At 38.6% G+C, this 57,671-nt stretch carries 49 protein-coding genes (2 of these 49 only partly in view); 29 read left to right on the forward strand and 20 right to left on the reverse strand.

What is annotated here, in order from left to right:
* On the reverse strand, positions 1–842 hold the 5' portion of the coding sequence (locus OK344_RS08880) for a TolC family protein (RefSeq protein ID WP_265144457.1). 496 nt of this gene lie to the left of the window's left edge; 842 of the gene's 1,338 nt are visible here — the first part of the coding sequence; the start codon lies at positions 840–842; the stop codon falls past the left edge of the window.
* Positions 842–1,441: a TetR/AcrR family transcriptional regulator gene (locus OK344_RS08885; protein WP_265144458.1), complete on the reverse strand. Its 600-nt coding sequence runs from the start codon at positions 1,439–1,441 to the stop codon at positions 842–844. The genes OK344_RS08880 and OK344_RS08885 overlap by 1 nt, the downstream gene beginning before the upstream one ends.
* 236 nt (positions 1,442–1,677) lie before the next feature.
* Between OK344_RS08885 and OK344_RS08890 the strand changes: the two genes are divergently transcribed.
* The 6 genes from OK344_RS08890 to OK344_RS08915 all read left to right on the forward strand — a co-directional run bounded on the left by OK344_RS08890 (position 1,678) and on the right by OK344_RS08915 (position 7,210).
* Positions 1,678–2,562 carry a hypothetical protein gene (locus OK344_RS08890; RefSeq protein WP_265144459.1) on the forward strand — a complete coding sequence of 295 codons (885 nt, stop codon included), beginning with the start codon at positions 1,678–1,680 and terminating at the stop codon, positions 2,560–2,562.
* A 182-nt stretch (positions 2,563–2,744) separates the two neighbouring features.
* Positions 2,745–3,158: a hypothetical protein gene (locus OK344_RS08895; protein WP_265144460.1), complete on the forward strand. Its 414-nt coding sequence runs from the start codon at positions 2,745–2,747 to the stop codon at positions 3,156–3,158.
* A gap of 9 nt (positions 3,159–3,167) precedes the next feature.
* A complete protein-coding gene (gene csgH / locus OK344_RS08900; RefSeq protein WP_265144461.1) occupies positions 3,168–3,899 on the forward strand; it encodes a curli-like amyloid fiber formation chaperone CsgH in 732 nt (243 codons plus the stop codon).
* An 11-nt stretch (positions 3,900–3,910) separates the two neighbouring features.
* Positions 3,911–4,321: a curli production assembly/transport component CsgF gene (locus tag OK344_RS08905; RefSeq protein WP_088469151.1), complete on the forward strand. Its 411-nt coding sequence runs from the start codon at positions 3,911–3,913 to the stop codon at positions 4,319–4,321.
* 9 nt (positions 4,322–4,330) lie between these two features.
* Positions 4,331–5,704 carry a CsgG/HfaB family protein gene (locus OK344_RS08910; protein ID WP_265144463.1) on the forward strand — a complete coding sequence of 458 codons (1,374 nt, stop codon included), beginning with the start codon at positions 4,331–4,333 and terminating at the stop codon, positions 5,702–5,704.
* Positions 5,705–5,716: 12 nt separating this feature from the next.
* Positions 5,717–7,210, forward strand: a complete 1,494-nt coding sequence (locus OK344_RS08915; protein WP_265144464.1) for a carboxypeptidase regulatory-like domain-containing protein — start codon at positions 5,717–5,719, stop codon at positions 7,208–7,210.
* Positions 7,211–7,319: 109 nt separating this feature from the next.
* Here the strand turns inward: OK344_RS08915 and OK344_RS08920 are convergent, their stop codons facing one another.
* A complete protein-coding gene (locus OK344_RS08920) occupies positions 7,320–8,438 on the reverse strand; it encodes a DNA polymerase III subunit (RefSeq protein ID WP_265144465.1) in 1,119 nt (372 codons plus the stop codon).
* A 225-nt stretch (positions 8,439–8,663) separates the two neighbouring features.
* On the opposite strand from OK344_RS08920, the gene bamG reads away from it, so the two are divergent.
* The 4 genes from bamG to OK344_RS08940 are packed head-to-tail and all read left to right on the forward strand — an operon-like array spanning position 8,664 to position 13,159.
* On the forward strand, positions 8,664–9,938 hold the full coding sequence (gene bamG / locus OK344_RS08925; RefSeq protein ID WP_265144466.1) for a BamG family beta-barrel-assembly machinery protein: 1,275 nt from the start codon (positions 8,664–8,666) through the stop codon (positions 9,936–9,938).
* Positions 9,939–9,941: 3 nt separating this feature from the next.
* The gene (gene lptC / locus OK344_RS08930) at positions 9,942–10,532 is read left to right on the forward strand and encodes an LPS export ABC transporter periplasmic protein LptC (RefSeq protein WP_088469146.1); all 591 of its coding nucleotides are present in this window, start codon (positions 9,942–9,944) and stop codon (positions 10,530–10,532) included.
* Positions 10,533–10,561: 29 nt separating this feature from the next.
* Entirely contained in the window at positions 10,562–11,608 is a 1,047-nt protein-coding gene (locus OK344_RS08935; RefSeq protein WP_265144467.1) for an anhydro-N-acetylmuramic acid kinase, read from the forward strand.
* Between the two features lie 33 nt (positions 11,609–11,641).
* Positions 11,642–13,159, forward strand: a complete 1,518-nt coding sequence (locus OK344_RS08940; protein ID WP_265144468.1) for a carbon-nitrogen hydrolase family protein — start codon at positions 11,642–11,644, stop codon at positions 13,157–13,159.
* 57 nt (positions 13,160–13,216) lie between these two features.
* On the opposite strand, the gene OK344_RS08945 is transcribed toward OK344_RS08940, so the two are convergent.
* The 4 genes from OK344_RS08945 to OK344_RS08960 all read right to left on the reverse strand — a co-directional run bounded on the left by OK344_RS08945 (position 13,217) and on the right by OK344_RS08960 (position 20,630).
* Entirely contained in the window at positions 13,217–15,394 is a 2,178-nt protein-coding gene (locus OK344_RS08945; protein ID WP_265144517.1) for a TonB-dependent receptor plug domain-containing protein, read from the reverse strand.
* Positions 15,395–15,679: 285 nt separating this feature from the next.
* Positions 15,680–16,489 (reverse strand): 3-deoxy-8-phosphooctulonate synthase, encoded by an 810-nt coding sequence (gene kdsA, locus OK344_RS08950; RefSeq protein WP_088469143.1) that lies wholly within the window; start codon positions 16,487–16,489, stop codon positions 15,680–15,682.
* 122 nt (positions 16,490–16,611) lie between these two features.
* On the reverse strand, positions 16,612–17,136 hold the full coding sequence (locus OK344_RS08955) for a DUF1697 domain-containing protein (RefSeq protein ID WP_265144469.1): 525 nt from the start codon (positions 17,134–17,136) through the stop codon (positions 16,612–16,614).
* A gap of 8 nt (positions 17,137–17,144) precedes the next feature.
* The gene (locus tag OK344_RS08960; protein ID WP_265144470.1) at positions 17,145–20,630 is read right to left on the reverse strand and encodes a glycosyltransferase family 117 protein; all 3,486 of its coding nucleotides are present in this window, start codon (positions 20,628–20,630) and stop codon (positions 17,145–17,147) included.
* A 202-nt stretch (positions 20,631–20,832) separates the two neighbouring features.
* Between OK344_RS08960 and OK344_RS08965 the strand changes: the two genes are divergently transcribed.
* The 4 genes from OK344_RS08965 to OK344_RS08980 all read left to right on the forward strand — a co-directional run bounded on the left by OK344_RS08965 (position 20,833) and on the right by OK344_RS08980 (position 26,108).
* Positions 20,833–21,870: a PLP-dependent cysteine synthase family protein gene (locus OK344_RS08965; RefSeq protein ID WP_088469140.1), complete on the forward strand. Its 1,038-nt coding sequence runs from the start codon at positions 20,833–20,835 to the stop codon at positions 21,868–21,870.
* 112 nt (positions 21,871–21,982) lie between these two features.
* Positions 21,983–23,257 (forward strand): aminotransferase class I/II-fold pyridoxal phosphate-dependent enzyme, encoded by a 1,275-nt coding sequence (locus tag OK344_RS08970; protein ID WP_265144471.1) that lies wholly within the window; start codon positions 21,983–21,985, stop codon positions 23,255–23,257.
* 143 nt (positions 23,258–23,400) lie between these two features.
* On the forward strand, positions 23,401–23,811 hold the full coding sequence (rnk, locus tag OK344_RS08975; protein WP_265144472.1) for a nucleoside diphosphate kinase regulator: 411 nt from the start codon (positions 23,401–23,403) through the stop codon (positions 23,809–23,811).
* A 107-nt stretch (positions 23,812–23,918) separates the two neighbouring features.
* A complete protein-coding gene (locus tag OK344_RS08980) occupies positions 23,919–26,108 on the forward strand; it encodes a B12-binding domain-containing radical SAM protein (RefSeq protein WP_265144473.1) in 2,190 nt (729 codons plus the stop codon).
* Between the two features lie 73 nt (positions 26,109–26,181).
* Here OK344_RS08980 and OK344_RS08985 read toward each other — a convergent pair whose 3' ends face one another.
* Positions 26,182–26,463, reverse strand: a complete 282-nt coding sequence (locus tag OK344_RS08985) for a FoF1 ATP synthase subunit delta/epsilon (RefSeq protein ID WP_265144474.1) — start codon at positions 26,461–26,463, stop codon at positions 26,182–26,184.
* Between the two features lie 73 nt (positions 26,464–26,536).
* Positions 26,537–28,048: a F0F1 ATP synthase subunit beta gene (atpD, locus tag OK344_RS08990; RefSeq protein ID WP_265144475.1), complete on the reverse strand. Its 1,512-nt coding sequence runs from the start codon at positions 28,046–28,048 to the stop codon at positions 26,537–26,539.
* Between the two features lie 101 nt (positions 28,049–28,149).
* Here atpD and OK344_RS08995 point away from each other — a divergent pair, with 101 nt between their 5' ends.
* Positions 28,150–29,070: a bifunctional riboflavin kinase/FAD synthetase gene (locus tag OK344_RS08995; protein ID WP_265144476.1), complete on the forward strand. Its 921-nt coding sequence runs from the start codon at positions 28,150–28,152 to the stop codon at positions 29,068–29,070.
* Here OK344_RS08995 and OK344_RS09000 read toward each other — a convergent pair.
* Complete coding sequence (locus OK344_RS09000) at positions 29,067–29,420, reverse strand: MmcQ/YjbR family DNA-binding protein (RefSeq protein WP_265144518.1); 354 nt, start codon at positions 29,418–29,420, stop codon at positions 29,067–29,069. The two genes, OK344_RS08995 and OK344_RS09000, sit on opposite strands and share 4 nt — an antisense overlap.
* A gap of 89 nt (positions 29,421–29,509) precedes the next feature.
* Between OK344_RS09000 and OK344_RS09005 the strand changes: the two genes are divergently transcribed.
* Positions 29,510–30,166 carry an NAD(P)H-binding protein gene (locus OK344_RS09005; protein ID WP_265144477.1) on the forward strand — a complete coding sequence of 219 codons (657 nt, stop codon included), beginning with the start codon at positions 29,510–29,512 and terminating at the stop codon, positions 30,164–30,166.
* A gap of 54 nt (positions 30,167–30,220) precedes the next feature.
* On the opposite strand, the gene frr is transcribed toward OK344_RS09005, so the two are convergent.
* Positions 30,221–30,775 carry a ribosome recycling factor gene (frr, locus tag OK344_RS09010; protein WP_265144478.1) on the reverse strand — a complete coding sequence of 185 codons (555 nt, stop codon included), beginning with the start codon at positions 30,773–30,775 and terminating at the stop codon, positions 30,221–30,223.
* An 83-nt stretch (positions 30,776–30,858) separates the two neighbouring features.
* Positions 30,859–31,566, reverse strand: a complete 708-nt coding sequence (pyrH, locus tag OK344_RS09015; RefSeq protein ID WP_088469129.1) for a UMP kinase — start codon at positions 31,564–31,566, stop codon at positions 30,859–30,861.
* Positions 31,567–31,699: 133 nt separating this feature from the next.
* Here pyrH and porQ point away from each other — a divergent pair, with 133 nt between their 5' ends.
* The 5 genes from porQ to OK344_RS09040 all read left to right on the forward strand — a co-directional run bounded on the left by porQ (position 31,700) and on the right by OK344_RS09040 (position 34,828).
* Positions 31,700–32,698 carry a type IX secretion system protein PorQ gene (gene porQ, locus OK344_RS09020; protein WP_265144479.1) on the forward strand — a complete coding sequence of 333 codons (999 nt, stop codon included), beginning with the start codon at positions 31,700–31,702 and terminating at the stop codon, positions 32,696–32,698.
* A 72-nt stretch (positions 32,699–32,770) separates the two neighbouring features.
* The gene (gene cmk, locus OK344_RS09025; RefSeq protein WP_265144480.1) at positions 32,771–33,445 is read left to right on the forward strand and encodes a (d)CMP kinase; all 675 of its coding nucleotides are present in this window, start codon (positions 32,771–32,773) and stop codon (positions 33,443–33,445) included.
* Positions 33,446–33,552: 107 nt separating this feature from the next.
* On the forward strand, positions 33,553–33,936 hold the full coding sequence (locus OK344_RS09030; RefSeq protein ID WP_265144481.1) for a YtxH domain-containing protein: 384 nt from the start codon (positions 33,553–33,555) through the stop codon (positions 33,934–33,936).
* Positions 33,937–34,018: 82 nt separating this feature from the next.
* Positions 34,019–34,327: a phage holin family protein gene (locus OK344_RS09035; RefSeq protein WP_265144482.1), complete on the forward strand. Its 309-nt coding sequence runs from the start codon at positions 34,019–34,021 to the stop codon at positions 34,325–34,327.
* A gap of 3 nt (positions 34,328–34,330) precedes the next feature.
* Positions 34,331–34,828 carry a phosphoribosyl-ATP pyrophosphatase gene (locus OK344_RS09040; protein ID WP_265144483.1) on the forward strand — a complete coding sequence of 166 codons (498 nt, stop codon included), beginning with the start codon at positions 34,331–34,333 and terminating at the stop codon, positions 34,826–34,828.
* Positions 34,829–34,845: 17 nt separating this feature from the next.
* Here OK344_RS09040 and OK344_RS09045 read toward each other — a convergent pair whose 3' ends face one another.
* Complete coding sequence (locus tag OK344_RS09045) at positions 34,846–35,574, reverse strand: RNA methyltransferase (RefSeq protein ID WP_265144484.1); 729 nt, start codon at positions 35,572–35,574, stop codon at positions 34,846–34,848.
* Between OK344_RS09045 and tamL the strand changes: the two genes are divergently transcribed.
* The 3 genes from tamL to OK344_RS09060 all read left to right on the forward strand — a co-directional run bounded on the left by tamL (position 35,560) and on the right by OK344_RS09060 (position 41,221).
* Positions 35,560–38,121: a translocation and assembly module lipoprotein TamL gene (gene tamL, locus OK344_RS09050; protein WP_265144485.1), complete on the forward strand. Its 2,562-nt coding sequence runs from the start codon at positions 35,560–35,562 to the stop codon at positions 38,119–38,121. The two genes, OK344_RS09045 and tamL, sit on opposite strands and share 15 nt — an antisense overlap.
* A 79-nt stretch (positions 38,122–38,200) precedes the next feature.
* A complete protein-coding gene (locus tag OK344_RS09055) occupies positions 38,201–38,905 on the forward strand; it encodes a hypothetical protein (protein WP_265144486.1) in 705 nt (234 codons plus the stop codon).
* Positions 38,906–38,995: 90 nt separating this feature from the next.
* Positions 38,996–41,221, forward strand: a complete 2,226-nt coding sequence (locus tag OK344_RS09060; RefSeq protein WP_265144487.1) for a M20/M25/M40 family metallo-hydrolase — start codon at positions 38,996–38,998, stop codon at positions 41,219–41,221.
* Between the two features lie 57 nt (positions 41,222–41,278).
* Here OK344_RS09060 and OK344_RS09065 read toward each other — a convergent pair whose 3' ends face one another.
* The 7 genes from OK344_RS09065 to ychF all read right to left on the reverse strand — a co-directional run bounded on the left by OK344_RS09065 (position 41,279) and on the right by ychF (position 52,613).
* A complete protein-coding gene (locus OK344_RS09065) occupies positions 41,279–43,885 on the reverse strand; it encodes a DNA gyrase/topoisomerase IV subunit A (protein WP_265144488.1) in 2,607 nt (868 codons plus the stop codon).
* 4 nt (positions 43,886–43,889) lie between these two features.
* Positions 43,890–44,372, reverse strand: coding sequence for a hypothetical protein (locus tag OK344_RS09070; protein WP_265144489.1), 483 nt, complete (start codon positions 44,370–44,372; stop codon positions 43,890–43,892).
* Positions 44,373–44,390: 18 nt separating this feature from the next.
* A complete protein-coding gene (locus OK344_RS09075) occupies positions 44,391–46,274 on the reverse strand; it encodes a DNA topoisomerase IV subunit B (protein WP_265144490.1) in 1,884 nt (627 codons plus the stop codon).
* Positions 46,275–46,361: 87 nt separating this feature from the next.
* Positions 46,362–47,207 carry a hypothetical protein gene (locus OK344_RS09080; RefSeq protein ID WP_265144491.1) on the reverse strand — a complete coding sequence of 282 codons (846 nt, stop codon included), beginning with the start codon at positions 47,205–47,207 and terminating at the stop codon, positions 46,362–46,364.
* Positions 47,208–47,548: 341 nt separating this feature from the next.
* A complete protein-coding gene (locus tag OK344_RS09085) occupies positions 47,549–48,637 on the reverse strand; it encodes an AI-2E family transporter (RefSeq protein ID WP_265144492.1) in 1,089 nt (362 codons plus the stop codon).
* Positions 48,638–48,703: 66 nt separating this feature from the next.
* Positions 48,704–51,355, reverse strand: coding sequence for a cation-translocating P-type ATPase (locus OK344_RS09090; RefSeq protein WP_265144493.1), 2,652 nt, complete (start codon positions 51,353–51,355; stop codon positions 48,704–48,706).
* A gap of 166 nt (positions 51,356–51,521) precedes the next feature.
* Positions 51,522–52,613 carry a redox-regulated ATPase YchF gene (ychF, locus tag OK344_RS09095; protein ID WP_265144494.1) on the reverse strand — a complete coding sequence of 364 codons (1,092 nt, stop codon included), beginning with the start codon at positions 52,611–52,613 and terminating at the stop codon, positions 51,522–51,524.
* Positions 52,614–52,846: 233 nt separating this feature from the next.
* On the opposite strand from ychF, the gene OK344_RS09100 reads away from it, so the two are divergent.
* The 5 genes from OK344_RS09100 to OK344_RS09120 all read left to right on the forward strand — a co-directional run.
* Positions 52,847–53,206, forward strand: a complete 360-nt coding sequence (locus OK344_RS09100) for a BlaI/MecI/CopY family transcriptional regulator (RefSeq protein WP_265144495.1) — start codon at positions 52,847–52,849, stop codon at positions 53,204–53,206.
* 5 nt (positions 53,207–53,211) lie between these two features.
* Entirely contained in the window at positions 53,212–54,909 is a 1,698-nt protein-coding gene (locus OK344_RS09105; RefSeq protein WP_265144496.1) for a M56 family metallopeptidase, read from the forward strand.
* Positions 54,910–55,050: 141 nt separating this feature from the next.
* The gene (locus OK344_RS09110; RefSeq protein ID WP_265144497.1) at positions 55,051–55,287 is read left to right on the forward strand and encodes an HP1242/YdcH family protein; all 237 of its coding nucleotides are present in this window, start codon (positions 55,051–55,053) and stop codon (positions 55,285–55,287) included.
* Between the two features lie 225 nt (positions 55,288–55,512).
* Positions 55,513–57,318: a translational GTPase TypA gene (typA, locus tag OK344_RS09115; protein WP_265144498.1), complete on the forward strand. Its 1,806-nt coding sequence runs from the start codon at positions 55,513–55,515 to the stop codon at positions 57,316–57,318.
* A 315-nt stretch (positions 57,319–57,633) separates the two neighbouring features.
* On the forward strand, positions 57,634–57,671 hold the 5' end (the start) of the coding sequence (locus OK344_RS09120) for a zinc-dependent alcohol dehydrogenase (protein WP_265144499.1). Its footprint extends 1,129 nt past the window's final position; the window shows 38 of its 1,167 coding nt (coding positions 1–38); it begins with the start codon at positions 57,634–57,636; its stop codon lies beyond the right edge, outside the window.

A 57,671-nucleotide genomic window follows, 5' to 3' on the forward strand; every position in this document is an offset into this window, starting at 1 on the left:
GTAGGATAAAATTCGGCTTCAGAAGCTTTTTTTTGCCATTCGAGCAGTTCGAGCTGCTTATTCATGAGTTTGATTTCGGTTCTTTCTGATAAATCGGCTGTTCGGTCCGGAAGTAATGCAGGTTCGAAAGTCTGTTCAGGCAACGTAATTTCCTGGGACATGGGCATCCCAATCATAAATTTCAAAGCATTTTCTGTAAGATCCACAGTGTTTTCAAGTTGCTGAACTCCTGAACTCACATTATTTCTTGCAACCACTACCCTGTCGTAATCGATTTTTCTGGCTAAGCCTGCATCGTATAAACCTTTAATGATTTTAATGGTTTGGTTCGTGATTGAGAGGTTGCTTTCGGCATTTTTAAGCATTTGATCTGCCTGATAAACCTGAAAATATGCGTTTGCCACTTTCTCGATAATCTGTTCTTCAGTAAGCTGGGCATTAATAAGGTAAAATTCTTTTGTAGATTTTGCCGCTTTCAATCCTACAAAAACCGATTGGTTAAAAAGGTTTTGGGTAAGCTGTACCATGTTGCTGGAGGTCCATTTCTGTCCGAAAGAAACTTTTACCTGCTGTCCCGGAGCGCCAAACATTTCGCCTGGCAAAACCGTTTCCTGTAATAGCGGATTGTATGCCGTACTGCTGTTGAAACTTATATTCGGATAAGCATTGGCCTTTACTTCGGCAATCTGTGCGTCTCCTTTCCGTATGTTCAGCCTTGCTTTCTCAGCCTCTGCTTTATGCTGCAGTGCGTAGGAAATGGCTTCAGGAAGGGTGAGCACTTTAGTTTCCTGACCAAAGACGAGGCCTCCACACAGGATGAAACTTAAAATTATCTTCTTCATTATTTTAAATTGTTATATTTTTTTAATTGTTCTTTTCCTTTTTCGGTTGTAATTGCGTTCATGTAAAACATAAATGCTTCGTTGTTGTATTCGGTTCTGTCAATTATTGAGGTGTCCAGGAACGGTGAGCTGTCGTAGGACATTGCAAGCTGAAAGAATAATTTCGCATAAATGGTTGCATTGAAATCTTCACGGTAATAGCCCTGTTGGCGGCCTCTTTCAATATTATGAACCATTACTTCCGAAAATTTTTCGGCGAAATCCATCATATGTTTGTTGAAAATGGCAGGATAATATTTGATAAGTTGCCGAATAAGAAGCGAATTATTAGACTGTACCGCCCTTTCAATATGTTCATCACGACAGAACATACGTTCTACCGCATTTTCTACCTGAACATCGAGTTCTTTAAGTTTTACGATGGCTTCTTCGAGTTTAAATGCGAGAACATCTTCCAAAAGTGCTTCTTTATTTGCATACTTATGATAAAGCGTTTTTTTCGACATTCCGAACTCTTTTGCAATATCATCCATAGTAAGCGTCTTTGCACCGTTATCGATGAAAAGCTCCACTACTTTTTCCAGAAATTTTTTATCCATTGATGATAATTTTGCTGCAAATATACAACGACGGAAACTAATAAACCAAAAAAGTTTCCTAGTTTTTTAACTGGTACTATTAATTTAATATATTGAAGATATAAATGCAATAGGTGTAATCACCTCACAAATCATTGTTTATGGTGATATTTTAATTTTCATTTGAAAAGGTGATTTTTTTATTTTCTAATCATTCTACATTTGTCTCACAAACTAACCAATAAAATTTTTTAACCATGAAAAAATTATTTGCAAGTGTTATTACACTTATGACTTTCGGATTCGGATATTCTCAAGGGAATATTGATGTATCAACCCAAGTAGGGAATTTAAATGAGGGCTATGTTACCCAAACAGGTTTAGTAAACCTTAATTTACTTACCCAGGACGGAAACCGTAACATTGCTACCATTGATCAGGTGGGAGCAGGTAACATGAATTTTGCGTTGAGTGATGGTAACAGAAACAATATAGATGTTGACCAAGTAGGAATTATGAACATTAATGATGTGGAGCAGCACGGTAACAGAAACTCGGCCTCAACTTCACAGCTAGGTCTATTGAATTATACTGAACAAATGCAAATTGGGAATAGGAATACCGTTTCATCTGATCAATCCGGTGCATTTAATGAAGCTTATCAATACCAGGATGGTAATCGAAATGATGCCAGTACAATACAGTTGGGTATGGGTAACCTTTCAGACCAAGAGCAAATCGGTAACAGAAATACAGCCGCGTCGCTTCAGGTAGGTTTTGACAATGTAGTAAGACAAGAACAGTGGGGCAACCGAAATGACGCTGCTGCAACACAATTGGGATCAGACAATTATATTTGGCAAACACAAGATGGCAACGATAACAATGCGACTCATTTACAGCTAGGTGATAATAATTATGCAGATTCATGGCAAGTGGGTAACGACAATACCAACATGGGAATGCAAGTGGGAAATGATAATACGCTGTTCCAATGGCAAAGTGGAAATGACAACACCGCAATGGATTTACAGCTAGGTAATGACAACTATACATTTGTTGGACAATCCGGTAATAATCATGTACATTTAGGAACTCAAATCGGAAACAGTAATACACTGGTTAGTTTACAATCTAACTAATTTGTTTACATTCTTAATTATAGGGGAATCATCAGGTTCCCCTATTTTCTTTCCGTAACTTTTAACGTTAAAAGTTCCGGGTTAAATAACCCTTAGCACTACCTGAAAACTGTTATAAATAAAACTAACAAATAGCAGGGATATTTAAATCACGGGTAATAACTAATTTTATCTTCCTAACCATGAATACTTTAGCAAAAATATTGTCTGTAAATCTGCTGATGTGCATTTTAGTTGTAACAGGCCAACAGTTTTCTTTTGAGAATATCAACAGCAAGAATGCTATGGCTATTGTTGCCCAAATACAGGATAACTCTATTTCGACTAAAAACTATGAGGTTACAACTGTGCAATATGGTACTCAAAATTTTGCGGAAATATATGCTAACAGCACCACCAATCTCTCAGCCTTACAATTAGGTGATTACAATTATCTTAATTTCAATAATGTTTTCGAAAAGACACGTGCAAGCGCTGTTATTACGACACAGGGAAATAATAATATTATTGATGTGGTAGGAAGCAACAGTATTTCTGAGAAAATGCAGTTACATGTAAAGGGAGATAATATGACGATATACATGAGAAACTATTAATTCTTAAAGATGAAAATTCTAACACCTATATTTTTTTTTCTTCTTGTGTGTTCTATTCAACAAATAAAAGCACAACAGGAAAAAAGTGAAATATCATCAAAAATCGAAAGTAATTTTATTGAAGGACAACTAACACTAAAGGCTACAGCAAGTAACCACACAACCGCCTATCGAGAACTTAACTATCTTTTTGTTTCTATAAAAAAAAGTAAATCCGGTAATCTTTCGAACAACAAGCAGTCAGGCAAGTTCACATTAAAACCGGATGAAAGCAAAACCCTCAGTCAGATGAGTGTTAACATTCAAAAAAATGATGCATTAAAGGTTTTTTTATTCATAAAAGAAGAGGAGACTGACAAGCCTGTATCTAAAGACAGTTTAGAGATTAACGCTAATATGTTTCAGGATAAAATCAAGAATATCAATGAAAATGAAATCTTTGAATTAAAAGGTATTACTATAGATCAAACCAAGACAAAAGCAGGTAAAGATTTCTACGACCTTTTTTACCTTGAATATTCGAAATTGCCGGAGAAAATAAGCAGTGTAATTACCATCGATGAAACGCCGACTATGGGAAGAGGAAGCCAGATTTCTATAGGGTTAGAAGATAGAACCTTATACAGCTTTATTGCAAATCCAAGTGAAGATTATCTTTCGGAACAGGCAACTTTAAGTGTAAAAATAATTCTGGATTACAACAGAAAAAAAAGTTTGATTAGAAATGAATTCAGATACTAAAAAAGCCAGCCATGAAAAATTATGTAATCATACTTCTATTTTTTGCTGTTTCAGGCATATCTGCGCAACAAATAGTTTATAAACCCATTAATCCGGCTTTTGGCGGTGATACATTCAATTACCAGTGGTTACTCAGCTCTGCAAATGCCCAAAATCAGTTTGATGACGGTGATAATAAATTTGGCAATTTACTGGATGATTTCAACTCGATGGACAGCTTCACACAAAGCCTGAACCGCCAACTTCTAAGTCAGCTTACAGGAAAACTTATCGATGACAAATTCGGAAACGGAGGCATTGCACCAGGAAAATACATGTTCGGTTCTCTTTTTCTTGATGTTTCGGAGGCATCACAAGGTTTGGTTATCAATATTCTCGATACCCAGACTGGTGAGCAATCTCAAATCATTATTCCAAGATAAAATACCGCTATGAAAATAATTACCCATTCTGTAAGGAACAATATTTTGTTTTTCCTGTTTTTATTCTCTCTTCAAAGTTGCAGTACAATTTTTAACTTACCTGCAAATGGAGAAAAATCTACGCTGGGAGAAGTTACCAATTTAACTTCCGAGTTAAAGCAGATTCCACCACCTAAGGAAAAAATCGTAGTCGGAGTTTATAAATTCAGAGACCAAACAGGCCAGTATAAACCTTCGGAGATGGGAAATAACTGGAGTACAGCCGTTCCACAGGGCACTACAACAATTCTTATAAAAGCTTTGGAAGACAGCAAATGGTTTATTCCCATCGAAAGAGAAAATATCGCAAATCTTCTCAATGAAAGACAAATCATACGCTCCACCCGCCAGGAATATTCAAAAGAAAGTGATAAAAACGTACAGACGCTCCCTCCACTGCTTTTTGCCGGCGTTTTGCTTGAAGGCGGAATTATTTCTTACGACAGTAATGTAATGACAGGCGGTATTGGAGCGCGGTACTTCGGAATTGGCGGATCTACACAATACAGACAGGACAGGATTACAGTATATCTGAGAGCAGTATCAACTTTAAACGGTGAAATTCTTAAAACGGTGTATGTCTCCAAAAATATACTTTCCACGGGAGTTAGCGGTAATTTTTTTAAATATATAGATACGGAACGGCTGCTAGAATCCGAAGTAGGATTTACACAAAACGAACCCATACAGCTTGCGGTAACTGAAGCCATTGAAAAAGCGGTAAAAACCCTGATTATTGAAGGGGTACAGAATGATATTTGGGGGAATGCTGTTGATAAAAAAGATCCTGCCGTAAATCATTTGATAAGCACTTACACCGCAGAAAACGAACTCAATAATCAAAGGCTGTTGGGAAATAAGGTGAAAAATTCAATTAGAAAAGCAATATCAGTTTCAGCATCTGTAGAAAGTCAGCAAATTAACGGAGACTATAAAAATGCCGAAAATAAATTGGGCAGTAAAATTGGCATCAGCATGGCCTTAAACGATAATTTCAGTCTTGAAGCCAGCATAAACAATATTAAAATTAAAAATACTGCAGTACTCAATAGAAACTTTGTGGGACCGGAACTCAATTTACAGTATATGTTTTTTCCTCAGTTCAAGTTTACGCCGTTTGTTTATGCGGGTGTAGGAGCTTTATTTTCGGAATATAAACCATTTTATAAAGCTAATCTGGGCGGAGGTATAGATTATATTATCAGTGATAATTTTTCTACAAGACTGTACTATCAGTATGATTATGGATTCCGTGATAAACTGGATGGTTTGGTCAGTGGAAAACAGAACGATAATATTATGAGAATCGGTCTTGGTCTTAATTACTATTTCGGTAATAAATAAAACTAATAAATTATGAAAGCGTTATATACATTTGTACTCATCAGTTTATTGTCACTCACTTTGTTTTCATGCAAAGAAGAAATAGTAGATCAGGTACAGACCGGCACCATTAAAGGTAAAGTAGTTCGAAGAGGAACCAACGATCCTTTAAAAAACGCAAAAATTACTACTTCCCCATCTACAAATACTGTTTTTACGGGAGCAGATGGGAGTTTTGAAATTACAGACGTACCTATCGGTGATTATTCGGTAAAAGCAGAGATTTCGGGTTATCTCAACAATTTTCAGTCTGCGAATCTTAAGAACAGCGGTCAGCTTGTAACCCTGGCATTCGAAATGGATGATGATGAATCATTAAATACAGCTCCTTCGGTTCCTGAACTTTTGAGTCCTTCAGATAACGCCCAAGATCAGCCTCTTACCGTTCAGTTATCTTGGAAATCAACAGATCCGGATTCGCTGGATGTTCTGAAGTACAAACTGATCGTAAAGAATAATTTAAATACTAATGTAATTGAAATAAATGATTTGAAGGAAACAACGTACACACTTAAAGATCTGAAATATGGTGTAAGTTATTTTTGGCAGGTCGCCGTGAATGATGGAATCCACAGTGATGTGTATAGTGCTGTATTTAAATTTACAACCAACAAGGTGCCACAAAACAGATATCATTTTGTAAGGAAAGAGAACGGAAATCTTATCATTATTTCCAGTGACGAGAACGGCGCAAACTATAACTTAACCGATGCTGCATTCAATAGTTGGAGGCCGCGAAAGAATAACAATGCGGGCCTTATTTCTTTTTTACGTACTGAAGGTGGAAACACCCATATATTCACGACGAAGCCTGATGGATCAGAAGTTTTTAAAGTAACAGCAATTCCGGTAGCAGGGTTTAGCAATACTGAACTCGATTATTCCTGGAGGACCAATGGAAAAGAATTTGTGTACCCTAGTTTTTCTAAACTTTACAGAATAAATAAAGATGGCAGCGGGCTCGAACTTGTTTACACCACACCAGACGGAAGTTTTATTACCGAATGTGAATGGAGTTATGACGGAAGTAAAATTGCCTTAAAAACAAATGATCCCAACGGCTATAATGTAAAAATCTTTATAATTGATTTGCTTGGAAATACAATTAAAACAATTCTCGAAAACGTTCCTGGTGCAGCGGGTGGCCTAAACTTTTCAGTAGACGGTAACCTATTACTTTACACTTACGATGTTTCCGGACATCAGGATGATAATTACAGACAGCTCAATACCCACCTTTTTATTTATAATATGCAGACCGATACAATACTCGATATTTCTGAGCAAAGCGAAAAACCCGATGGCAGCAATGATTTGGATCCACGATTTTCTCCTAACGATGCGGAGGTAATTTTCACAAACACTTCGAATGACGGTATATCTGTGAAAAATGTTTTAAAAATTACTTTACAGGATAATACGAGAACCACTTTATTCACAAATGCAGAAATGCCGGACTGGGAATGATGTTTTTATTTGGATGAGAATTTTATTATTTCTCAATGTGTTTTTATGATAAAGCAGAGAAATTTACTCTGCTTTATTCATTACATATTTCCGAATTTTAAATATAGTACTAAGGAGTTTTGTGGATATATCGCGAAAGTTTTATCCCTAAATCCGTCCAGACCAGTTTAGAGTTGGCGTTACGTTCCAGATGATAGTCTGCATCAGAAATTTCGGTGAGAATCGCTTCAATATTGGCACCGTGAATAAATCGGGAAAAACTCTCCCATTTAAAACCTCCGGAATCTATTTTTTTGTAAACCAAAGTTTCGTTTCCATAATTCTGAAGAAGGGCGAGGCGAAACATTTCGGAACAGTAATCCAGAAAACTTTTCTGCTTTTCGCGGTTCCAGCCTGCAATATTACGTCCCCAAAAAACGATGTTTTTCAAAAACTCAGGTTTCTTTTTCACCTGAAATGCCTCCCTGACCCACATCACGAAAAGCTCTTCGAATTCGGTATCACCATTTTCTGAAAGAAGAATTTTCTGCGCAATATTCCAGTCTCCCTGAGCCTGAAACACTGTTTCTTTCAGCTTTTCCTCTTCAATTTTGTAATTGTTTTTCAGGAAATTTTCGATGTCGGGATCTTCAATTCTGGGAATTTCAACCAACTGGGTTCTCGATAGAATTGTGGGTAAAATAAAATCGATGTTTTCGGCCGTTAAAATAATCAACGTGTCTTTTGGTGGTTCTTCCAGAAACTTCAGGAATTTGTTGGCTGCAGAAACATTCATCTTATCTGCCTGCCAAACGATAAGGATTTTGCTTCCGCCTTCAAAACTTTTCAGCGCGAATTTTTTGTTCAGTTCATCAACTTCATCTGCATAAATAGTCAGTTGCTTGTTCTCGGACTCCAGAATTTTCGTCCAGTCTTCATTGTTTGAGTAAGGATTGGCAAGAATCATTTCCCTGAAACTTTCAAGGAAATTATCGGAAAGTCCGCTGCTTTTTTCTTTAAACACAGGAAAACTGAAATGTAAATCCAAATGATTAAGATGTTCTACCTTGGCGGATGAGTGTTCGTTTTCTTTTCTGAAAATTTCCTTTGCAAAAGCCATTGCAAGTGGCAAAGTTCCGTATCCTTCTTTGCCGATGAAAAGCTGAGCATGACTTACCCTGTTGCTTGCAATGCTGTCTCTCAGGAGTTTTTTAAGGTTTTCCTGGCCTACGATCTGTTCCCAATTCATTTTTCAAAGATAAAAAATTTTGATTCACATCCCGACTGCCGGGCTGTATTAAAACATTGGTCTTGAAGAAATATTTTTACCGTAATGAGGTTCTTCACCAAATATTTCAATGAACTGGATTTCTGTTTCGTTGCCAGCAGTACCCCTTAACAAACTTTAACCAAAGTAAATTTCCTCAATTCAGTATTATTTAAGATATTTGCGCATTATTTTTAAAAATAGAGAATGAAAAGATTTTTTGTATTACCACTCGCAGCAGCGGGATTTTTCCTGAATGCTCAAACGATTGGTAATTCTCCTTACGCTGCCTTCGGAATCGGGGATGTGAAATACGATAACACCACTGATGTGAATGCGATGGGTGGCATTTCTACTGCTTATATCTGGGATTTCAATAATAATTTTAATTTTGCCAATCCTGGTGCAAATAAAAATTTAGAACTTACCACCATAAAAGTTGAGGGAACCAACGAAAATAATTTTTTCAAATCCGATTACGATAATTCGAATGTTACCAAACATTCTTCTTATCTCTCTAATATTGCCATTGCTTTCCCTTTATCGCCAAAAGTAAAATTTGGAATGGGTTACCAGCCTTACAGTTCCAAAAAATATTCGGTCCTTATTCAGGAAGATTTGGCGGATGAGGTTAAAAGGGCAAATATCTTCCGTGGTGAGGGTACATTAAGTACGGTTCAGGCAGCATTATCTTATCAGATTTCTCCCGAACTTGGTTTAGGATTCAGAACAAATTTCTACTTCGGAAATTTATATGATATCAATGAACTCACCTATTCCAACGCGGAGTTGATTAATGGGTACGAAACCAAAAATAAGATCAAAACCTTCAATTTCACCCTGGGATCTGCGTATCAGAAAAAATTTGGTACCGACAGAAAACTAACGTTAGGGGCAACTTACACCTTCGGGAACACCGGTGAAATGGAAACCAGTTATACCAACAGCACCTATTATTACAGTACAGGAAATCAAAAAGAAAATATTAGCATTATTGACGAGGATTTCAGTACAGATAAAAACCTTATTCCAATGGAATTTTCTTTCGGTGCCGGTTATGGCCGCGATGCGAAATGGTTTGTAGGAACGCAGGTTGACTATAAAAAGGGCGAAACCATTCAGTTTTTAGGACAGCCTTTCACGAACCAAAATTCTTACAGAATTGCAGCCGGAGGTTGGTATCTGCCAAACTTCAATAACTTCAGAAATTATTTCTCGAGAGTAACTTACCGTTACGGAGCTTATTACGAAAAAGGAAATCTATCATTCAACGGAACCAATATCAATCAGTTTGCTATAACAGGAGGTGTTAGTTTGCCTTTCGAAAACCGGAGCGCAGCCAGAATGAGTGGTATCGACCTTGGTTTGGAAATCGGAAAAAGAGGAACGCTGGAAAATAATATGATTCGCCAGAATTTTGTAAACCTGAGAATCGGACTAAATTTCGCCGATAAATGGTTTAATAAACGTCTTTATGATTAAGAAATGAATTTTCTTCTTAAAATATTCTATAAAAATATAGCCGCCCTACTGGGTTGTGCTATATTTTTTGGTTTAATTTCCTGTGATGAAGATTTAACGGCGATTAATAAAAACAACAACACCAACTTCCCTTCGCAGATCATCAACAACGCCAATATTGTGCAGCGTGATTCGGGAATGATTAAATTACGTGCTACCGCACCACTTATCGAGAAATTCGAATTTATTGACTCGCCATATATTGTAGCAAGAAAAGGAATCAATATTCTTTTTTACGACAAGAAAAAACCTAAAGAGCCCGGAAAAATAAAAGCGAATTTTGCCAAATTCAACGAAAAAAAGAAGTTTTACGAGGCCAAAGGAAATGTAAGAATAACTACGAACGAAAATCAGATGTTCGCAATGCAGTCGGTATTTTGGGATCAGAATAAAAGACTGATTTATACTTCGGATACAGTATATGTTACCGATAAAGATGGCTCCACACTTGTAGGCGCAAACGGTATGAAAGCTAAGGACGATTTCTCCGAATATACCTTCTACAACAATTCCGGCAACATCAACGCAAAAAAAATCCCAGAAAAAGGAAGATAATTTTCGTAAATTCGAAAAAATCTTTTCTTATGACCTTTCACACAATCGGGTTAATGTCGGGAACAAGCCTCGATGGACTTGATATTTGTTTTGCCAAATTTCAGCACCTTAATTCCGAATGGAACTACAGTATTCTTCATGCTGAGACACTACCCTATCCTTCTGATTGGGCAGAAAAACTCAACAGTGCAATTCACTTAAAACCTGATGAATTATTAGCCCTGAATGCTGATTATGGCTTCTATCTTGGTCAAAAAGTAAAGGAATTTATCTCCAAAAATTCATTAACGGAAATCGATTTAATTGCATCTCACGGTCACACAGTTTTCCATCAGCCACAACGCAAATTTACTTTACAGATTGGTGATGGAAGGGCAATTAAGATTTTAAATAATATTCCAACTGTGTACGATTTCCGTAGCCAGGATGTGCTTATGGGAGGCAACGGCGCGCCGCTCGTACCGATTGGTGATGAACTGCTTTTTTCTGAATTCGACGCTTCCCTTAATATTGGCGGATTTTCGAATATTTCTACCAAACAAGAAGGAAAAAGAATCGCTTTTGATATTTGCCCGGTAAATATTGTTCTCAACAAATACGCCGCCGTTCTCGGGAAAAATTACGATGACAACGGAAATATTGCAAGAAACGGTAAAGTAAACGAAATGATTTTAAAATCTTTAAATGCTCTTCCGTTTTACAAAGAAAATCATCCCAAATCTTTAGGAATCGAATGGGTAAACAAAAACATCATTCCTTTGCTGGAAAATGAAACGCCGGAGAATATTCTGACAACATTCACCGAACATGCATCCGGGCAAATTGCTCAGGTTTTTAATCATTATCAGTTTAAAAACGTTTTGTTTACAGGTGGCGGTACGTACAACACTTATTTAATTGAGCGTATTAAAACCAAATCATCAACGGAAATAAAAATCCCTGCACCTGAACTCATCGATTTCAAAGAAGCGCTTATTTTCGCATTCATGGGAGTTTTGAGGATGAATAACGAAATCAATGTACTTTGCTCTGCAACGGGAAGCACTGCCGACCATTCGTCCGGACTAATTGTTTGATCAGAAAATTTTAATTCAAAAAACATAAAATATATGCAGATAGACATCAGAAAACTGGCCATTGAAGATTATGATGAGCTTAAAGAAACCATGCAGAAAGCCTATCCGGCAATGTCGGAGAACATTTGGTCTAAAAAAAGCATCCAAAAGCTGATCCGGATTTTCCGTGACGGACAGATTTGCATTACTGTGGATGGCAAAATTGCGGCGGTTGCACTATCACTCATCGTACAGTACGAGCTGTATGGAGACGATCATACATACAAGGAAATCACAGGAAATTACACCTTTAACACCCATTCGGAAACCGGAAATGTTTTGTACGGAATTGAAGTTTTTGTAGATCCCGAATTCAGAAAACTTCGCCTTGCCAGAAGACTTTATGATGTAAGGAAAGAACTTTGCGAAACACTCAACTTAAAATCGATAATGGTTGGCGGCAGAATTCCGAATTATCACCTGTACAGCTCGGAACTTTCGCCAAGAGCCTATATCCAGAAAGTAAGAAATAAAGAAATTTATGATCCGGTGTTAAGCTTTCAACTCGCCAATAATTTTCTGCCAGTAAGAATTCTCAAAAATTATTTACCGGAAGATCAGCATTCTGAACAAAACGCGGTGTTGCTTCAGTGGAACAACATTTATTACAGCAAAAAGCCCAATACAATGCAGGATTCTGTCATTCGTCTGGGTTTGGTTCAGTGGCAGATGAGGCATTTTAAAAATCTGGATGCGTTTTTTGAGCAGGTAGAGTTTTTCGTGAATGTGATGGCAGATTATAAATCGGATTTCATCATGTTCCCGGAACTTTTCAACACACCTTTACTTGCTCCTTTCAATCATCTGTCGGAACGTGAAAGTATGTTCAAACTCGCTGAGTTAACGGAAGAAATCAAACTGAAACTTTCGGAATTTGCCATCGGTTACAACATCAATATCGTTGGCGGAAGTATGCCAATTGTAGAAGATGGTGAACTTTACAACATCAGCTACCTGCTTCACCGTGACGGAAAAATTGATGAACACAGAAAAATTCACATCACACCCAATGAGAAAAAATATTACGGGATGAAAGGCGGCAACGAGATCAAAGTCATCGACACCGATTGTGGAAAAGTGGGATTGGTGATCTGTTATGATGTGGAATTTCCGGAACTGCCAAGGATTTTAGCAGATCAGGGGATGAAAATTTTATTTGTTCCTTATTTAACCGATACCCAAAATGCCTACACCCGCGTTCGTCACTGCGCGGCGGCAAGAGCTATAGAAAATGAATGCTACGTTGCAATCGCCGGGTGTGTCGGGAATTTGCCGGGTGTAAATAATATGGATATCCAGTTCGGCCAGGCGGCGGTTTTTACGCCTTCGGATTTTGCTTTTCCGTCTAATGCCATTAAAGGGGAAGCTACCGCGAATACAGAAACGACACTGATTGTAGATGTAGATCTGAATCTACTGAAAGAACTGCATCATTATGGCGCTGTGCGGACAATGACAGACCGCAGATTGGATTTGTACGACACGGTGAATTATAACAGTGATACAGAATAAAAATAAAATCCCGAAACTGTTTCAGTCTCGGGATTTTTTATGTTTTAAAATTCTTTTTTAAAGCTTAAATTCAAGTTTTACGTTGAAGAATCTGCCTGTCAACCGTACCGGAACCGGATAGTTGTAACCTGTAGTAACATCATTCACCCACTGGTTTGCAACCGTATTGCTGATATTGAATGCATTGAAAATCTGAACACCTAAAACCAGTTCATTGAAATTGCTCCAGAATCCTGAGTTAACTTTATTGTCTTTTTGATCAATGAAAACTTTAGATAAACCGATGTCAACTCTTTTATAAGAAGGTAAAGTCCTTTGGTATCTATAGGGAGCTTCGGAAATAGGCTTTCCGTTTTCGTCTAAAGAAATTGGTGTTCCTGAAGGTAGTCCGTTGGCATAAGTTAAAGTTAGATTTACCCGCATTGATGGGAATTTCGGCATATAATCCTGATAAAACATCGAAAACCTGAACCGCGGATCTGTAGGTCTTGGGATATTTCCTTTTCCCTCAATATTTTCGTAAACCCGGGCGTAACTTGCAGAAATCCAAGAATCCACACCCGGAACAAATTCACCAAACAAACGGGTATCGAGTCCATAGGCATATCCTTCTGCATTGTTTTCACCGGAATAACGGATTCTCACATTATCCAAATAATATGGGATTAAATTATCCATTTTCTTGTAATAAGCCTCAGTCGTTAGTTTGAAAGGTCTGTCAACCATGCGGAACTCGTAATCATTGGATAAAATGACCTGCATAGAACGCTGGGATTTAATATTGGAATTAAAGTTTCCGTCCAGATCCTTGATTTCTTTATAAAATGGCGACTGGTAATAAATCCCTCCGGAAATTTTAAAGAGCATATCCATATCCCAGTTGGGTTTTATGGCAAACTGTGCTCTTGGAGAAATGATGGTTTCATCATTAAAATCCCAGTGAGAAGCACGAACTCCTGCATTCAGGAAAACCCTGTTTTCACCCCAGTAAAATTTCTTTGAAAACTGTGCATATCCTGAAAGTCTTGTAGGCTCAATATGATTTGTACCTGCAATATTATAACGCAAACGAAGCTGCGAAGGATCCAGAACACCAGGATTGGTGTAATCTCTCGGCGTACTGTAACCCAAAGAATCTACAAGCTGCCATTCGTTGGTGAAGTCTTTCAGGTTTTCTTTTTCGAATTTTAAACCTACCTCGAAATCGGTATTTACATCAGGTGAAAAACGTGTTTTCAGTTGTGAACCGTAGGTTTTTACCAATAAATCGTTTCTTGCATGATCGATTTGCCCACCAACATCGTAAGAGGTTATAGGAGCTCCCGTAATCGGGTCAAAAGTCTGCAGCAAGTAGGCAGAGGCAATCGTGTAATATTCTCGCTCGCGGTTTTGGTACGCAAAATTATCGAGCGTGAAAGTCCACTTTTTATTGGGTTTGAAATTGATGGATGCTGTACCCATCATATTTTTATACTGATCGTCTTCTTTTCCGTTGTAGAAAACGCTCAGTTTTAAAGGGGTCTGCAAACTTCCGAAATCCACTTCCTTTACTTTAGGAACCATTTCGTAATCGTTTTTACTCCAGTAACCGATAAAAGAAAAATCCCATTTATCGTTCAGTTTATAATTGATATACGACTGAAAATCCATGTACTGAGGATTGAAATCGGTATCTTCATTCAAAGTATTCAGAACAAGATTCGTATTTCTGTATCTTCCGGAAAACAAGGCAGAAAGCTTTTTATTCTTGCTTGCAAATCCCGTTGAAAGCCTGCCTCCAATTAAACTTGCCTCTCCCGAAACTTCAAATTTTGTAGGTTGTCTGTAATAAATATTCAGGGCTGAAGACATTTTATCACCATATTTTGCTTCAAAACCTCCGGCAGAAAAATTAATTGCCTGCACCATGTCGGGATTAATGATGCTCATCCCTTCCTGAAGGGAATTCCGGATAAGAAACGGACGGTAAATTTCAATATCATTGATGTAAATAAGATTTTCATCATAGTTTCCACCGCGAACCATATATTGAGACGAAAGTTCGGTATTCGAGTTTACCGAGGGCAAAGTTTTGATGAGTCCCTCAACCCCACCTGAAAGTGAAGCCACCTGCTGCGCCTCTTTTGCAGAAATTTCTATAGAAGTTAAATCTGTTACTTTAGGTTTTCCTTTTTTCTGAAAAACCACTTCTTGAATCTGTGTTTCTCTCTCAGCATTTACAAAAAGAACATTGATATTTTGAACTTTAGGCGTTGTTTTAACCGTTTTGGAAAAGTTTCTGAAATTTTCTTTCTGAACAGTAAGAACCTGCTCTGTATCAGCAATCGGAATCTTTAAAAACCCATTTTTATCGGTAAGAAAATTCTGGTTGTTATAAGATACGTTGGCCTGAGAAACCGGAGCGCCGTTTTCATCTAAAACCTTCAGACTGATTTGCGAAAACGCAAAAATGGGCGCAAATGCAAGGAGTAAAAGTGTTTTTTTCAATGCAGGAAATTTAGGTTTTTAAAGATAACAAAATTAAATAATGGCTTGCCGAACTCTTGTTAATTTTTGCAGTAAATCTTCAAGTTTATCAAGTTTAAGCATATTTGCCCCATCTGAAAGTGCGCAACTTGGATCAGGATGCGTTTCAATGAAAAGTCCGTCTGCACCTACAGCGATTCCTGCTTTTGCAATGGTTTCAATCAGTTCCGGGCGGCCGCCTGTAACACCTGAATTTTGGTTGGGCTGCTGCAGCGAATGGGTTACATCCAAAATTACCGGCGCATAATTCTGCATCGTAGGAATTCCTCTGAAATCGACTACCAAATCGGTGTAACCGAAAGAATTTCCACGTTCGATGATGGCGGTTTTAGGGTTTCCGGAATCTGTCACTTTTTCTACAGCAAATTTCATGGATTCTGGGGATAGAAACTGCCCTTTTTTCAGCGTAACACATTTATTTGTTTTTGCAGCGGCGACCAACAAATCGGTTTGGCGAACCAAAAAAGCCGGAATCTGCAGAACATCAACATAATGGGCAGCCAAAGCGGCATGTTCGTTTTCGTGAATATCTGTGGTGGTGGGAATATTGAAAGTCTCTCCCACTTTTTTCAGAATTTCCAGAGATTTTTCTTCGCCAATTGTAGTAAATGAATCTACACGGCTTCGGTTAGCTTTTTTAAAACTGCCTTTGAAGATGTAAGGGATTTCATATTTATTGGTAAGTTCTACTACTTTCTCTGCGATTCGCAGCGCCATGTCTTCACCTTCAATGATGCATGGACCGGCAATGAGAAAGAAGTTTTTGGAATCTTTATGCTGAATGTTTTCTAAGTATTGAATCATATTTATTCAAATTTTAATTTAACAAAAATACGGAAATTTTTTGCAGTTTCGGAGCAATGGTTTTGCTGAGCGAAAAAGAAAAAACGGGCATTAGCCCGTTTAAAGTATAAATTACAGCAACTTTATAATTTTTTGAGAATTCTTTCGAAAGTATTGATGTTTCGGGAAGTAATTTTGTCTTTCAATTTCTTTTTTCCTAAAACTTTCCCGAAAGTCGAACCTAAAGTATTTCCTTTTTGAATTTGCCAGTAAAATGTATCTGCAACAATTTGGGCTTTTTCGTTTTCTGCCTTATCCGATTTCGAAAATTCTTCCATCAAAAGAGTTTCAACATCTTCAATACCTACAAACGCATAAATATGAAAATCTTCGGCTTTGGTGAAAGGATTATTATTTACAATTTCTGAAATTTCGTTCTCGTTTTTAAGGAAAAGAAAAGCTTCATAATCGAAATACTCTGACATTGATTTCTCCAAAATGTTCTTCAGCTCCGAAGGTTTTTTATCTGATGAGAATAGAATATTTCCGGAAGCCAAAACGCTACTTACCTCCTTCATTCCAGCGTCAGTAAAAACGTTCATCACTTCCGCCATTTTCATGGAAGTTCCGTTTACGTTGACACCGCGGAGAAAAGCACAGTATTTCATCTGAAAATTTATTGCGTAGCCTTCATCATCGCATTGGTGATCTGGGCTTCTTTTTCTTTAGAATACGTAGAATCATAAGGATTCATCACATCAAATAAATAGGTATAAAAAGGAGTAATAACCTGCACTTTTTCAGATTCTCTGAACGCCTTTTCTTTACCCATTGTCTGCAGATTTTTCACGAAATCATTGAAGCGTTTATCAACCGTTTCAATGGATTTTAAAAGATACTGATATCCTTTTTCTTTTTGCCCCAATTTATTATATGCATCTGAAACCGCTCCTACCACCAGTGAATATTCCATTGGTTTTGTACGCATCTGTTTTCCGGCGAAACGCTGTTCTTCGGGCGAAAGACTGGTGTAATAATCGTATTCGGTGAAAATTCCCTTTTTAAGTTCTTCGGCAAGTTTAATTCCTTTCGCTTCCTGGCCGGCAACGATATATCCGTAAACCATTGAGCTCAATGATCTCGGATCGTTGTATTTCTCCACAGGAATCTCGCGTGAAGCCAAATCCAGAACTTCAAGGGCTTTTGATTTCTGGCCGGAAAGCGCCAAAGCTTCAGCAGCTCGGCTTGCGGAACTTCTGTAGCTCACAATATTCTGGGTGCAGGTTTCATCGAAATGAACATTTAAATCTTTGAAATTCCCCCAACGGTAATTTTTTACGGTGTTATAAAGCGAATTTGCATTTACTCTTCCCATTTCCCCGTCTTCACGTTCCGGAGTGTTGATGGGAACCAGGCGGTAACTGAAACCGTCGAACTGCAGATAATCTCCAAGATAAAAAATGTTTTCAGGATCGTAAATTCCGCCCGTACTGAAATTGATTGGCCTATTCCAGTCGAAATTGGCAAGAATATCCAGCAGAATCAAATTATTTTTAAACATACTGTTGCTCTTGTAATTGATGGTAATATGGTCAACAGCCAGCGCTGCATCTTTTGCTTCAATTGTACCCGATTTCACTGCATTGGCTTTGTTTACCGGCAAAATAAATTTTGAAACCGGCAGGAAATTGAATTTCTCATATTTAGCTTCACCAAAGAGCATTTTTAGGATTTCATCTTTATCCTCAGACTTTACTTTAATGAAATCTATTGCTTCTTTCATCGTCATAGAATCCTGAGTCATAAACTTCCTGAATCCTGCAAAAGCCGTTTCCGGAGCGCCCTGATCTTTCAGGTTGGCAAAAACGTTCTTCCAGTCTTCCGGACTCATAAGGTAAATCTGATCGTTGGTTCCATCGCGGTAATCTTCATGATTTAATACTGACGGCACAGGCATCGAATTATACGTTCTTCTCTTCACCTGATCGATATTCCACGGGGTTGAAAGCAAGGTGAAATTCACGACTTTCACATCATCGCGCATGCCCGAAGTTTCCTGCATTCCCCAAATCGGGTACGTGTCATTATCGCCATATACAAAAAGGATATCATTTTTCGGAAGCGATTTCAGTGTTGAATACGCATAATCGTAAGCCGCGCTTCTTCCGCTTCTGTCGTGTACATTATAGTTCTGGAAACCCATCATGAAAGGTATTCCCATCAGTACAATTCCTGCAACTACATTCACAGCATTCGATTTTACTTTTTCCTGAATAAACCACAGGATCGCTGCGGCGCCAAGTCCAATCCATATGGAAAATGCGAAAAATGACCCCACCATCGCATAATCTCTTTCGCGAACTTCGAAGGGCTTCACTCCGGTATAAAAAATAATTCCGACACTGGTGATGACAAAAAGCGAAAGTATCGCATAAAATCTACCGAAATCTCGGTTCAGCTGGAAGAAAAAACCAATTAGACCCAATAAAAGCGGTAAAAAGAAAAACGCAACAGTACTTTCATTTTTGAATTTTGCAGGCATTTTGCTTTGGTCACCCCACAAGGCATTATCAACAAAAGGAATCCCTGAAATCCAGTTTCCGCGGTTGTTTTCCATGTGACCTTCAAGATCATTTTGTCTTCCAACAAAATTCCACATCAGATATCGCACAAAATAATAGCCGTTCTGGAAGGTGAAAAAGTAATCTAAATTCTGTGCTAAAGAAGGCTTCTGAACGTTGATTAAATTATAAGGTTTTACCTTCAGATAATCTTCAACTTTAATGGTTCCCTCTTCATACTTCTGGCGTAATTCCTCGTAAATCTGTTTTGCTTCCGGACTGTCGGCAACGTCTTCGTTGTCATAATTGAATGAAAAATCCGGTGCGCCGTACATCGAGATATAGTTGGCCATCACTCCCTGATCTTCATTGAACATTCTCGGCATAAAACCAACATGAGCTTTGCTGTAAACGTAGTTATAACGGTCTCCTACTTTTCTGTAAGTACCGGTTTGTTCATCTTTTTCATATACATCGCCTGTTTTCTCGGTCTTATAGCTTCCGTCTTCATTTTTCTGAATTCCGTTGGCGTCAAGATATGCTGTATAATTCTGTCCGTAAGAAGTCGGCCAATCGCCGTATTGCTCACGGTTATAATAATCGAGCATTCCAATCGCGTTATCAGGATTATTAAGGTTCATCGGAGGATTTGCAATAGCGCGAATCGGAATCACCATCCAGCAGGAAAAACCAATCACCATATAAACTACGGATAAAGCGGCAGTTTGATAAATACTTTTTCTTGATTTTTTAGCGTAATTAATGGCAAAATAGCAGAACGCAAATAACAAAATAAATGCGATGATGGTTCCGGAATGGAAAGGAAGACCAATTCCGTTAACTGCAAAAATTTCCATTTTACCGAAAAGTGTCATGATTAAAGGGAAAATTCCTTTAAATACAATTCCTAAAATAATTAAAGTGAATACGTTTGCCCAAAGAAAACTTTTCCAGGTAAAGGTATAGTTTCTTGCATAATAAATTAAACATACAGCTGGAATTGCAAGCATACACATCATGTGAACACCCACAGAAAGCCCGGTTACGAAGAAAATTAAGATGATCCACCGTTCGTTGTCGGAGTCATGATACTCGTTTTCCCATTTGGTAATGAGCCAAAGTAAAAGAGCGATAAACAAGGTAGCCATCGAGTAAACTTCGCCTTCAACAGCAGAAAACCAGAAGGTGTCGGAAAAAGTAAAACTTAAAGCTCCAATCGCTCCTGCGAATAAAATGGCAATTTCCTGATGTTTTGTAATTTCATTGAAATCTTTATTCAGAAGTCTGCGCACCAGATGCGTGATGATCCAAAAGAGAAAAAGGACCGTAACTGCACTGAACAGTGCCGACATCGCGTTGATCACAATAGAATAATTTTCTCCGTTTCCGAAGGCAAACATAGCCGCAACCGCTCCTACAAGCTGAAAAAGTGCTGCGCCTGGTGCATGTGTAACCTCCAGTTTTGTAGCGGAAGCGATATATTCTCCCGTATCCCAAAAACTGAAATTATGCTCTATCGTTGATAAATAGGTAACAAAAGCGATCGCAAAAATAACCCATCCTAAAATGGTATTCCATTGTTTAAAAGACCAATTTTTCATAAAAAATATTCAATGTTGCGAAAATAAGGTTTTTCTTTAATTATCTTTATAATTTAACAAAGATTAAGTGAATGTGCATCGAGTGTGGTTTATGAAAAATACATTTCTATTGTTCTGCAAATCAGAAAAAACTGTTTAAATTGTTGTATTATTTATTTTTTAGTATTTTTGCAGACGGTTTTATAGAGAAAAATGACGAAAAATGACTAATGTTCACGATAACATTCTTGGCTTAATTGGCAACACCCCATTGGTAAAACTCAATTCGGTTACCAAAGACATACCAGCAACAGTTTATGCTAAACTTGAATCTTATAATCCCGGCCATTCTACCAAAGACAGAATTGCAGTTCACATTATAGAAGCTGCGGAAAGAAAGGGCCTTATAAAACCGGGTTCAACTATTGTTGAAACTACATCCGGCAATACCGGATTTTCCATTGCGATGGTTTGTATCATCAAAGGTTATAAATGTATTCTTGCCGTAAGCAACAAAACAAAAAAGGAGAAAATTGCGTACCTGAAAGCTTTAGGCGCTACAGTTTACATCTGCCCTGCGAATGTTGCGGCTGATGATCCCAGGTCTTATTACGAAGTTGCTAAAAGAATCGCTTCAGAAACTCCTGATTCCATTTACATCAACCAATATTTCAATGAACTCAATATTGATGCACATTACCAAACAACCGGACCCGAAATTTGGGAACAGACCGGCGGAAAAATAACGCATCTTATTGCCTGCACAGGAACTGGCGGAACTTTATCAGGTTCAGCAAAATTCTTAAAAGAGAAAAATCCTAACATTAAAGTTATTGGTGTTGATGCTTCCGGTTCAATCTTAAAAGGTTTCCACGAAACAGGAAAAATCAATAAAGATGAAATTCATCCTTACCAAATCGAAGGCATGGGAAAAAATCTTATTCCTGCAGCATTATTATTCGATAAAGTAGATGAATTTGTTAGGGTTAACGACGAAATGTCCGCTTACAGAACACGTGAAATCGCCCTGAAAGAGGCCATTATGGGAGGATACACTACTGGTGCAGTAACGCAGGGACTTTTGCAGTACGCAAGTGCAAACGAATTTTCGAAAGACGATGTAGTGGTTGCAATTTATCCGGATCACGGTTCACGATACATCACTAAGGTTTACAGTGATCAGTGGATGGAAGAACAGGGATTCATCAATAACTGTGTTCATAATTACGACGAAGTTTATAAAACAGAAATTATCTCGTAATTAAACTAAAAATTTACATAACAACCTTTTTGTAGCCTGCAAAAAGGTTTTTTTTGGTCAAATTTTGTTAACTTTGTTCTCTATATAAAAATTACAAAAATCTTATAAAATAATGACAGATATTTTTGATCGGTTACGTCAAAATCCAGGACCGCTCGGGCAGTTTGCAGATTACGCAGAAGGATATTTCGTTTTTCCTAAATTAGAAGGACCTATTGGCCCAAGAATGAGGTTTCAGGGCAGAGAAGTTGTTTTCTGGAGTGCAAATGATTATTTGGGACTTTGCAACCATCCCGAGGTTTTAGAAGCAGACGCGAAAGCTGCAGCAGAATTCGGTATGTTCTATCCGATGGGTGCACGCGCCATGTCTGGCGAAACTGAACAGCACCAGCAGTTAGAAAAAGAGCTTGCGGAATTTGTAGGTAAAGAATCAGCATATCTTTTAAACTTCGGTTATCAGGGAATGGTTTCTACCATCGACGCATTGGTCGGAAGACATGATGTTATTGTTTATGATGCCGACTCACACGCCTGTATCGTTGATGGTGTACGCCTTCACATGGGGAAAAGCTTCACTTATAAACATAATGACATTGCGAGTTTAGAGAAAAATCTCGCTCGTGCGACAAAAGTAGCAGAAGAACAAGGTGGCGGAATTTTAGTTATTACTGAAGGCGTTTTCGGAATGCGCGGAATGCAGGGAAAACTCAAAGAAATCTGCGAGTTAAAATCTAAATTTAACTTCAGACTTTTGGTAGATGATGCCCATGGTTTTGGAACTTTAGGAAAAACCGGCGCAGGTGCTGGTGAAGAGCAAGGTTGCCAGGATCAAATCGATGTTTATTTTTCAACTTTTGCAAAATCAATGGCTGGTTTCGGTGCATTTATCGCCGGTGATGCCGATATTATCAGAATTTTAAAATACAATTTACGTTCTCAGGTTTTTGCAAAATCTTTAACAATGCCAATGGTAATTGGTGGTTTGAAGAGACTGGAACTTCTGCGTTCAAGACCTGAAATCAAAGCTAAACTTTGGGAAAACGTAAATGAACTACAGAACGGATTAATCGAAAGAGGTTTCAATATTGGCGGTACAGATACCTGCGTAACCCCTGTAATGATGGAAGGCTCTACTGTAGAAGCTACCCTTCTGGTAAAAGACCTTAGAGAAAACTATGGAATCTTCACTTCAGTAGTAATTTATCCGGTAATTCCTAAAGGAATGATTCTACTAAGACTTATCCCAACCGCATCGCACACTGATGCTGAGATTAATGAAACCCTGGATGCTTTCGATGCGATCCACGATAAATTAACCTCCGGATTCTACAAAGAGCAAGAGCAAAAATTACTTGAAGAAAAGGGTTTATCCTTTAAATCAACATAGAATTTTTCAGTATTTATATTTTTATATAAGCCGCCTGAAAAATTCAGGCGGTTTTATATTACCCGAATGTCAGTATTTAATGTTAACAATAATGCAAGCATATCGAATTATAAATTAATCACATATATTAAAAAAATAGCAAGATGAAACAAATTTTAATCACAAAAAACGATTTCACCAGAATTCATAAATCCATCAGTGATGCTAAACAAAACAACAGCATTAAAAAAGAGGAAGCAGAAAAGTTATTGAAAGAACTGCATTCTGCTAAAGTAGTTCCTTCAGAAGAAATACCTTCAGATATAGTGACGATGAATTCTATTGTAAAATTTCATTTCGAAAACAATAACAAAGAAATGCAGTTTCAGATTGTATATCCTGCACAGGCAGATTTCAAAAATGGCAAAGTTTCTATTTTTTCTCCTGTTGCTGCCGCTTTAATCGGTTACGGAGTTAATGATGAAATCGACTGGATTGTGCCTTCCGGAATGACTAAAATTATCATCGATGAGATTATTTACCAGCCCGAAGCTGCCGGAGATTTTGATTTGTAAGAACGCAAAATCCATATAACAAGATTCAAAACCGCCGGTTTCCGCTGGCGGTTTCTGTAATAAAGGGATCTTTAATCTGAAAGATTTAAATTTGCAAAAATATTCCTTTGAAAGAACTTCTGCTCATCACGCCACCTTTTACGCAGCTCAACACCCCATACCCTGCCACAGCTTATTTAAAAGGCTTTCTTAACACCAAAGAAATCGCAAATTTTCAGATGGATTTGGGAATTGAAGTTATTTTGAAGGTTTTTTCTCAACACGGTCTTCAGAATGTATTTAGTAAAAAATTGGAAGTACAGAAACTTTCAGAAAATGCCAGGCGAATCTTGGCTTTGAAGGATGAATACATCAAAACCATTGAACAGGTTATACTATTTTTGCAGGGTCACAATCCCACTTTAGCGAGACAGGTTTGCAGCATGAATTTTCTGCCCGAAGCGTCGCGTTTCAATACGATTGATGATTTGGATTTTGCTTTCGGAAACATGGGCTTGCAAGACAAAGCCAAACATCTCTGCACGCTTTATTTAGAAGATATTGCAGATTTTATTGTTGAATGTATTGATGAGAATTTCGGATTCAGTCGATATGCAGAACGCTTGGGACGCAGCGCGAATTCCTTTGATGAACTCTATGAAAAACTTTCTGATTCCCCTACTTTCATTGATGAAATTACGTTAGCAATCCTCAAAGAAAAAATGGAATCCATACAACCGAAAATGGTTTGTTTTTCGGTTCCTTTTCCGGGAAATTTATATTCTGCGTTTCGATGTGCAAAATTTATCAAACAAAATTACCCAGAAACAAAGGTTGCCATGGGCGGCGGCTTTCCAAATACCGAACTAAGAGAATTAAAAGACAAAAGAGTTTTTGAATTTTTCGATTATATTACCCTAGATGACGGCGAACTTCCGATTGAACTTTTGCATCAAAACCTCAGTAATCAGGGAGACTTAGGAAATTATAAAAGAACTTTTCTGCTTGAAAATGGCGAAGTAATCTATCAGAATAATTCCCTTAAAACAGACTATAAACAGTCTGAAATCGGAACTCCCGATTATTCCGATTTGCAGCTCCAAAACTATATCTCCGTCATAGAAATCGCGAATCCTATGCACAGTTTATGGAGCGACGGTCGCTGGAACAAACTCACCATGGCACACGGCTGCTACTGGGGAAAATGCACATTCTGTGATATTTCTTTGGATTATATAAAAATCTATGAGCCTGTTGCTGCAAAAATTTTAGTAAATAGAATGGAAAACCTTATTGTTGAAACAGGCGAAACGGGTTTTCATTTCGTTGATGAAGCTGCTCCGCCAGCTCTGATGCGGGAAGTTGCTTTAGAAATTCTCCGCAGAAATTTAGTCGTTACCTGGTGGACAAACATTAGGTTTGAAAAAAATTTCAGCAGAGATTTATGTTATCTGCTGAAATTATCTGGCTGTGTAGCTGTTTCCGGTGGGTTGGAAGTTGCCAGCGACCGTCTTCTTAAGCTTATCGACAAAGGAGTTTCAGTAGAACAGGTCGCAAGAGTTACGCGGAATTTTACTGAAGCGGGAATTATGGTCCACTCCTATTTGATGTACGGCTATCCCACACAAACGGTTCAGGAAACGGTTGATTCACTCGAAATGGTACGTCAGCTTTTTGAAATGGGAGTTCTGCAGAGCGGGTTCTGGCATCAGTTTTCAATGACTGCACACTCACCTATCGGAATCAGTCCTGAGGAATTCGGTGTAAAACCTAAAAAGAAAGAGATTCTCTTTGCCAATAATGATATTGATTTTATTGATGAAACTGGAATTGATCACAGTAAATTTGGATTCGGATTAAAAAAATCGCTCTTTAATTACATGCATGGAATCAATTTCGAAATGCCGCTTCAGAACTGGTTTGATTTCAGAATTCCGAGAACGACAATTCATCCTGATTACATTCATGACGCTCTTTTGGAAGATGATGACTTTAAATTTAAAGGAAATTCAAAAATAATTTTTCTTAGTAATAATCCGCTTGCGCAAGACTTTATAAAAACAAAAAAAGGAAATTCACGAAAAATCACACAGCTTACTTTCCATCTCAAAACCAATATTGTAAAAATTGATCTGGATCAGGAAAAAGCGTATTGGCTTTTGAAAGTGATGGAAGAAAATTCAATAGAAAAGGCTCAGAAATTGACACTTCAACACCTTAAGAATAATTTTGAGGATCATTTTGAAGATTTCGAACTGTTTTGGTTTTCAAAACCTTTGAAACAACTCAAGGAAAATGGAATTATTTTAAGCCTTTAAGCAAAAATGTCAACCAAATAAAAAAATCCCGATCTTTAAAAGAGCGGGATTTTTTATGATGATCAAAGTTTAATTATTCTGCAAGAATAATTCCTTTATTATTACTGAATTCGATAACACCACTTTTCACAGGGAACGAGAATACGCTTTCTTTATCGTTCTCTTTCGTGAAATTTTTCGCGTACTTTTCATCAATCTCGTTCGTAAAAACTCTTACTTTACCACCGATTAATGACGCTACGATCGCGGCGTGATCTTTCATGATATGGAAGTCGCCATTTTTTCCGGGAAGTAAAACTGATTTTACATCGCCTTCAAAAACTACAAATTCCGGGGTTAAAATTTTAATATTCATTTCTTAAAATTATAGATTATAGATTTTAAATTTTAAATTAATCTAAAATCTAAAATTTAGCATTTAAAATTCCTTATGCGTTTTCCGCTAACATTTTCTCTCCAGCTTCAATCGCTTCTTCGATGGTTCCTTTCAAGTTGAAAGCAGCTTCTGGCAAGTGATCCAATTCACCATCGATGATCATGTTGAACCCTTTGATGGTATCTTTGATATCAACCAAAGCACCTTTCAAACCTGTAAATTGTTCTGCAACGTGGAATGGCTGAGAAAGGAAACGCTGTACTTTTCTTGCGCGGTAAACTGAAAGTTTATCATCTTCTGAAAGTTCTTCCATACCAAGAATCGCGATGATATCCTGTAATGCCTTGTATTTCTGTAAGATTTCTTTTACTCTCTGTGCACAGTCGTAATGCTCATCTCCTAAAATTTCTGGAGTTAGGATTCTTGAAGTTGAAGCCAATGGATCAACCGCTGGATAAATACCTAATGAAGCAATTTTTCTGTCCAATACTGTAGTTGCATCCAAGTGAGCAAACGTTGTTGCCGGAGCCGGGTCAGTTAAGTCATCCGCAGGTACGTAGATCGCCTGTACTGAAGTAATGGAACCGTTTTTAGTTGAAGTAATTCTTTCCTGCATCGCACCCATTTCAGATGCTAGCGTTGGTTGGTAACCTACCGCCGAAGGCATACGCCCAAGAAGTGCAGATACCTCAGAACCTGCCTGAGTAAAACGGAAAATGTTATCAACGAAGAAAAGAACGTCTCTTCCCTGTCCTTGTCCATCCCCGTCACGGAAATATTCCGCAATTGTAAGACCTGAAAGTGCAACACGTGCTCTTGCTCCAGGTGGCTCGTTCATCTGTCCGAAAACGAAAGTACATTTAGAGTCTTTCATTTCTTCCATATCAACTTTAGACAAATCCCAACCTCCATTTTCCATAGAGTGCATGAACTCATCACCATATTTAATAATGCCTGACTCAAGCATCTCTCTCAAAAGGTCGTTTCCTTCTCTGGTTCTTTCACCTACACCGGCAAAAACCGAAAGACCACCGTGCCCTTTTGCAATATTGTTAATCAATTCCTGGATCAATACTGTTTTACCAACCCCTGCACCACCGAACAAACCAATTTTACCCCCTTTTGCATAAGGCTCTACAAGGTCGATTACTTTAATTCCTGTAAAAAGAACTTCTGCAGAAGTGGAAAGCTGATCGAATTTTGGTGCTTCTCTGTGAATTGGTAAACCGCCGGTTTCTTTAGAAACTTCCTGAATCCCGTCAATAGCATCACCTACAACATTGAAGAGACGTCCGTAAACACCTTCTCCTGTAGGCATTGTGATTTGTCTGCCTTGTGAAACTACCTCCTGGCCTCTTTGAAGTCCGTCGGTTGCATCCATTGCGATACATCTTACAGAATCTTCGCCAATATGCTGTTCTACTTCAAGAATTACCTTGTTACCATCAGTTTTAGTGATTTCCAGTGCGTCATAGATTTTCGGAAGCTCTGCTGCATCTGCGAAAATTACGTCGATTACCGGACCGATAATTTGAGAAATTTTTCCTTTAATTTGGTTTGCCATTGCTAATTTTTTCTTGAGTGCAAATATAATGAAAGTTCCCAAATCTGCAATTGCTTTAAAAGAAGATTTTTATCATATTTGCACCATCAAAAATTCTTCTTTTGAAAATCATCAAAAATCTTCATGATTATTCCCAGAAAACTCCCTTGGCACTTTCCATCGGAATGTTTGATGGGGTTCACCGCGGGCATCAAACCATCATCAAAAACCTGAATACCGCTGCCCAAAACAAAGGTCTGGAATCGGCAATTCTTACCTTTTGGCCTCATCCGAGAACGGTGTTCAGCCCGACTGATGATTTAAAACTGCTGAATACGATTGAAGAAAAAACTTACCTACTCGAAAAAAACAACGTACAGCATCTTTTTCTGAAAGAATTTGATGAAGCGTTCCGGAATTTGACAGGCGAAGAATTTGTGAAACAGATCCTTGTTGAAAAACTGAACGTGAAGCATTTGATTATCGGTTACGACCACACGTTCGGGAAAAACAGAAGTGGCGATTTTAATCTTCTTCAGAAAATGTCTTCTGAATTAGGTTTTGATGTAGTGCAGGTTGAAGCTGTAGATTTTCAGGACCGACATATCAGCTCAACGCAGATTAGAAATGCGCTGATGAATGCTGATATTACTGCAGCGAATGAAATGCTGGGGTATCTTTATTCTGTTTCTGGAGAAGTAGTTCATGGGAAAAAACTGGGCAGGACAATTGGTTATCCTACAGCGAATATCTCGGTGAATCCGATGAAGTTTTTACCTAAAAAAGGAGCTTATATCGTTGATGTTTTTGTGCAAAACAAACAGTTCAGAGGAATGCTGAGCATCGGAACCAATCCAACGGTAGATGGAAGGTCGCTTTCGACAGAGGTTTATATTTTGGATTTTAATGCAGATATTTATGGTGAAACCATTTCGGTAAACTTTCGGCAATTTCTACATGATGAAATAAAATTCGATGGCTTGCAACAGCTTATTGAGAAGCTTGATGAGGATAAAAAGCTCACAGAAAATTTCGAATTTTAACTGTTTTCTACTTCTACTTTCATTTTTTTCGTTAGGGATTCAAAAATCAATTCGTACGAAGAATCGATTAATTTCATAATCAGCTCACGTTTCAAACCTTCACACATCACCGAATTCCAGTGCGTTTTGTTCATGTGATAAGCTCCGGTAATCTGAGGATATCTTTCGCGGAGTTCTGCGCTCCACTCCGGATCGGTTTTTACAGCAATACTAAGAGGTTGTTTTTCTAAAGACATCAGTAAAAACATCTTCCCTCCCACTTTCATCACCAAAGTTTCTTTATCAAAGGGAAAAGTTTCTTCGACTCCTTTTTTGGCAAGACAGTAATCCAGAATTTCGTTGGCATCCATATTTTTGAGTAAGAATTCAATCAAATTTAGTAATTTTAAGAATGCAAAATAGTACTCATTTATAATTAGCTATCACTTATAATAAAAATATGAAAGCACTTGTTATCGGCGCAACCGGCGCAACGGGGAAAGATTTGGTGAGCCAATTACTTACAGATAAAGGTTACGATGAAGTAAATGTCTTCGTGCGGCGACCTTTAGCTGTTGAAAATCCTAAACTTAAAACGCATATCGTAAACTTCGATAAACCTGAGGAATGGAAAGATTTAGTAAAAGGAGATGTCGCCTTTTCTTGCCTTGGAACAACACTGAAAACCGCAGGAAGCAAAGAAGCCCAGCGAAAAGTAGATTACGATTATCAGTACCATTTTGCAAAAGCCGCGAAAGAAAACGAAGTGGAAGATTATATTCTGGTTTCATCCTATGGAGCAAACCCAAAATCTAAAATTTTCTATTCGCGCATGAAGGGTGAGCTTGAGCAAAGTATTAAAGATTTACATTTTAATAAGTTAACGATTTTCCAGCCTGGAATGCTCGAAAGAAAAGATTCAGAAAGAACCGGGGAAGTTCTGGGTGGAAAGATTATAAAATTTGCCAATAAATTCGGTGTTCTGACCCAACAGAAACCTTTACCGACAGAGGTTCTGGCGAAGGCAATGATTAATTCCTCCAAGATAAAGTCTTACGGTTATTCGAAAATCAAGCTTGGAAGTATTTTCAGTTTTGCAGAGAAAAACCATAGTTAATATTAAAACAAAAAGCCCTGAAAATTCAGGGCTTTTATATTTTTACAGGAAGCATTATACTTTCATAATTTCCGCTTCTTTAACTTTTAAATGTTCGTCGCACATTTTTACATATTTATCAGTCACCAACTGAATTTTTTCTTCAGCATCTTTAATAAGATCTTCTGATACGCCATCAAGCTTTTTAAGTTCTTTCATCCCATCCTGTCTTGCATTACGAATAGTAATCTTGGTTGATTCTGTCTCCGCTTTCGCCAATTTTGCAAGTTCCCGTCTTCTTTCTTCTGTTAAAGGAGGCACATTCAGGATGATATTTTCACCATTATTCATGGGTGCAAAACCAAGATTTGAGTTGATAATGGCTTTTTCAATAGCTCCAATAGCTGTTCTGTCCCAAGGTTGAATGGAAATCGTCATCGCATCGGGCACCATTACATTGGCAACCTGATTAATGGGAGTTGGTGCGCCGTAATACTCCACCATCACATCCTGCACCATTGTTGTGGATGCACGGCCTGCTCTGATTTTTTGAAAAGCATGGTCAAGATGTTTCATCGCCGCATCCATTTCCTGCTTCACCATATCAATAATCATATCTAAATCTTCCATAACGTGTTTGTTTTCAGTTTTTTATTCCAATGTTTCCCTTCATTAATCTGGAAATCGGTCTGGATTATTTTTAAAATTTTGATTTATATATTTACAAGTGTTCCGATATTTTCACCTTCCACAATTTTCAATAGATTTCCTTCTTTGTTCATGTCGAAAACAATAATCGGTAATTTATTTTCGTGGCTTAAGGTAAAGGCAGTCATATCCATTACTTTCAAGTCTTTTTCGAAAACTTCATCAAATGTTAATGAATTAAATTTCACGGCGTTATCATTTTTTTCTGGATCTGAATCGTAAATTCCATCGACTCTTGTTCCCTTCAGAATTACATCAGCACCAATTTCAATGGCTCTGAGCGTTGCCGCAGTATCTGTGGTAAAATATGGATTTCCGGTTCCTGCACCGAAAATAACGACTCTACCCTTTTCAAGGTGTCTCGTTGCTTTTCTCTTGATGAAGGGTTCTGCAACCTTATCCATTTCAATCGCAGATTGAAGACGGGTGTAAATCCCGGCATCCTCCAGTGCTCCCTGCAATGCCATCCCATTAATCACGGTGGCCAGCATCCCCATGTAATCTCCCTGAACTCTGTCCATTCCTTTAGCAGCTCCTGCCAAACCACGAAAAATATTTCCTCCACCAATAACAATGGCAACTTCGCAGCCTTTATCAACTACTTTTTTTATTTCAGCAGCATATTCTTTAAGCCGGTCATTGTCAATTCCGTACTGTCGGTTTCCCATCAAAGCTTCACCACTAAGTTTCAGAAGAATTCGTTTGTATTTCATTTTTTCTATTTTATCTCTTTTTTGCTCTGCAAATATAAGGAAACGCAAATAATCTCGTTAATAGAATTATATTTACAGGAAATATTTTTGATAAATTTTTAAAAAAATTATTTTTGCAAACATAAATACGAATTTGAAAAAAATTATCTCCGTTTCGGTTCTTCTTTTTACCACCATTTTGTTAGCTCAGGAAGGAACAAATGTGTACCCGTTTCTCAACATTCCGGTGTCTGCAAGACAGGCCGCTTTGGGAGGCGATGCTGTTTCGGTCCGGGATTACGACGTAAGTTTCGCAGCCGTGAATCCCGGTTTAATGAATCTTGAACAGGATGAAATGATTTCGCTGAACTATGCTTCGTATCTCTCCGATTCTAAATACGGAACCATCAGTTATGTAAAAGATTTGGAAGAAGGTCATTTAGTAAGTCTCAATGCACGATACATGGACTACGGCAAAATGCCGAGAACCGACGAAAGCGCTGTAATTGATGGTGAATTCGGAGCGATGGATGCTTCAATCGGATTAGGCTACGCCTACCAGTTCGATGAGGACTGGACGATTGCCGGAAGTGCCAGCTTTGTATCTTCCAGAATCGACAATTACACTTCCATCGCTGTGGTAGGAAATGCTGGAGTAACATATCATAACAGACAGAGTAACGAAACGCTTGCACTCGTCTTCAGGAATTTCGGGTACCAATTCAAAACTTACAATGGGTTGCGTGAAAATGTAACATTCCGCGTAGATTTGGGTTATACCAAAATTTTAGATGAATTTCCAGTCGCGCTTACAATTACCGCCCACGATTTACAGAAACTGAATATTTCGCAGGATTATAACAACAATGGTCAGGAAATTAGCTGGAGCAGAAAAATCACCGATCACCTTTCTTTTGGTGCAGAATTGTTTCCGCAACAGGCTTTCAACATCCGTTTTGGGTATAATGTAAAACGCGGAAATGAACTTGCGGTGCTCGACCAGCGAAGCTTTTCAGGTCTTTCTGCAGGTTTCGGGATTAAAATTTCGTCCTTCCGGTTTGATTATGCCCATGTGCGTTATCACAACTCATCTAATGTAAACCTCTTCGGTCTTACTTTAGATTTAATTGAAGTTGGCGGAAACCGACGATAATTTCCATTTAAAACTTTCTGTTCTTCACATCATCGGTTTCGCAAATTCAAAAAAAATGATGAAATTTGCGGCATGAGAAAACCTGTTATTGCCATCGACGGCTATTCGTCCACCGGAAAAAGTTCAATATCAAAAGTTATTGCAGAGCGGTTGGGGCTTGTTCATATGGACACAGGAGCACTGTATAGGGGAATTACTTATTTCGCTCTTCAAAACTGTCTTAATGAATCCGGTGAAATCGATTTGCCGTTGCTTTTCTCTAAATTAAATGAAGTGCATCTTGAGTTTTCGGAACTTGAGAATGAACTTGTTCTGCTTCTCAACGGTAAAGACGTTTCCAAAGAAATCAGGTCAAATGAAGTTTCATCACAGGTAAGTTTAATTGCCTGCCAAAAGGAAGTTCGCGATTTTTTAATGGAAACCCAGCGCTCCATCGCAGCCAAAGGCGGTGTGATAATGGATGGCCGCGACATCGGCACCGTTGTTCTGCCCAATGCCGATTATAAATTTTTTCTCACCGCCAGTATTGAAGAACGGACAAAACGTCGTTTTCTGGAACTGCAGGGCTTGGGCATGCCCAGTGAGGAGCATGAAGTAAGACATAATTTAATCACCCGTGACAAAATCGACAGTGAGAGAAGCGTAGCCCCTTTGAAACAAGCCGACGACGCAATCCTCATTGACAATTCAGATTTAACAAAACTAGAGACCATCGACCTTATTCTTTCCTTCATTAAAGACTTTTAACATAATTTTAAGAATGCGGTTTGTTTAATTGGTATATAAATTGTAACTTTATGTGAGATGAAAAAAAGCATCAAACATTAATTATTAACTATTAAAAATTATCTAAAATGTCTAAAAAAGGAAATAATGCAGCAGGAGTTTTGGCAGGTCTACTTGCAGGTGCTGCGGCAGGTTTAGTTCTGGGAATGCTTTACGCTCCGGAAGAAGGTACTGAAACGAGAAAAAAAATTAAGAATAAAGCAAACGAACTGAAAGATCAGGCAGTTGATCAGTACGGTAGAGTTTCTGAAAAAGCGAAAGAGCAGTTTCAGGATGTTTCCGGCAAGGTAAGAGACCAGTATGGAAATATCTCTACTCAGGTAAAAGAAACTGCCGACAAAGTAGTATCTTCAGTAAAAGAAGGTTACGATAAATACAAAGACCAGGCAATTGCAAAAACAACTGAAGTGGTAAAAGATGTAGAAAATGAATTAGACGGACTTAAATCTTAATTGAACTTCCGTTTTATTCCATTAAAATAAAAAGGAACTTTACTTCTAAGTTCCTTTTTTTGTAACTTTAAACAATAATATTATGCTAGACCTTGTAAAAGAATATGCTGCAAAGCGACTGGATCTTCTTAAAATGGAAGCTACAGAAAAATCTTCGGTTACCGCAGGAACTTTTACTTTTTTGGCAATTGCTGCAGTGGCGGTCATGTTCTTCTTAATATTGCTCAATATCGGGTTAGGTTTGCTCATCGGTTCTTACTTAGGCAATTACGCTTATGGTTTGCTTATTATGGCAGGATTTTATCTTCTTATCATTATTATTGTATTCCTTACAAGAAATTCGATTAAAAATGCAGTAGCCAACAAAATTATTCAATCACTAAACAGTTAAATAATGGGAACCAAATACAGCAGCCTGGAAGAACTCCGTCGAAAAAAAGAATTACTTAAAAAAGAAGTTACCGAGATCGAAGAATTAATTACATTCGATAATACAAAGGAAAGCTTAAGCGCCTTCACCAACGGTTTTACTGATAAATACCTAAAAGAGGAAATTAAACCAGATGGTGCCACCAGCATTTCTTTAAATACCAACGAGATTGTAAAAGAATTTTCCAACAGCGTTAAAGATACGGTACTCAGCAGAAACGCCGTTTACGGCTTTGCCAAAAGCGATACCGGTATGAATCTGGTAGAAAATGCCCTGAAAATCGGTGCTGTAACTTTTGTCGGGAATTATGCCAGAAAAAGTCTTTACAACACCAGCTGGAAGAAAAAAGCCATTGGTCTTGCACTGATTTATCTCGCACCCATTGCATTGAAATACGTGCGCGAAAAACTTGAGCAGTATCAGAGAAACAGAACAACCTCAAGCCTGGAGCAGTTGATTTAATAAAAGCCCCAATGCTTTTATTTTTCCGAAAAAATTTGTCCCAGAATAATGCCCGCTGCCATCGAAACGTTCAGGCTTTCAGTAGCACGGGATTTACCAAAACGGGGAATTGTAATTTTATCGGTTAAAAGTTCTTCGGTTTTCGCACGTATTCCATTTCCTTCATTTCCCAAAACCAAACTGAATTTTTCTGGAAATGAATATTGATAAAGGTTTTTTCCGTCCATATCGGCTCCGATGATGGCTGATGAAGAATTCTGAAGATAGGCGTGAATATCTTCATAAACAAGATTGACGCGCAGAAACGAACCCATGCTTGCCTGAATGACTTTGGGATTATAAAAATCTACGGTGTCTTCGCTGCATATAATCTGTTCAATCCCGAACCAATCGGCCAGTCTGATGATCGTTCCCAGATTACCGGGATCCTGAATACCGTCGAGAATGAGTTGTATTGAGAAATGCGGTAAAGTTTTTGCTTCTCTAAGTTCGCAGACCGCTACCGAATCTTTCGGGTTTTGCAGAAAGCTTATTTTTTTTAATTCGGTTGGGGAAACAGCAGTAATATGTACATTTTCAACTGAAAATTCATCTGGATTTACCGTGTAAATTTCGCTGATTTTATAATGTGACGAGGGTATTTCTTTAATCGTTTTATTGCCTTCAACCAAAAACAAATTGTATTTTTGTCTGAACTTCTTTTTGTCTAAAGACTGTAAAATTTTTATTTTATGAGCCGTAAGCATTTATCAAAATATTTTCAAAAGTATTACATATTTTTCGCATCTGCAATTACTGTATTTTTTCTGTACGCCTGCAGCACTACAAAAAAAGTTCCCGAGGGCGAATATCTGTTGACAAAAAACAATTACCGTTACGAGGACGGAAAGATTTTAGATGATGAAGTTCCTAATTATGTAAGCCAGAAACCCAATAAAAAACAGCTTTTTCTTTTCCCTATCGGGCTTTGGATGTATAATGCAACCAACCCGAAATACGATTCGATTCTGAATGAATACATGACATATCCCTCCGAAATGAGAAACCAGAAACTTCGCGATTCTCTTTTCATTAAATACGAACATCCGGAATATGTGGGAAAAAGTTTGTTTTATGAGCGGTTTATGCACAATATAGGTCAACCTCCCGTAATTTTGGATCAGGGAAAAACTGAAACAAGCGCCAACTCCATCCGAAAATTTTTCGTGTACAAAGGTTATTGGGATGCCGATGTAAAATTCAGTCATGAGCTGGATTCTGCAGCAAAAAAAGCGCAGGCAAATTATCTGATTACTCATAAGGATCCTACCTACATCAGCGATTACTACTATAATATTCCCGATCCTAACATCAGAAATATTTATGAAGAGGACTTAACGAAAAGTCTTGTAAAAGGCAAACAAATCCTGGATCAGAGCACGTTGGAAAAGGAGGTGAAAAGGATCAATGACCTGATGAAAGACCGTGGATATTACAAATTCAATAATTCCAACGAAGAAATTTATTTTACAGCAGATACGCTTCAAAGCAGGAAAAACGTACCGCTTACCATGGATATCCACAAAGATTCGATGGATTCTCGCTACAAAATAACCACGATAGGTGATATTAAAGTTCACCTGCTCGAAAAACTTTCAGATTCTACTGAAACTGTTAAGGATTCCCTTTTAGGCATAAACTTTTATAAATTGGATGATCAGTTCAAAACAATGGCACTGTGGAGACCGATTATTTTAAAGAAAGGCGACGTTTATCAGCAGCGCAATCTGGATCTCACGAAACGGAATATCTCTTCTATGAACAATTTCAGCATCATTAAATATGATGAAATTTTACGTAAAGGGAATGACAGTATTCTGGATGTAAGTTATTATCTCGCTCCGCTTCCGAAATACGATTTAAAAATTGCTACAGACATTAATTACTCGCAGATTCTCAACTTCGGGGTTTCTCCGTCGGTTGATTTAACGACCAGAAATGTCTTCGGCGGTGCTGAAAACTTAACCACAAGTGTTTCTGGTATTTTCGGCTCTATTGTAAATTCCAAAAATCCGGACAAGCGGAGTTTGGCCTACGAAATATCCGCACAGGCATCTTTAAATTTTCCAAGGCTGCTATTGCCATTTAAAACTTGGCGGCTGATTCCTAAACGGTACTCTCCTACTTCTTCGATTGTGTTGGGAACTTCTGTTCAGGATAATATTGGTCTTGGTAGAATTGGTTTTAATGCAGGTTTAAATTATTTCGCGAATGTAAATGATATTGTTTCCCACCGGCTTTCTTTATTCAATACCCAGTTGAGTATTACACGCAACAAAGACCGTTATTATGATTTCTTTCCTGCAGATGCGGTGGTAAGAGAAAATATATTCCAGAATTATTCGCCTGCGCTTTATCAGGATTTTGTAAACGGACAAATCTCTTCCGATGATTTTTCTACCATAATCCTGAACGACACCAATTATCAAAATTCTTTAACGGGCGATGATCTGTCACTTTACAATACATTCAGACAATCACTTATCAACAAAGACCGCCAAACTCAGGACGTGCTGATTTCATCAATGATTTACAATGTAATTTACAATGAAATTGGTAAAAAAGACCGGCCAAATCCTTTCTATCTGAACGCCAAAGTAGAACTTGCCGGTAATGCTTTCGCACTGTTCAAAAGTAATCCAAGAGAAGTCGGTGTGATTTCAGGTGAAACCAAAAAGATTTTCGATATTCCGTATTCTCAGTTTGTGAAATTTGATGTTGATGTCCGCAAATATTTCACCTTTTTCAATAACAAACATACGCTGGCCTTACGACAGTTTATCGGGGTCGGAATTCCGTACGGAAATTCTTCTACCATGCCTTTTGTGAGATCTTATTTCAATGGCGGTTCCAACGACATTCGGGCCTGGAGGGTTTTTGGAGGTTTAGGTCCTGCAGATTCGCAGCTCGACGAAAAAATCCGTTCATACATCATGGACAATGTGAAACTTACCACCAATATTGAATACAGAATGCCTTTTACCCCAATGTTTGAAGGCGCTGCTTTCATTGACGCTGGGAATATTTGGAGTTTAAAAGACAGCGGTTTTGGCGACGAATTTAAATTCAACAAATTCCTGTCACAAATGGGCGTTGGAACGGGTGTAGGTTTAAGGGTGAATGTCGCCTACATTACTTTAAGACTCGATGCGGCATATAAAGTTTATGATCCCAACCAACCTGTTGGCGACCGCTGGGTTCTTGGCAACACCTGGAAACCGGTGCTCAACTTTGCTTTTGGATATCCATTTTAATGATAATTTTTATATTTTGCATATTTTTTATTAATTTAACAAAATAATTCATATTTATTTACGTTAGATAAGAAAAACTATGAAATTAACATTAAACTTGCTACTTAGCATTATTCTTTTAGCAGCGGTATCGTGCAGAACAGACGAATTGCCAACGCCAAATCTTACCGAAGATCCTTTTTTTAACCTTAATGTTGGTAATAAATGGGTTTATAAAACGTACAGAAATCCTGATTTCACAAATCCACAAAGTTCCTCCACATTCACAGGAAGAATTGATTCTGTAAGTATTGTCGGCAAAGAAAACATTCAGGGATTCACAATGGCAAAAGAGCGGACTAAGACCCATTTCCCGAATTCAAATTTAAATGGCAATGTGAGTTACAGATATTTGAGGGTAAATACAAAAGGTCACTTGGTCTCCTATCCTGCGTCGGGTAATATCGACATTTCTGAAACAGGTGGACATGTGCTCCATCCAGGCATGGATATTAATTACATATATAATAATCCCATTTTTGACCTTGGTCCCGGCTCTCCGATTATCGGAAATGTGCTTTACCAGTTGCAAAACGAATCCAATATCATTGTAGAAGGAACATCTTATACTGTTTTTCCTTATAAAGGGGTTTTTACCCCTATCAGCACTACAACTGGTCTGTTGCCTAAAACGCAGGACATTTCGTACAAAAAAGGCTTAGGTTTAGTTAAAGAAATATGTCATGCCGTATATGGAAATGATTATCTTGAAACCAGACTCGTTTCTTCAAAAATTATTTATTAGGAAAAAATTCAAAATCATTGATATTCATAAAATTGCCAGAATTAGTTTTGGCAATTTTTATTTATATTTGATATCAACCAATATCAAATTATGAATTTCTCCACAAGGTCATTTTGCATTGCGCTGCTCGGCGCTAGTATGCTGATTTTTTCGCAGGAAAGAAATCTCAGAAATATCCAGAAACTTACTTTCGGAGGCGATAATGCTGAAGCTTATTTTTCACCCGACGGAAAAAAACTTACGCTGCAGGTTACCAATCCCACGATTGGTGCACACTGTGATCAGATTTATCTTTTAGATTTAAATCAGAAGAATATTTCAACGAAAGATTTAAACCTTATATCTACAGGAACCGGCAGAACAACATGTTCTTTTTTCATGCCCGATGGAAAACATGTCATATATGCTTCCACTCATGAAGCCAACAAAAAATGTCCGGCAAAACCAAAACCGCGCACAGACGGCAAATATCTTTGGCCGATTTATGAAGAATTCGACATTTATGAAGCTGATTTAAACGGTAAAATCACGAGAAAATTTACCGATTCTCCGGGTTATGATGCGGAAGCGGTGGTTTCGCCAGACGGCAAATACATCGTTTTCACGTCAACCAGAAGCGGCGATCTCGAATTATGGCGGATGGATATTGACGGAAAAAACTTGAAACAATTGACTTTTGGATTGGGTTATGATGGAGGTGCTTTTTTCTCACATGATTCCAAAAAACTGGTATTCCGTTCATCCAGACCTAGTACCGCGGCGGAAATTAAGGAGTATAAAGACCTTTTGGCAGAAAACCTTGTAGCACCCACCAACATGGAGATTTATACCATGAATATCGACGGTAGCGGCCTCAAACAGATTACAAATCTCGGTAAAGCAAACTGGTCGCCGTATTTTCATCCCTCGGATAAGAAAATTTTATTTTCATCGAACCACCATTCCACGAGAGGTTACGATTTCCAGATTTATTCCATTGATTTAGACGGAAGTAATCTTACCCAAATCACCTATGAAAGTGAGTTCAATGCATTTCCGATGTTTTCGCACGACGGAAAAAAATTGGTATTCTCGAGTAACCGCCAGGCCGGAAAAGCCCATGAAACCAATGTTTTTATCGCCGATTGGGTAGAAACAGACCATCATGAAAATGTTTCTGAACAAAACCTTAAGAAAACAGTTTCCTATCTTGCATCTGATGAGTTAAAAGGCCGATTGACAGGAAGTGAAGGCGAGAAAAAAGCTTCAGAATTTATTTCCAAAGAATTTAAATCCCTGAAATTAAAGCCCCGCAACGGAAAAAGTTATTTTCAAGACTTCACTTACGACCTGAAACTTAATCCGCACGAGGAAAGTTCCGCCGTTCAAATTAACAGCCGTAATGTCATCGGATATCTGGACAACAAAGCATCTAAAACCATCATCATCGGCGCGCACTATGATCATTTGGGCCTTAATGAACACCACAACTCTACCCTAATGAATTCCAACGGGCAAATCCATAACGGGGCAGATGATAACGCTTCCGGAGTTTCTGCCGTACTGGAGTTGGCCAGAATGTTTTCTCAAAATAAAACAAAAGAAAAAGCAAACTATGTTTTCGCACTTTTCTCAGGTGAAGAAGATGGATTAATGGGATCAAAAAAAATCGCTGAAGAGGTAAAAGACCACTATCCGAACGTTATTTCCATGATTAATCTCGATATGATCGGTCGTCTGAACAAAGACAAAGATTTGACGGTTGGCGGTGTAGGAACTTCGCCTGTTTTTGGGGAGATGATTAAAAAATATAAACCAGCAGGATTTAATCTGGCGATTGACAGCGCTGGTGTGGGTCCGTCGGATCATACGAGTTTCTACCTGAAAGACATTCCTGTTTTATTTCTCTTTACGGGAACCCACAGCGATTACCACAAACCGACAGATGACACAGAAAGGGTTAATTTCACAGGATTGCGCAACATTACCCATTACGTTTTCAATTTAGCCAACGGATTGGCCGAGGTTGAAAACATTCCTTTTACTAAAACCAAAATCTCTCAGAGTAAAGCCATCCCGAAATATAAAGTAACGCTGGGAATAATGCCAAGCTATGCCGATTCCAAAGACGGCCTGCAGATTGACGGTGTCACCGAAAAACGCCCAGCGGATCTGGCAGGAATCAGATCCGGGGACGTTCTCATTCGTATCGGAAAATGCGATGTGAAAGAAGTGTACAGTTATATGGATTGCCTTTCGAAAGTAAATTCAGGCGACGAACTTCCGGTAACTGTCCTAAGAGATGGAAAAGAAATGACGGTGAATGTGAAGTTTTAAAATAAGTTAAATAAAAAAGGCGCTTTTCGGAGCGCCTTTATTATTGATTTTCAATGTTTATTCTTCATCAAAAAGGTTTCCAATAGTGCCTTCATCCGGAAAATCAGCGTCTTTTACATCTTCATCAATGAATGAAATGTGACCTTCGGTACTTTCAACCACATCAAAACCCGGATTTATCTCTTCCGTAGGTTCTGGAATAGTGACGTTGATGCTTTTTACTTTACTTTTCGTCAATTGATTACCATTCGCCTTGATCCCTTTCACCGCTATAAACTCATCAACAATGATGGTTTCCGGGTCTTTTTCTTTGCCTTTGTCTTTGGCGAAAATAATTTCTGCAGTAGAATTATTGGCCACGATTACCTGCTCAATAAACGATTTCGGGTGTTCTGAAGGCATGAAATTCTGGATATTCGTATTGTTTTCGAGCAGAAATCTCTTGATAAAGTAAATCTGCTTCTCCCCATCAAAGTAAATCGCGGTAATAGGCTGTTCCGGATTCCATTTTTCCAGGATCAGATAATCATCATCGAAACGGTTCATCAGGTCAAATGAAACAAGTTTAGCTTCACCCTGCGCATTGATGGTGAGTATTTTATCGTCGCCTTTGAAACTTCCGAGCAAAGTTCCGCGTGCATCGGCATTCAGCCTTCTCACAGTATCATCGAACCAGATTTTTCTCGGTGCCAGGGTTGAATGACCTTCTTCCTTCATTTCAACTTTTTTAATGGCGTATTTGGTCACCAGATTTCCTTTGGAATCCCGGCCTTTAATTGCCAGCTCCGAGAAATCGATTTCCATTTTATTTTTTCTTATTCTGGCGTTAGGTTTCAATAAAACCGTAACTACTTCGGCTTCGCCATTGGGATTTGCAGAAAAGTACAGCATTTCTGAACCTTTCTTTTCGGAGGCCAGTTTGTAATCTGTATTCCGTGTTACCCCGGTTACCGAAAATCTTTTCATGTAATAAGCGCCATCTCTGCCTTCACGGTAAATCATGTTGTAAACGGTACGCTTGTCATTTTTTTTCCACACGGCAACATGTACGATATTTTTGCCGATAAAGGTTTTTGCTTCCACTTTCACCACTTTCATGGTACCGTCTTTCTGGAAGGTGATGATATCATCAATATCTGAACAGTCGAAAAGATACTGGTCTTTCTTTAAAGATGTTCCAATGAATCCTTCTTCGAAATTGGCATAGAACTTTTCGTTGGCTACTGCAACTTTTGTCGCGTCAATAGTGTCGAAAATTCTCAGTTCTGTCCGTCGCTCCTTGCCTTTTCCGTATTTTTTCTGGATGTTGATGAAATAATCGATGGCATAAGTGATCAGGTTATTCAGATGATGTTTTACCTGTTCTATTTTGCCTTCCAGATTCAGTAAATTCTCGATGGCTTTATCTTGGTCATATCTCGAGATCCGCATAAACGGAAGTTCGGTAAGCTTAATGATATCCTCGGTCGTAACAGCCCGCAAAAGGTTTTTGGTAAAAGGTTTCAGGGCTTTGTCAACCGCTTCATACACTTCTTCTTTTGAAGATTTACCTTTAATTTCCTGGTAAATTTCGTTTTCGATAAATATTTTTTCGAGACTTGCAAAATGCCATTTTTCCTGAAGTTCATTCAGCTCAATCTCCAGTTCTTTTTTAAGGAGAGCAACCGTATGATCAGTATTTCTTCTTAAAATTTCTGAAACGGTTAAAAATTCAGGTTTATCGCCGACAATGACGCACGCATTGGGTGAAATTGGGATTTCGCAATCGGTAAATGCGTATAGTGCATCGATGGTTTTATCCGGCGAAACATCATTGTTGAGGTGAATATTGATTTCAACCGTATCCGAAGTGTTATCCTCAATTTTCTTGATTTTAATCTTCCCTTTCTCGTTGGCTTTGATGATGGAATCGATGAGATCGCCGGTATTTTTACCAAAAGGCAGTTCGGTTATGCAGAGCGTGTTTTTATCTTTCTGAATGATTCTGGCTCTTGCACGTATTTTTCCGCCTCGTTCGCCATCGTTATAATTGGAAACATCGAGCATGCCGCCGGTAAGAAAATCCGGGAAAAGTTCAAATTTCTTTCCTTTCAGATGGGCAATAGAAGCGTTGATCAGTTCATTAAAATTATGAGGCATAATTTTGGTAGAAAGTCCCACCCCAATACCTTCAACACCCGACGCAAGGAGTAACGGAAATTTTACAGGCAGATCAATTGGTTCATTGTTTCTGCCATCATAGGATTTCGCCCATTGCGTGGTTTTCGGGTTGAAAACAACTTCCAGCGCGAACGGGGTAAGCCTTGCTTCAATATATCTTGCTGCAGCGGCAGAATCTCCGGTATAGATATTTCCCCAGTTTCCCTGCGTATCGATCAGTAATTCTTTCTGGCCAATCTGCACCATCGCATCGGTAATCGAGGCATCACCATGCGGGTGATATTTCATGGTATTCCCCACAAGGTTTGCTACTTTATTGTAGCGGCCGTCTTCCAGCTCACGCATGGAGTGCATGATGCGGCGCTGTACAGGTTTGAATCCATCAAAAATTGAAGGAATTGCCCTGTCCAGAATTACGTAGGATGCGTAATCTAGAAACCAGTTTCTGTAAAGACCGGAGACTTTTTTCAGGGATTCTTCGTGGTGATTTTCTTGTTCTTCCATCAACTTATAGCTCTCTCTTATTTTCTTTGTTTTCTTTGATGACTTTGCTTAATGAGAATTTCAGGTCTTTCAGTTCCTTTTTACTCAGGTAAGATACATCGTATTTCAGGGTTATAATTTTATTTTTTTTACTTAAAATATTTATATACAGTTTCCTGAAAATCAATGCATCAATAATTTCATAACTGATGAGTTTGTATTTCGGAAACTCGTCACTTATGGCTTTCTCGTAAAATAATACGTTTCGGTTTTTAAAATTCAAAGCTTCGCCGTCACTGTCGTATTCGAAAATCTGCCGTCCTCTCAGGTAAAATATCAATCCGAAAATGCTTGGAACGATGATGAGCAAGGCAGTAGTGCCTCTTCCAAGAAAGTCAAATTTGAAAAGTTCCATAAAGAATGCACCACAGCCTAATACGAAAATAAGTAAAATCGTGGTGCTTATAAAATTATAGAAACCTGCTTTGTTGCGGTTATTGAGTCTCATCGATGTGTTACAGATTACTTAAACTTCGGCATCTTCCAGAATTTCTTTTTTATCAATATCCGGATCTTCCACCACCAGATTTTGCAGGATAAACTGCTGCCTGTCGGGCGTATTTTTTCCCATATAGAACTCCAGAAGCTGATCAATCGTCTGGTCTTTTCCTAAAACTACAGGTTCTAATCGGATGTCTTTCCCGATAAAATGTTTAAACTCATCAGGAGAAATCTCACCAAGACCTTTAAACCTGGTGATTTCGGGGTTTTTGCCAAGTTCATTTAAGGCTTTTATCCTTTCTGCTTCGGTATAGCAGTAGCGGGTTTCTTTCTTGTTTCTTACCCTGAATAAAGGGGTTTGGAGAATATAAAGATGTCCGTTTTTAATTAAATCCGGAAAAAACTGCAGGAAGAAAGTAATCATCAGCAAACGGATGTGCATGCCGTCGACATCGGCATCGGTTGCGATAATCACGTGGTTGTAGCGCAGATCTTCCAGTGAATCCTCAATATTCAGCGCAGCCTGCAGCAGGTTGAATTCTTCATTTTCGTAAACTACTCTCTTAGTCAAACCATAACAGTTCAGCGGTTTTCCTTTAAGGGAAAAAACCGCCTGGGTCTCCACATCGCGCGATTTCGTAATAGATCCTGATGCCGAATCACCTTCAGTTATGAAGATCATGGTCTCCCCTTTTCTTACGGCTTTCTGATCGTTATAATGTTCGCGGCAGTCGCGCAGTTTTTTGTTGTGAAGCGAAACCTTTTTCGCCCTTTCCCGCGCCAGTTTCTGAATTCCTGAAAGCTCTTTTCTTTCTCTTTCAGAAATAATGATTTTGCGGTGAATGGCTTCGGCAATTTCCTGATTTTGGTGGAGGAAATTATCGAGTTTATTTTTTAAGAAATTGGTAATGAAAGTTCTTACGGTTTCCTTTCCGGGCTCCATTTCGTTGGAACCGAGTTTGGTCTTTGTCTGGGACTCGAAAACAGGTTCTATGACTTTAATCGCAACCGCCGCGATAATGGATTTACGGATGTCTGCCGCCTCGAAATTTTTATTGAAATATTCGCGGATGGTCTTTACATAAGCTTCACGAAAGGCATTCAAGTGCGTACCACCCTGCGTGGTATTCTGTCCGTTTACGAAAGAAAAATAGGTCTCCGACTGCGACTTATCCGAATGGGTAATCGCCACTTCAATGTCTTCGTCTTTCAAATGAACGATCGGGTAAAGAATTTCGCCTTCAATTTCTTCCTGCAAAAGATCCTTCAGTCCGTTTTCGGAAAAATAGGTTTCGCCGTTGAAGATTATTTTCAATCCGGGATTCAGGTAACAGTAATTTTTGAGCATCTTCTCGATATACTCTTTCCTGAATTTAAAATGCGTGAAGATTGTGGCGTCGGGAATAAAGGTAATTTCGGTTCCGTTTCTTTCCGAGGTTTCAATTTCGGCATTATCGCTCGTGATAATTCCTTTTGAAAACTCCGCTACTTTCACTTTGCCTTCCCTTACCGATTTTACCCGGAAATATTCTGAAAGTGCGTTCACCGCTTTGGTTCCGACACCGTTAAGACCTACTGATTTTTTAAAAGCTTTGGAGTCGTATTTACCTCCGGTATTCATTTTAGAAACGGCGTCCACGACTTTTCCCAAAGGGATTCCACGCCCATAATCGCGGATCGTGGCTTTGCCTTCGTCAATTTTAATTTCAATTCTCTTTCCGGCTTTCATTACGAATTCATCGATGGAGTTATCGATGATTTCCTTGAGTAAAATATAAATCCCGTCGTCTGCAGAAGACCCGTCGCCAAGCTTGCCGATGTACATACCGGGACGAATCCTGATATGCTCCTGCCAATCGAGGGTTCTGATGTTATCTTCGGAATAGTTTACAGTGTTGATTTCGCTCATGGTTTTTCGCAGAATGCTTTTAAAAATTCAGTTACTCACAAAAATAGCGAAACTAAGTTTATATTTAAAATTTTGTGGAAAATTATTTTAAACAACCGTACCTGAAATAATTTCAATCTGCCATTTACCATTTTTAAATTCCACAGCCATATCATAAGTTGAACTACTTCCCCACTTCATAATGTAGAATTTTTCTGGATTTTTAGGATCCTTTCTTAGTTTGGAAAGTCCTCCATGAACAACATCTGTCACTCGTAAGTAATACGGTAATTTATTTTCGTTTTCTGCAACAATAAAAGTTCTTAATTCTGGATTTATCATCTGGAAATATTCACAATCATTACCATAAACATCAAAAAGATAATTCATCTTTTTAAAATCCTGCCCTTCCACTGCTGCATATTTCGGAACTAATTCTTCAAATAACATTGTAAATTTATTCTTGCCGGATTTATGAAGCGGGTTCAAATCATTGAAATCATTAATGCCATCGGAATCTGTATCTCCTTTTTCAGGATTTAATCCAAATGACTCCTCAAAAATATCATTATAGCCATCATGAACAGAGTCTTTTTCCAAATCGGAAAGTTTTATTCGGAATAACTTCCCATCTTCTATTGCAGAATAGTCGTCATAACCAGGAAGTCCCGCAACTTTTACAATCCTCACGAAACTTCCCTGCAATTGCAATTCACCATCTTTAATAATAGGCTGCGTTTGAATTTTATTGAAATAATAATGACTAAAACTCAGCCCTAAAAAATAAGCTTTCGCGGTAGTTCCATCTATTTTTGTGAGCCAAAATCCTAAATTATTTTGAGCAAAAGCGTACTCGGCTTTTCCAACAGATTGTTTAGCAAAGTAAGCAAACTGCTCATTAAAAGCTGAATCGAATTTCGCGTACAATTTTTTATGTGCTTCATATTTCTTCAATACTTCTTTTTCATTTTTAAAATCATAATAATTTGCTTCTGTACTATCAGTTTTAAAACTTCTGAAATCTTTGAGTTGCGAAACCGAAAGATTTTTCGGCTTATTTTTCAGAATTTCTTCCACGGTAAAGGGAACTTCTTCCTTATAATCATAATGTCTTTCCTTGGTTGTAAAACAATTATCTTCTAATGAATTTTTACAAGAAAACAAGAATATGCAAAGTACAAAAAACAAAAAACTATATCTTTTCATAATATTTTAGACAAAAAAAATCTCCATTAAATATAGCGATTTTTCACCAAGCATCTTATGAAAAACAGGTCTGCTTAACCATTCTATGTTTAATCATGTATTTTAGTGGATTGCAAGGATTCCGAAATTTCCAGGGCATTTTCTGCTTTTTCCTTTTTGCTGAGGCTTCTTTCAATTTTAAAAATTTTAAAGAGAATTCCAGGCAGAGAAAGCATCACCGGACCAAAAACAAGTCCCATCACTCCGAAAATTTTCAATCCCAACACCACTCCGAAAACAGTAATCAAGGGATGAATATCTGCCATCTTTTTCAGAAGGGTAAAACGCAGGATATTATCGATACCGCCAACTAAAACCAGACAGTAAAGCGTAAGAAACAAACCGCCGCTCACATCACCACTGGCAATCTGGTACACGCATACGGGGATATAGATAAACATCGTTCCCAAAACAGGAACAATAGAGGCTGCACCGGTAAGTAGTCCCCAGAAAATTGCATTTTGGATGCCAAAAATGGAGTATCCGATCATCGCAATCACTCCCTGCGCGAACCCTAAAATAGGAATTCCGTAGGCATTCGATGTAATAAGTGCCGCATTTTCACGCATGAAAAACTTTTTACTTTCCTTAGAAATCGGCAGCAGTTCTTTAAAACGCGCTTCCATCGTTCTTGCGTTGATGAGCATGAAGTATAGAATGAAAAGCGCAGTGAAAATGTTGGCAAAAGTTTGGCCCACCCACTGCACCGTAGAAGGAATGTACGAGATCACCTTGTTTACCAGCTGCAGCACTTTGTCGTCTGAAAATGTAAGATCAAAACGTTTGAGGAATTCATTATTTTCAATCAGCACCCGGATTGAATTAAATTTATCCAGAATGGCTTCGCGATCACTGAGAAATTCATTGATTTTTGGAATCAGAATCTCCAGAATGATCCAGAGCGGGATGGCAAAAGTGATGATGATTAAAAATATAATAAGGATTATTGATAGATTCTTGTTCCGTTTTTTCTCCTCAACCAGTTTCAGATAAAACTTTCGGGTCAGCACATAAAGCGTGATAGAACCAAGCAAACCTGACAGGAAGTATTTCAGCTCAACTAAAATAATGAGAACTAACAAAAGTGCAAGGAACAAAATGGCTTTCTGAACATTGATTTTCTCAAACAGTTTTAGCATACTTCCGGATTTTAGCTCAAATTTAACAAAAACATTGTACAATGATGATAACGAAGGTTTAAACCATTATTTTTTCCGAATAAACAGAACTTTGTAAAATTCGTGCGCGGCAAGTGGCAGCAGCCCGAGTACCGCAGCCATGATCCAACCTTTCTGATCAAGCATATGAAGTTTAAATGCATCCCGCAATATGGGTACAAAAAGTACCAGAACCTGAAGCAGAATCCCAAGAACAATAGCCCCAATCAGGTATTTATTGCTAAAGAGACCCACTTCGAAGATGCTTTTTTTCATATTTCTCAGGCCCAGAGAATAGAAAAGCTGGGCAAACACCAATACCATGAACGCCAAAGTACGCGCATTTTTAACTACTTCTTCCGGAACATTTTTGTCAGAAGGCGAATATCCCATTTCGTAATATCCGTACCAAAACGCGAAAAAGCAGATTAAACCTATGAAAAGGCCCCCTAAAACAGCCTGCAGCCCTGCGCCGTTGGAGAGGAAATTTTCTTTTGGATTGCGGGGTTTTTCATTCATCACATCAGGGTCGCCATTATCCATTCCCAGTGCGATGGCCGGTAGCGAATCGGTGATTAAATTAATCCATAAAAGTTGCGTTGCAATAAGTGGCGATGCCCAACCAATGAGCAGTGCGATAACCATCAGCACCACTTCGCCGAGGTTACAGGTCAGTAAAAAAATAACCGACTTTTTGATGTTGCTGTAGATATTTCTGCCTTGCTCTATAGCTTTTACAATGGTGGAGAAGTTATCATCCGTAAGAATCATATCAGCCGCGCCTTTGGCCACATCGGTGCCAGTAATTCCCATCGCTACCCCAATGTCTGCTGCATTTAAGGATGGCGCGTCATTTACACCATCACCAGTCATGGAAACGATATTGCCGTTGGCTTTCATGGCCCGTACAATTTTTACTTTATGTTCCGGCGACACCCGGGCATACACCAGATACTGATCTACATTTCTCCTTAAATCTTCATCGCTAAATTCATCGAGTTCGGGGCCGGTAATGACCTGATCGATATTCTGCGCAATGGCCAGATCTTTAGCGATGGCAAACGCTGTGTTTTTGTGGTCACCCGTAATCATCACCGTCCTGATTCCGGCGTTTTTGGCAAGCGCGATCGAAGGCTTCACTTCGTCTCTGGCCGGATCCATCATCCCTACAAGCCCAAGCAGTACAAGATCCTGCTCCATTTCTTCGGGTTGTGTTTCCTTTGTTGCAGGCTTGTACGCAAGCGCCAATGTTCGTAATGCGTTATCCGACATTTTGCTTGCCGCATTGCTGAACTGTTCAAAATCAATATCTGAAATATCGCGCATTTCGCCATCACTAAAAATTTTGGTACAGACTTTCTTGAGACTTCCCAAAGCGCCCTTCGTAAAAACTTTATAATCTCCGTCTTCTTCCTTTACCAGAACCGACATCATTTTCCGGTCGCTGTCGAAGGCTTTCTCATTAATTCTTCTGGTATTTTTGCTTAAATCTTTCCTGTCGATCTCCATCGTATCACCCAGAACCAGCAGCGCAACTTCCGTAGGATCTCCGGTTGAATCACCGTTTTCCAGCGTCGCGTCGGAGCAAAGAATCATTCCCTTGGCAAGCATTTTTGCGGAGTTGGAAATTTTTTCCTGCTGATCATCATCCAAATCAATAAGACCGTCTGAAGTAAAAAGTTGGGTAACCGTCATTTTATTCATGGTTAAAGTGCCTGTTTTATCGGAACAGATCACGTTGACAGAACCCAGCGTTTCAACTGCGGGCAGCCGCCGGACAATGGCATTTTTCTTCGACATAGAAGTGACACCAATCGAAAGCACCACTGCCACGATCGCAGCCAAACCTTCCGGAATCGAGGCAACAGCCAGAGACACTGCGGTAAGAAACATTTCGGCCAGGTCCCTGCCCTGAAACCACGAAAGCACAAAAATAAAGACACAGATACCCACAGTTATTTTGCCCAGCATTTTTCCCAAATCGTTCAGACGTTTCTCCAGCGGGGTCTTGGTAGTTTCTTCGTTATCAATCAGGTGGGCAATTTTACCAAGCTCGGTTTTCATTCCGGTTTCTACAACCACGCCGGTTCCTCTTCCGTAAGTTACCACCGAAGTCATAAAGGCCTGATTTTCCCTATCCCCAATCGGGGTATTGGGATCTTCATAAACATCTTCCGCCTTTTTATGCTCAGGAACCGATTCTCCGGTCAGCGCCGACTCTTCGGTCTGTAGATTAGCCGTTTCAATAAGGCGGAGATCAGCGGGAATAATTCTCCCGGCTTCCAGAATTACGATGTCGCCGGGAACAAGTTCAGAACTGTCGATTTCTTTGGTATGGGAATCCCTTTTCACTAATGCTTTCGGGGAAGAGAGTTCCATCAGGGCTTCAATGGCTTTTCCGGCTTTTAATTCCTGATAGACCCCAATACTGGCATTGATGAGAATTACTAAAACTATAATCGCGGCATCCACATATTCACCCATTAGAAAGGTGATGATTACCGCAGCAAAAAGTACATAAATCAGCCAGTCATTAAGCTGAGAAATAAAGATCTGAAGAACCGTTTTTTTCTTTTTTGCTTCCAGCCGGTTGGGTCCAAACTGTTTCAGCCTTTTGACGGCTTCTTCGGAAGTAAGCCCCGTTTCGGGATTTACGTTAAGCGCTTTTAGTGTGTCTTCGATGGATTTAGTAAACCACATATTTTTACTTTTGGAGAACATTGTAGAATTCTGCTTCTTAGAACGACTCAGTAATATTCTTTGCTGAAGAATTCAGTATTACCGATGCTCTAACAATACAATCAAAGATACGCAATAAAAAAAGCAGATTTTATGAAATCTGCTTTTAATATCTAAAAATCTTTAATTATACATTGAATCGGAAATGCATTACATCACCGTCTTTTACAATGTATTCTTTGCCTTCTACCCTCATTTTTCCAGCTTCCTTTACTTTAGCTTCGGATCCATAAGTTACAAAATCATCATAACCGATAACTTCTGCACGGATGAATCCTTTTTCGAAGTCGGTATGAATCACGCCTGCGGCCTGAGGCGCCGTCCAGCCCTGACCAATCGTCCAGGCACGTACTTCTTTTACGCCGGCGGTGAAATAGGTTTGTAGTTTAAGTAAATCGTAAGCTTTTCTAACGAGTTTGTTAACACCGGGTTCATCCAAACCAAGTTCTTCCAAGAACATCTGTCTTTCTTCAAAAGTTTCAAGTTCGTTGATGTCAGCTTCAATCTGAGCGGCTAAAACTACCACTTCAGCATTTTCTTTTGCTGCCATTTCTTCGATCTTCGCAATCCATTCGTTGCCGTTTTTAATGGAATTTTCATCCACATTACAAACATAAAGCACAGGTTTGTTGGTCAGCAGCTGAATTTCAGAAATCACAGACTTTGCAAAATCATCCATCGGGAATTCTCTGGCATTCTTACCGTCTTCTACAAATTTCTGAAGATCAACCAGTGTTTCATAGGTCAACACATCTTCTTTCTTTCCGGATTTTATGAATTTCTTCGCTTTTTCTGCGGCTTTACCAATCGCCTCCATATCTTTTAACTGAAGTTCAATATCGATGATTTCTTTATCACGAAGCGGATCTACAGAACCTTCCACGTGAATAATATTGCCGTTTTCGAAACATCTTAATACATGGATAATAGCTTCGCATTCGCGGATATTGGCCAGGAACTGGTTCCCTAAACCTTCACCTTTACTTGCACCTTTCACCAGCCCGGCGATATCTACAATTTCTACCACCGCGGGCAAAACTCTTTCCGGATTCACGAGTTTTTCGAGTTCGAACAAACGGTGATCGGGCACGGAAACCGTTCCCAGGTTTGGTTCAATCGTACAGAAAGGATAGTTGGCAGACTGCGCTTTGGCGTTGCTCAGGCAGTTAAAAAGGGTTGATTTACCTACATTGGGCAAACCTACAATTCCACATTTCATAAATTTTTGCTTTTAGCAAGACACTTTTGGCGTGTTGCAGTTTAAATTAAGGTGTGCAAAGATAAGGTTTTTACACAAATTCTCAATAATATATATTAAAGTCACATCGGGGATAACTTCTAATTTTTATAACTGATAATCAGATACTTAAAATAAATTTTACGTTATCACTACAAAAATAGTTGTAAGAACAGATTTAATTCCTACATTTGTATCACTAAATAAATAGTGATATGCAGATTGCTCAATTAACAAAAGCTGAAGAACAAGTAATGCAGTACCTCTGGGAGATCGAAAAAGGCTTTCTTAAAGACATCCTTGAGCTTTTTCCCGAACCCAAACCGCACACCAATACCGTTTCTACCATATTAAAAGTGCTGAAGGAAAAAGATTTTGTAGATTATGAAGTTCATGGTCGCCAGCACCAATATTTCCCTTTAATTTCAAAAGAGAGATACAGTGGGAAATCAATGAAAAGCCTGGTGAAGAATTATTTCGAGGGCTCTTACAAAAACGCAGTTTCATTTCTGGTCGAAAAGAACGAAATGAGTGTGAAAGATCTGGAAATGCTCCTCAACGAACTCAAAAAATAAAAGGCATGCAACTCTTTTTTCTTTATCTGGCAAAAGTTATCTTAACATCGGGTGTAATGTTTTGCTACTACCGGTTGTTTCTTAAAGACAGGACTTTTCATCATTACAACCGTTTTTATCTGCTTGCTGTTTTGGTCATCAGTCTGCTGCTGCCGCTTCTGAAAGTAGATTATTTTACAGTTGAAGTAAACAGCGGTATTTATATGTTGCTTAATAAATTAAATAACATTAACGAATCAAAAAATTTAAGCCATGATCACTTTTATTATCAGTTTACTGCTCTCGGTTTTGGAGTGGCTGCTCTCTTTTTCCTGACCAGACTTTTCTACGGAATCTTTAAAATAGAACTGCTGAAACGCAGATACACCAGAGAAAAAATCGGGGACATTAATTTTTACCAGACCACTCTGCACGAGGCTCCTTTTTCATTCTTCAGAAATCTGTTCTGGAAGAATTCCATTCCCCTGCACTCAGATTTGGGAAAGCAAATCCTTAAGCACGAAATGGTACATATCGAACAGAAACATTCTTGGGATAAAATCTTTATTGAAATTCTTACGTCCATCTTTTGGTTCAACCCGTTTTTTTATCTAATTAAAAAAGAAATAAGTTTAATACACGAATATCTGGCCGATAAAAAGGCTATTAAAACCTCGGACACGAGAGCATTTGCGCAGATGCTTTTGGCAAGTCAGTTTTCCGGAAACCACTTACCTGCCGCGAGTCCGTTCCTAAGTTCTAACCTCAAAAAAAGAATCACAATGCTCACAAAATCAAAAACCAGATTCAGCTATGCGCGGCGTTTATTCGCATTGCCCATTCTCTTCATCATTGCCTTTGCCTACCTTGTTAACGCAAAAAACAGAGAAATAAAAGAAACCAACCTCGAAATCGAAAAGTACATCACCGCGGTACAGAACGATACCTTAATCACAAAACCTGATGCTCCTGATGCTCCTGTTGCACCACCTAGTCCAGAGGTTCCGCCTGCAGTAGAAAAAGAAATCAAGCTGAAAACTGAAGAACTTAAACCGCTGAATGATGCCCTGATGAAAAACAATGAAGAGGCAAAAAAAATCAGCAAAGAAATGAGCCTTACAGGCAGAAAACTCGAGAAATTGGCTAAGAAAAATGACTTCGACAGTCCTAAATTCAAGAAACTTGAAAAAGAAATGAGCCTGCTCAGCGGAAAAATGGATCAACTTTTCAATTCTGAAGATTTTAAAATCAACATGAAAAAGCTTGAACTGAAACAGTTAGAAATGGATAAACTCTATGCCCAGCTCGAGTTCTATAATTCCGACGACTTTAAATTAAAAATTAAAGAATTTGAAAACCATGCGAAGGAAGCCGAGCGCAAAGCAATAGAAATGGAAAAGAAAGTAAATTCACCTGAGTTCAAAAAGCAGATTGAAGAAGCCGAAAAACGCGCCAGAGAAGTTGAAAAACAGGTTAATTCACAAGAATTCCAGCAACGGTTAAAAGCAGCGGAAATTGCAGCAGAAAAAGCCGCCAAAGCTTCAGTATCAGCAAACCTGCTCAGAAATGACGATGCCGACGTGAAAATTTATATCGATGGAAAACCTGTTACGAAAGAAGAAATGAACACCCTGTCCCCCAACCGCATTGAAAGAATGAATGTTTATAAGAAAGGATACAACGGCAGCAAAGCCAACGAAATTCATATAACAACCAAAAAATAACGCCAACAATTACCAACGCTAAAGCCTCAGAACTTTAGCGTTTATTTTTATACTGGCTTTAAAGATGTGATAATTTTCATGTACCGTTGGCTTAATATTTTCCTTAACTTTAATCTATCAAAATTCCTAAAATTTAAAGTCATGGAAAACCACAACCTAACGCACGAATTTCCTGAATACACAGACAAAATCAATGTCCTGAAGCTGAATGACGAAATTTTCAGAAAAATGTATGTGAATTACGAGGAGGTAAACGCGCTCATTCAGCATTACGAAGAAGGTGAACAGAATCACACTACCGACGATCACTTAACCGATTTACGCAAAAAAAGAGTTCATTTAAAAGATGATCTTTATTCATACTTAAGGCAGAACTAGATTTACATATCAATCTGTTCCCAAAGCGGCCGATGAAGCCGCTTTTTGCATGCACTGACGCGGCGGAATTCTCATTTAATCAAAACAGATACTCCGATAACCACACCCACTTCTGAGAACTCAATTAAACTTTCCTTAATTTTCTCTATTAATTTCTGTTAATTCTATATCACTTTGCAAATTATCCGGTAAAAAAGATTACTTTTGCACCGTCAAAAAACGATTATGCAAAACATTAGAAATATCGCAATCATTGCGCACGTTGACCACGGAAAGACTACACTGGTCGACAAAATCATTCACGCCACCAGTGTATTCCGCGAAAATCAGGAATCCGGTGATCTTATCATGGACAATAATGACCTTGAAAGAGAGCGTGGAATTACCATCCTTTCAAAAAACATTTCGGTAACTTATAAAGACACCAAAATTAATGTAATCGATACGCCTGGTCACGCCGATTTCGGTGGTGAGGTGGAAAGAGTACTGAAAATGGCTGATGGGGTTCTGCTTTTGGTAGACGCCTTCGAAGGGCCGATGCCGCAGACGCGTTTCGTGCTTCAGAAAGCTTTGGAATTAGGCCTTAGACCGGTTGTGGTAATTAACAAAGTTGATAAACCAAACTGCCGTCCGGACGAAGTTCACGATCAGGTTTTCGATCTGTTCTTCAACCTTAACGCTACTGAAGAGCAGCTTGATTTCCCTACCTTCTACGGTTCGTCAAAACAGGGCTGGTTCAATTCATCATTAGAACAGACTGATAATATTTTCCCACTATTAGATGGTATTTTGGAACACGTTCCAGCTCCTGATGCGAAGGAAGGTCCGCTGAGAATGCAGATCACTTCCCTTGATTTCTCTTCTTTCTTAGGAAGAATCGCGATCGGTAAAATCACCCAGGGTTCTGTAAAAGAGTCTGAATGGATTGGTTTGGCACAGGAAGACGGCAACATCATCAAAGGAAAAGTAAAGGAATTATACGTTTTCGAAGGTCTTGGCAAAAAGAAAGTTCAGGAAGTAAAAGCAGGTGATATCTGTGCGATTGTAGGTTTCGATAAATTCCAGATTGGGGATTCATTCGTAGATCTTGAAAATCCAGATCCGTTGCCACGTACAGCAATCGATGAGCCTACTTTGAACATGACATTCTCCATCAACAACTCTCCTTTCTTCGGAAAAGACGGTAAATATGTAACTTCAAATCACCTGAAAGAAAGGTTGATGAAAGAATTGGAGAAAAACTTAGCATTAAGGGTTGAGCCAACCGAAGATGCCAACACGTTCCTTGTATTCGGACGTGGGATTCTTCACCTTTCTGTTTTGATCGAAACCATGAGAAGAGAAGGCTATGAAATGACCATCGGGCAGCCGCAGGTAATCCTTAGAGAAATCGACGGGGTAAAATGTGAGCCTTATGAATCTATGGTAGTTGACGTACCTGAAGAATATGCTTCACGAGTAATCGACCTTGCAACGCAGCGTAAAGGTGACCTTCACATCATGGAAACCAAAGGAGAAATGCAGCACATGGAATTCGAAATCCCTTCAAGAGGATTAATCGGTCTGCGTTCTCAAATGCTTACCGCAACTGCGGGTGAAGCTATTATGGCGCACCGTTTCGTAGATTACAAGCCTTTCAAAGGAGCGATACCGGGAAGACTGGTAGGCGTATTGGTAAGTAAAGGTCAGGGACCGGCTACTGAATATTCCATCGCAAAACTTCAGGACAGAGGTAAATTCTTTGTTGATCCGGGCGAGGAAATCTACGAAGGTATGATCGTGGGCGAACAGAACAAACCTGGAGATTTGGTGGTAAACATCGTTGAGGCAAAACAACTGAATAACATGCGTGCATCAGGGAAGGATAAAGACGGCAGCGTCGCTCCGAAAATCTTATTCTCTCTTGAAGAATGTATGGAATACATCCAAGGCGACGAAGCTATCGAGGTAACTCCGAACTTCATCAGAATGCGTAAAAAAGTTCTTTCTGAAAACGAAAGAAAACGCATCGAAAGAGTCGCAAAAGGATAACTGATTCTGAATCATATACAGCGCTGTTAGAGCTTGGAGCTCTAACAGCGCTTTTTAATTAAGCCCCGTCTGTCGGGGCTTTTTCTATAATATAAAAAAATAACCACCAACCGGTTTAGAGTGAAAACACGGTTGGGGAATTAAGGTTTTTTTATATTCCCGCAACCTGGGACCGGAGACTCCTTACCCTTTACTTTGACATTCCTTTGACATTCCTTTGACATTCCTTAGACATTCCTTTAGAACTAAAGAGAATTGGAAATAGTGGTCCAATATTTGATACCTCATTTTTCACCAACACTAAAAAATAAAGATATGAAAGCAGCAGTTTTTCACAGTCCGGGTAAGATTAC

It is taken from the genome of Kaistella yananensis, from assembly GCF_026107505.2.
GTDB lineage: Bacteria > Bacteroidota > Bacteroidia > Flavobacteriales > Weeksellaceae > Kaistella > Kaistella yananensis.

What these genes read in the sequence shown, in the direction of transcription:
- OK344_RS08885 (WP_265144458.1), bottom strand. Translation starts at nt 1,441, where the DNA reads ATGGATAAAAAATTTCTGGAAAAAGTAGTGGAGCTTTTCATCGATAAC.
- OK344_RS08890 (WP_265144459.1), top strand. Translation starts at nt 1,678, where the DNA reads ATGAAAAAATTATTTGCAAGTGTTATTACACTTATGACTTTCGGATTC.
- OK344_RS08895 (WP_265144460.1), top strand. Translation starts at nt 2,745, where the DNA reads ATGAATACTTTAGCAAAAATATTGTCTGTAAATCTGCTGATGTGCATT.
- csgH (WP_265144461.1), top strand. Translation starts at nt 3,168, where the DNA reads ATGAAAATTCTAACACCTATATTTTTTTTTCTTCTTGTGTGTTCTATT.
- OK344_RS08905 (WP_088469151.1), top strand. Translation starts at nt 3,911, where the DNA reads ATGAAAAATTATGTAATCATACTTCTATTTTTTGCTGTTTCAGGCATA.
- OK344_RS08910 (WP_265144463.1), top strand. Translation starts at nt 4,331, where the DNA reads ATGAAAATAATTACCCATTCTGTAAGGAACAATATTTTGTTTTTCCTG.
- OK344_RS08915 (WP_265144464.1), top strand. Translation starts at nt 5,717, where the DNA reads ATGAAAGCGTTATATACATTTGTACTCATCAGTTTATTGTCACTCACT.
- OK344_RS08920 (WP_265144465.1), bottom strand. Translation starts at nt 8,438, where the DNA reads ATGAATTGGGAACAGATCGTAGGCCAGGAAAACCTTAAAAAACTCCTG.
- bamG (WP_265144466.1), top strand. Translation starts at nt 8,664, where the DNA reads ATGAAAAGATTTTTTGTATTACCACTCGCAGCAGCGGGATTTTTCCTG.
- lptC (WP_088469146.1), top strand. Translation starts at nt 9,942, where the DNA reads ATGAATTTTCTTCTTAAAATATTCTATAAAAATATAGCCGCCCTACTG.
- OK344_RS08935 (WP_265144467.1), top strand. Translation starts at nt 10,562, where the DNA reads ATGACCTTTCACACAATCGGGTTAATGTCGGGAACAAGCCTCGATGGA.
- OK344_RS08940 (WP_265144468.1), top strand. Translation starts at nt 11,642, where the DNA reads ATGCAGATAGACATCAGAAAACTGGCCATTGAAGATTATGATGAGCTT.
- kdsA (WP_088469143.1), bottom strand. Translation starts at nt 16,489, where the DNA reads ATGATTCAATACTTAGAAAACATTCAGCATAAAGATTCCAAAAACTTC.
- OK344_RS08955 (WP_265144469.1), bottom strand. Translation starts at nt 17,136, where the DNA reads ATGAAATACTGTGCTTTTCTCCGCGGTGTCAACGTAAACGGAACTTCC.
- OK344_RS08960 (WP_265144470.1), bottom strand. Translation starts at nt 20,630, where the DNA reads ATGAAAAATTGGTCTTTTAAACAATGGAATACCATTTTAGGATGGGTT.
- OK344_RS08965 (WP_088469140.1), top strand. Translation starts at nt 20,833, where the DNA reads ATGACTAATGTTCACGATAACATTCTTGGCTTAATTGGCAACACCCCA.
- OK344_RS08970 (WP_265144471.1), top strand. Translation starts at nt 21,983, where the DNA reads ATGACAGATATTTTTGATCGGTTACGTCAAAATCCAGGACCGCTCGGG.
- rnk (WP_265144472.1), top strand. Translation starts at nt 23,401, where the DNA reads ATGAAACAAATTTTAATCACAAAAAACGATTTCACCAGAATTCATAAA.
- OK344_RS08985 (WP_265144474.1), bottom strand. Translation starts at nt 26,463, where the DNA reads ATGAATATTAAAATTTTAACCCCGGAATTTGTAGTTTTTGAAGGCGAT.
- atpD (WP_265144475.1), bottom strand. Translation starts at nt 28,048, where the DNA reads ATGGCAAACCAAATTAAAGGAAAAATTTCTCAAATTATCGGTCCGGTA.
- OK344_RS09000 (WP_265144518.1), bottom strand. Translation starts at nt 29,420, where the DNA reads ATGGATGCCAACGAAATTCTGGATTACTGTCTTGCCAAAAAAGGAGTC.
- OK344_RS09005 (WP_265144477.1), top strand. Translation starts at nt 29,510, where the DNA reads ATGAAAGCACTTGTTATCGGCGCAACCGGCGCAACGGGGAAAGATTTG.
- frr (WP_265144478.1), bottom strand. Translation starts at nt 30,775, where the DNA reads ATGGAAGATTTAGATATGATTATTGATATGGTGAAGCAGGAAATGGAT.
- pyrH (WP_088469129.1), bottom strand. Translation starts at nt 31,566, where the DNA reads ATGAAATACAAACGAATTCTTCTGAAACTTAGTGGTGAAGCTTTGATG.
- cmk (WP_265144480.1), top strand. Translation starts at nt 32,771, where the DNA reads ATGAGAAAACCTGTTATTGCCATCGACGGCTATTCGTCCACCGGAAAA.
- OK344_RS09030 (WP_265144481.1), top strand. Translation starts at nt 33,553, where the DNA reads ATGTCTAAAAAAGGAAATAATGCAGCAGGAGTTTTGGCAGGTCTACTT.
- OK344_RS09035 (WP_265144482.1), top strand. Translation starts at nt 34,019, where the DNA reads ATGCTAGACCTTGTAAAAGAATATGCTGCAAAGCGACTGGATCTTCTT.
- OK344_RS09040 (WP_265144483.1), top strand. Translation starts at nt 34,331, where the DNA reads ATGGGAACCAAATACAGCAGCCTGGAAGAACTCCGTCGAAAAAAAGAA.
- tamL (WP_265144485.1), top strand. Translation starts at nt 35,560, where the DNA reads ATGAGCCGTAAGCATTTATCAAAATATTTTCAAAAGTATTACATATTT.
- OK344_RS09045 (WP_265144484.1), bottom strand. Translation starts at nt 35,574, where the DNA reads ATGCTTACGGCTCATAAAATAAAAATTTTACAGTCTTTAGACAAAAAG.
- OK344_RS09055 (WP_265144486.1), top strand. Translation starts at nt 38,201, where the DNA reads ATGAAATTAACATTAAACTTGCTACTTAGCATTATTCTTTTAGCAGCG.
- OK344_RS09060 (WP_265144487.1), top strand. Translation starts at nt 38,996, where the DNA reads ATGAATTTCTCCACAAGGTCATTTTGCATTGCGCTGCTCGGCGCTAGT.
- OK344_RS09065 (WP_265144488.1), bottom strand. Translation starts at nt 43,885, where the DNA reads ATGGAAGAACAAGAAAATCACCACGAAGAATCCCTGAAAAAAGTCTCC.
- OK344_RS09070 (WP_265144489.1), bottom strand. Translation starts at nt 44,372, where the DNA reads ATGAGACTCAATAACCGCAACAAAGCAGGTTTCTATAATTTTATAAGC.
- OK344_RS09075 (WP_265144490.1), bottom strand. Translation starts at nt 46,274, where the DNA reads ATGAGCGAAATCAACACTGTAAACTATTCCGAAGATAACATCAGAACC.
- OK344_RS09085 (WP_265144492.1), bottom strand. Translation starts at nt 48,637, where the DNA reads ATGCTAAAACTGTTTGAGAAAATCAATGTTCAGAAAGCCATTTTGTTC.
- OK344_RS09090 (WP_265144493.1), bottom strand. Translation starts at nt 51,355, where the DNA reads ATGTGGTTTACTAAATCCATCGAAGACACACTAAAAGCGCTTAACGTA.
- ychF (WP_265144494.1), bottom strand. Translation starts at nt 52,613, where the DNA reads ATGAAATGTGGAATTGTAGGTTTGCCCAATGTAGGTAAATCAACCCTT.
- OK344_RS09100 (WP_265144495.1), top strand. Translation starts at nt 52,847, where the DNA reads ATGCAGATTGCTCAATTAACAAAAGCTGAAGAACAAGTAATGCAGTAC.
- OK344_RS09105 (WP_265144496.1), top strand. Translation starts at nt 53,212, where the DNA reads ATGCAACTCTTTTTTCTTTATCTGGCAAAAGTTATCTTAACATCGGGT.
- OK344_RS09110 (WP_265144497.1), top strand. Translation starts at nt 55,051, where the DNA reads ATGGAAAACCACAACCTAACGCACGAATTTCCTGAATACACAGACAAA.
- typA (WP_265144498.1), top strand. Translation starts at nt 55,513, where the DNA reads ATGCAAAACATTAGAAATATCGCAATCATTGCGCACGTTGACCACGGA.